General features: G+C 53.2%; 58 protein-coding genes (2 of these 58 only partly in view). 41 read left to right on the plus strand and 17 right to left on the minus strand.

Going from position 1 to position 56433, the window contains the following annotated elements; all coding sequences use genetic code 11:
- Positions 1–271: the 3' end of a TonB-dependent receptor domain-containing protein gene (locus KUV22_RS02575; protein WP_222228110.1), read on the plus strand. The gene continues 2453 nt to the left of window position 1, outside the view; the window shows 271 of its 2724 coding nt (coding positions 2454–2724); the start codon falls outside the window, past its left edge; the stop codon is at positions 269–271.
- Between the two features lie 173 nt (positions 272–444).
- Here the strand turns inward: KUV22_RS02575 and KUV22_RS02580 are convergent, their stop codons facing one another.
- Positions 445–2082, minus strand: coding sequence for an electron transfer flavoprotein-ubiquinone oxidoreductase (locus KUV22_RS02580; protein ID WP_315857494.1), 1638 nt, complete (start codon positions 2080–2082; stop codon positions 445–447).
- A gap of 440 nt (positions 2083–2522) precedes the next feature.
- Here KUV22_RS02580 and KUV22_RS02585 point away from each other — a divergent pair, with 440 nt between their 5' ends.
- The 16 genes from KUV22_RS02585 to KUV22_RS02660 all read left to right on the plus strand — a co-directional run bounded on the left by KUV22_RS02585 (position 2523) and on the right by KUV22_RS02660 (position 18316).
- Positions 2523–3272 carry an electron transfer flavoprotein subunit beta/FixA family protein gene (locus KUV22_RS02585; RefSeq protein WP_222228111.1) on the plus strand — a complete coding sequence of 250 codons (750 nt, stop codon included), beginning with the start codon at positions 2523–2525 and terminating at the stop codon, positions 3270–3272.
- Positions 3272–4201: an electron transfer flavoprotein subunit alpha/FixB family protein gene (locus KUV22_RS02590; protein WP_222228112.1), complete on the plus strand. Its 930-nt coding sequence runs from the start codon at positions 3272–3274 to the stop codon at positions 4199–4201. The genes KUV22_RS02585 and KUV22_RS02590 overlap by 1 nt, the downstream gene beginning before the upstream one ends.
- Before the next feature lie 226 nt (positions 4202–4427).
- Entirely contained in the window at positions 4428–5111 is a 684-nt protein-coding gene (locus KUV22_RS02595; RefSeq protein WP_222228113.1) for a type II secretion system protein N, read from the plus strand.
- Between the two features lie 181 nt (positions 5112–5292).
- Positions 5293–7173 carry a type II secretion system secretin GspD gene (gene gspD / locus KUV22_RS02600; protein ID WP_315857495.1) on the plus strand — a complete coding sequence of 627 codons (1881 nt, stop codon included), beginning with the start codon at positions 5293–5295 and terminating at the stop codon, positions 7171–7173.
- Positions 7173–8651, plus strand: a complete 1479-nt coding sequence (gene gspE / locus KUV22_RS02605; RefSeq protein ID WP_222228116.1) for a type II secretion system ATPase GspE — start codon at positions 7173–7175, stop codon at positions 8649–8651. Before gspD ends, gspE begins: the two co-directional genes overlap by 1 nt.
- Position 8652: 1 nt before the next feature.
- Positions 8653–9873: a type II secretion system inner membrane protein GspF gene (gspF, locus tag KUV22_RS02610; RefSeq protein WP_222228118.1), complete on the plus strand. Its 1221-nt coding sequence runs from the start codon at positions 8653–8655 to the stop codon at positions 9871–9873.
- Positions 9874–9925: 52 nt separating this feature from the next.
- Positions 9926–10354: a type II secretion system major pseudopilin GspG gene (gspG, locus tag KUV22_RS02615; protein ID WP_077403314.1), complete on the plus strand. Its 429-nt coding sequence runs from the start codon at positions 9926–9928 to the stop codon at positions 10352–10354.
- Positions 10355–10374: 20 nt separating this feature from the next.
- Positions 10375–10974 (plus strand): type II secretion system protein, encoded by a 600-nt coding sequence (locus KUV22_RS02620; RefSeq protein ID WP_222228120.1) that lies wholly within the window; start codon positions 10375–10377, stop codon positions 10972–10974.
- Positions 10964–11374, plus strand: a complete 411-nt coding sequence (gspI, locus tag KUV22_RS02625; RefSeq protein ID WP_261319074.1) for a type II secretion system minor pseudopilin GspI — start codon at positions 10964–10966, stop codon at positions 11372–11374. Before KUV22_RS02620 ends, gspI begins: the two co-directional genes overlap by 11 nt.
- A gap of 7 nt (positions 11375–11381) precedes the next feature.
- Positions 11382–12260 (plus strand): type II secretion system minor pseudopilin GspJ, encoded by an 879-nt coding sequence (gene gspJ / locus KUV22_RS02630; RefSeq protein WP_222228122.1) that lies wholly within the window; start codon positions 11382–11384, stop codon positions 12258–12260.
- A gap of 5 nt (positions 12261–12265) precedes the next feature.
- Positions 12266–13312 carry a type II secretion system minor pseudopilin GspK gene (gene gspK, locus KUV22_RS02635; protein ID WP_261319150.1) on the plus strand — a complete coding sequence of 349 codons (1047 nt, stop codon included), beginning with the start codon at positions 12266–12268 and terminating at the stop codon, positions 13310–13312.
- The gene (gene gspL, locus KUV22_RS02640) at positions 13313–14644 is read left to right on the plus strand and encodes a type II secretion system protein GspL (protein WP_222228126.1); all 1332 of its coding nucleotides are present in this window, start codon (positions 13313–13315) and stop codon (positions 14642–14644) included.
- 26 nt (positions 14645–14670) lie between these two features.
- Positions 14671–15159: a type II secretion system protein GspM gene (gspM, locus tag KUV22_RS02645; protein WP_222228128.1), complete on the plus strand. Its 489-nt coding sequence runs from the start codon at positions 14671–14673 to the stop codon at positions 15157–15159.
- 192 nt (positions 15160–15351) lie between these two features.
- A complete protein-coding gene (locus KUV22_RS02650; RefSeq protein WP_222228130.1) occupies positions 15352–15621 on the plus strand; it encodes an acetyltransferase in 270 nt (89 codons plus the stop codon).
- A 234-nt stretch (positions 15622–15855) separates the two neighbouring features.
- Positions 15856–16059, plus strand: a complete 204-nt coding sequence (locus KUV22_RS02655; RefSeq protein WP_222228132.1) for a DUF2788 domain-containing protein — start codon at positions 15856–15858, stop codon at positions 16057–16059.
- Between the two features lie 52 nt (positions 16060–16111).
- Positions 16112–18316 carry a hybrid sensor histidine kinase/response regulator gene (locus tag KUV22_RS02660; protein ID WP_222228134.1) on the plus strand — a complete coding sequence of 735 codons (2205 nt, stop codon included), beginning with the start codon at positions 16112–16114 and terminating at the stop codon, positions 18314–18316.
- A 112-nt stretch (positions 18317–18428) separates the two neighbouring features.
- On the opposite strand, the gene KUV22_RS02665 is transcribed toward KUV22_RS02660, so the two are convergent.
- Positions 18429–21566 carry a TonB-dependent receptor gene (locus tag KUV22_RS02665; RefSeq protein ID WP_222228136.1) on the minus strand — a complete coding sequence of 1046 codons (3138 nt, stop codon included), beginning with the start codon at positions 21564–21566 and terminating at the stop codon, positions 18429–18431.
- Between the two features lie 328 nt (positions 21567–21894).
- On the opposite strand from KUV22_RS02665, the gene KUV22_RS02670 reads away from it, so the two are divergent.
- On the plus strand, positions 21895–22707 hold the full coding sequence (locus KUV22_RS02670) for a S1/P1 nuclease (protein ID WP_222228138.1): 813 nt from the start codon (positions 21895–21897) through the stop codon (positions 22705–22707).
- A 57-nt stretch (positions 22708–22764) separates the two neighbouring features.
- On the opposite strand, the gene arsH is transcribed toward KUV22_RS02670, so the two are convergent.
- The 9 genes from arsH to modA all read right to left on the minus strand — a co-directional run bounded on the left by arsH (position 22765) and on the right by modA (position 31820).
- A complete protein-coding gene (gene arsH, locus KUV22_RS02675; protein ID WP_261319075.1) occupies positions 22765–23493 on the minus strand; it encodes an arsenical resistance protein ArsH in 729 nt (242 codons plus the stop codon).
- Positions 23480–24538: an ACR3 family arsenite efflux transporter gene (gene arsB, locus KUV22_RS02680; RefSeq protein ID WP_222228141.1), complete on the minus strand. Its 1059-nt coding sequence runs from the start codon at positions 24536–24538 to the stop codon at positions 23480–23482. The genes arsH and arsB overlap by 14 nt, the downstream gene beginning before the upstream one ends.
- Before the next feature lie 23 nt (positions 24539–24561).
- On the minus strand, positions 24562–25038 hold the full coding sequence (locus KUV22_RS02685) for an arsenate reductase ArsC (protein ID WP_222228143.1): 477 nt from the start codon (positions 25036–25038) through the stop codon (positions 24562–24564).
- An 82-nt stretch (positions 25039–25120) separates the two neighbouring features.
- Positions 25121–25462: a metalloregulator ArsR/SmtB family transcription factor gene (locus KUV22_RS02690; protein WP_222228145.1), complete on the minus strand. Its 342-nt coding sequence runs from the start codon at positions 25460–25462 to the stop codon at positions 25121–25123.
- A 213-nt stretch (positions 25463–25675) separates the two neighbouring features.
- Positions 25676–26491, minus strand: a complete 816-nt coding sequence (xthA, locus tag KUV22_RS02695; protein WP_222228147.1) for an exodeoxyribonuclease III — start codon at positions 26489–26491, stop codon at positions 25676–25678.
- A 126-nt stretch (positions 26492–26617) separates the two neighbouring features.
- Positions 26618–28723 (minus strand): carboxy terminal-processing peptidase, encoded by a 2106-nt coding sequence (locus KUV22_RS02700; RefSeq protein ID WP_222228149.1) that lies wholly within the window; start codon positions 28721–28723, stop codon positions 26618–26620.
- A 377-nt stretch (positions 28724–29100) separates the two neighbouring features.
- Entirely contained in the window at positions 29101–30291 is a 1191-nt protein-coding gene (gene modC, locus KUV22_RS02705; RefSeq protein WP_222228151.1) for a molybdenum ABC transporter ATP-binding protein, read from the minus strand.
- Positions 30281–30973, minus strand: coding sequence for a molybdate ABC transporter permease subunit (gene modB, locus KUV22_RS02710; protein WP_222228153.1), 693 nt, complete (start codon positions 30971–30973; stop codon positions 30281–30283). Before modB ends, modC begins: the two co-directional genes overlap by 11 nt.
- Positions 30963–31820 carry a molybdate ABC transporter substrate-binding protein gene (gene modA, locus KUV22_RS02715; RefSeq protein ID WP_222228155.1) on the minus strand — a complete coding sequence of 286 codons (858 nt, stop codon included), beginning with the start codon at positions 31818–31820 and terminating at the stop codon, positions 30963–30965. Before modA ends, modB begins: the two co-directional genes overlap by 11 nt.
- 206 nt (positions 31821–32026) lie before the next feature.
- Here modA and KUV22_RS02720 point away from each other — a divergent pair, with 206 nt between their 5' ends.
- Complete coding sequence (locus tag KUV22_RS02720; RefSeq protein WP_222228157.1) at positions 32027–32680, plus strand: RNA polymerase factor sigma-70; 654 nt, start codon at positions 32027–32029, stop codon at positions 32678–32680.
- Complete coding sequence (locus KUV22_RS02725; protein WP_222228159.1) at positions 32677–32904, plus strand: zf-HC2 domain-containing protein; 228 nt, start codon at positions 32677–32679, stop codon at positions 32902–32904. Before KUV22_RS02720 ends, KUV22_RS02725 begins: the two co-directional genes overlap by 4 nt.
- Positions 32905–32918: 14 nt before the next feature.
- On the opposite strand, the gene KUV22_RS02730 is transcribed toward KUV22_RS02725, so the two are convergent.
- Entirely contained in the window at positions 32919–33899 is a 981-nt protein-coding gene (locus KUV22_RS02730; protein WP_222228161.1) for an integron integrase, read from the minus strand.
- A gap of 346 nt (positions 33900–34245) precedes the next feature.
- Here KUV22_RS02730 and KUV22_RS02735 point away from each other — a divergent pair, with 346 nt between their 5' ends.
- From KUV22_RS02735 to KUV22_RS02790, 12 genes are all read left to right on the plus strand, one after another.
- A complete protein-coding gene (locus tag KUV22_RS02735; protein WP_261319076.1) occupies positions 34246–34743 on the plus strand; it encodes a hypothetical protein in 498 nt (165 codons plus the stop codon).
- 151 nt (positions 34744–34894) lie between these two features.
- Complete coding sequence (locus KUV22_RS02740; RefSeq protein ID WP_222228165.1) at positions 34895–35194, plus strand: hypothetical protein; 300 nt, start codon at positions 34895–34897, stop codon at positions 35192–35194.
- Positions 35195–35261: 67 nt separating this feature from the next.
- Positions 35262–35663, plus strand: coding sequence for a DUF6572 domain-containing protein (locus KUV22_RS02745; RefSeq protein WP_222228167.1), 402 nt, complete (start codon positions 35262–35264; stop codon positions 35661–35663).
- A gap of 532 nt (positions 35664–36195) precedes the next feature.
- A complete protein-coding gene (locus tag KUV22_RS02750) occupies positions 36196–36756 on the plus strand; it encodes a hypothetical protein (RefSeq protein ID WP_222228169.1) in 561 nt (186 codons plus the stop codon).
- A gap of 150 nt (positions 36757–36906) precedes the next feature.
- Entirely contained in the window at positions 36907–37314 is a 408-nt protein-coding gene (locus KUV22_RS02755; protein ID WP_222228171.1) for a DMP19 family protein, read from the plus strand.
- 166 nt (positions 37315–37480) lie between these two features.
- Positions 37481–37984 carry a hypothetical protein gene (locus KUV22_RS02760; RefSeq protein WP_222228173.1) on the plus strand — a complete coding sequence of 168 codons (504 nt, stop codon included), beginning with the start codon at positions 37481–37483 and terminating at the stop codon, positions 37982–37984.
- 114 nt (positions 37985–38098) lie between these two features.
- On the plus strand, positions 38099–38512 hold the full coding sequence (locus KUV22_RS02765; RefSeq protein ID WP_222228175.1) for a hypothetical protein: 414 nt from the start codon (positions 38099–38101) through the stop codon (positions 38510–38512).
- A gap of 149 nt (positions 38513–38661) precedes the next feature.
- A complete protein-coding gene (locus KUV22_RS02770; RefSeq protein ID WP_222228177.1) occupies positions 38662–39012 on the plus strand; it encodes a hypothetical protein in 351 nt (116 codons plus the stop codon).
- Positions 39013–39171: 159 nt separating this feature from the next.
- Complete coding sequence (locus KUV22_RS02775) at positions 39172–39504, plus strand: hypothetical protein (RefSeq protein ID WP_222228178.1); 333 nt, start codon at positions 39172–39174, stop codon at positions 39502–39504.
- Positions 39505–40160: 656 nt separating this feature from the next.
- Positions 40161–40595 (plus strand): hypothetical protein, encoded by a 435-nt coding sequence (locus KUV22_RS02780; RefSeq protein WP_222228180.1) that lies wholly within the window; start codon positions 40161–40163, stop codon positions 40593–40595.
- A 966-nt stretch (positions 40596–41561) separates the two neighbouring features.
- Positions 41562–42101: a hypothetical protein gene (locus KUV22_RS02785; RefSeq protein ID WP_222228181.1), complete on the plus strand. Its 540-nt coding sequence runs from the start codon at positions 41562–41564 to the stop codon at positions 42099–42101.
- Between the two features lie 170 nt (positions 42102–42271).
- Positions 42272–42676 carry a GNAT family N-acetyltransferase gene (locus tag KUV22_RS02790; RefSeq protein WP_222228182.1) on the plus strand — a complete coding sequence of 135 codons (405 nt, stop codon included), beginning with the start codon at positions 42272–42274 and terminating at the stop codon, positions 42674–42676.
- Positions 42677–43146: 470 nt separating this feature from the next.
- On the opposite strand, the gene KUV22_RS02795 is transcribed toward KUV22_RS02790, so the two are convergent.
- Positions 43147–44088 (minus strand): IS110 family transposase, encoded by a 942-nt coding sequence (locus KUV22_RS02795; RefSeq protein WP_222228183.1) that lies wholly within the window; start codon positions 44086–44088, stop codon positions 43147–43149.
- Between the two features lie 394 nt (positions 44089–44482).
- On the opposite strand from KUV22_RS02795, the gene KUV22_RS02800 reads away from it, so the two are divergent.
- Complete coding sequence (locus KUV22_RS02800) at positions 44483–44698, plus strand: transposase (RefSeq protein ID WP_222228184.1); 216 nt, start codon at positions 44483–44485, stop codon at positions 44696–44698.
- A 49-nt stretch (positions 44699–44747) separates the two neighbouring features.
- Here the strand turns inward: KUV22_RS02800 and KUV22_RS02805 are convergent, their stop codons facing one another.
- Complete coding sequence (locus KUV22_RS02805; RefSeq protein ID WP_222228185.1) at positions 44748–46673, minus strand: ferric reductase-like transmembrane domain-containing protein; 1926 nt, start codon at positions 46671–46673, stop codon at positions 44748–44750.
- 389 nt (positions 46674–47062) lie between these two features.
- Between KUV22_RS02805 and KUV22_RS02810 the strand changes: the two genes are divergently transcribed.
- The 8 genes from KUV22_RS02810 (at position 47063) to KUV22_RS02845 (ending at position 54611) form a co-directional block, all read left to right on the plus strand.
- A complete protein-coding gene (locus KUV22_RS02810; RefSeq protein WP_222228186.1) occupies positions 47063–47425 on the plus strand; it encodes a hypothetical protein in 363 nt (120 codons plus the stop codon).
- A gap of 41 nt (positions 47426–47466) precedes the next feature.
- Entirely contained in the window at positions 47467–47811 is a 345-nt protein-coding gene (locus tag KUV22_RS02815) for a VOC family protein (protein WP_222228187.1), read from the plus strand.
- A gap of 631 nt (positions 47812–48442) precedes the next feature.
- Positions 48443–50011, plus strand: coding sequence for a DUF1254 domain-containing protein (locus KUV22_RS02820; protein WP_222228188.1), 1569 nt, complete (start codon positions 48443–48445; stop codon positions 50009–50011).
- A 337-nt stretch (positions 50012–50348) separates the two neighbouring features.
- Positions 50349–50948, plus strand: coding sequence for a hypothetical protein (locus KUV22_RS02825; RefSeq protein WP_222228190.1), 600 nt, complete (start codon positions 50349–50351; stop codon positions 50946–50948).
- 184 nt (positions 50949–51132) lie between these two features.
- A complete protein-coding gene (locus KUV22_RS02830) occupies positions 51133–51444 on the plus strand; it encodes a putative signal transducing protein (RefSeq protein WP_222228779.1) in 312 nt (103 codons plus the stop codon).
- Between the two features lie 172 nt (positions 51445–51616).
- Positions 51617–52219 carry a TMEM175 family protein gene (locus KUV22_RS02835; RefSeq protein ID WP_222228192.1) on the plus strand — a complete coding sequence of 201 codons (603 nt, stop codon included), beginning with the start codon at positions 51617–51619 and terminating at the stop codon, positions 52217–52219.
- A 103-nt stretch (positions 52220–52322) separates the two neighbouring features.
- Positions 52323–53237 (plus strand): enoyl-CoA hydratase/isomerase family protein, encoded by a 915-nt coding sequence (locus KUV22_RS02840; protein WP_261319077.1) that lies wholly within the window; start codon positions 52323–52325, stop codon positions 53235–53237.
- 129 nt (positions 53238–53366) lie between these two features.
- The gene (locus KUV22_RS02845) at positions 53367–54611 is read left to right on the plus strand and encodes a tyrosine-type recombinase/integrase (protein ID WP_222228194.1); all 1245 of its coding nucleotides are present in this window, start codon (positions 53367–53369) and stop codon (positions 54609–54611) included.
- 93 nt (positions 54612–54704) lie between these two features.
- Here KUV22_RS02845 and KUV22_RS02850 read toward each other — a convergent pair whose 3' ends face one another.
- The 3 genes from KUV22_RS02850 to KUV22_RS02860 form a co-directional block, all read right to left on the minus strand.
- Positions 54705–55418: a cytochrome c biogenesis CcdA family protein gene (locus tag KUV22_RS02850; RefSeq protein ID WP_222228196.1), complete on the minus strand. Its 714-nt coding sequence runs from the start codon at positions 55416–55418 to the stop codon at positions 54705–54707.
- A complete protein-coding gene (locus tag KUV22_RS02855) occupies positions 55418–55837 on the minus strand; it encodes a thioredoxin family protein (protein ID WP_222228198.1) in 420 nt (139 codons plus the stop codon). Before KUV22_RS02855 ends, KUV22_RS02850 begins: the two co-directional genes overlap by 1 nt.
- A gap of 213 nt (positions 55838–56050) precedes the next feature.
- On the minus strand, positions 56051–56433 hold the 3' end of the coding sequence (locus KUV22_RS02860; protein ID WP_315857496.1) for a cobalamin-binding protein. It continues 430 nt past the right edge of the window; the window shows 383 of its 813 coding nt (coding positions 431–813); its start codon lies beyond the right edge, outside the window; the stop codon is at positions 56051–56053.

Raw genomic sequence — 56433 nt, forward strand, 5'->3', positions numbered from 1 at the left:
TCCAGATGGCGGGCATACTGCAACTCTGGGTTACAACGTGTTCGGCGATCGTCTGTATGCTGCCGGCCGTAACGGTGCCCCGGACGCCTATGAGTTGCCGTTCCACTCGCTGGATCTGACGTACTCTTGGTACCCGACCGAAGAAATCACCATCAAAGCCAAGATGCAAAACCTACTGGATGAGGCAATCGAAATTGAGCGCGCAAACGTGGTCGTATTCGAGGAAAAGCCTGGGCAGTCTTTTGCACTGAGTGCTCAATACAAGTTCTGATTGCGATAGGTTTCGACAACAAAAACGTACCTGGAAGTATTACAGCAACAGGGAACGCTTGAAGAGCCGGGCACTGTACAAAGTGTCCGGTTTTTTTCGTATTGGTGGCTGCCCATTGCGAGACAATAAAAAAGGGCGCCCATTGGGCGCCCCATAAACTGACTGCTCAGCAATTACATATTCGGATAGTTGGGGCCGCCGCCACCTTCCGGAGTCACCCACACAATGTTCTGGGTGGGGTCCTTAATGTCACAAGTCTTACAGTGTACGCAGTTCTGTGCGTTGATCTGGAAGCGCTTGCCGTCACCGTCCTCTACCACTTCGTATACGCCGGCAGGGCAGTAGCGCTGTGCTGGCTCATCGTAGATCGGCAGGTTGTGGTTCAGCGGAATGTCACTGTCCTTCAGGGTCAGGTGACAAGGCTGATCTTCTACGTGGTTGGTGTTGGAGATAAACACCGACGACAGCTTGTCGAAGCTCAGTACGCCATCCGGCTTCGGATAGTTGATCTTTTTGCAGTCTGCGGCGGGTTTCAGCTGGGCGTGGTCTGCCTTGCTGTCGCTCAGGGTCCACGGCAGCTTGCCTTTAAACAGGTTGATGTCCACGAACGCATAGGCTGCGCCCAGGATGTTGCCCCATTTGTGCTGTGCCGGACCGAAATTGCGCTGCTTGTGCAGCTCTTTCCACGCCCAGCTGTTCTTGTAGCGCTCGCTGTAATCGGTCAGCTCATCACCGCCGCGCTCGGCGCTCAGGGCTTCTGCTACGGATTCCGCGGCCAGCATGCCGGACTTCATCGCGGTGTGATTGCCTTTGATCTTGGCGAAGTTCAGGGTGCCAGCGTCGTCGCCGATCAGCATGCCGCCCGGGAAGGTCATTTTCGGCTGGGACTGCAGGCCGCCTTTTACGATGGCGCGTGCACCGTAGGCAACACGCTGTCCGTCTTCCAGGTACTGCTTGATCACCGGGTGGTGCTTGTAGCGCTGGAATTCGTCAAACGGGCTGACATGCGGGTTGCTGTAGGACAGGTCGGTGATCAGGCCGACTACTACCTGGTCGTCTTCCAGGTGATACAGGAAGCCACCCCCGGAGGAGTTGGACTCATCCAGCGGCCAGCCGGCGGTGTGCACAACCAGGCCTTGCTTGTGCTTGCTGCTGTCGACTTTCCAGATTTCCTTGATGCCGATGCCGTAGTGCTGCGGTTCGCGGTCTGCATCCAGAGAGTATTTGGCAATTAGCTGCTTGCCCAGGTGTCCACGACAGCCTTCGGCAAACAGGGTGTATTTTGCGTGCAGCTCCATACCCGGCATGTAGCTGTCTTTTTGCTCGCCATTGGCGCCGATGCCCATATCGCCGGTTGCGATACCTTTTACCGAGCCATCTTCGTTGTACAGGACTTCTGCCGCGGCAAAGCCTGGGAAGATCTCAACGCCCAGGGCTTCGGCCTGTTCGGCGAGCCAGCGGGTGAGGTTGCCGAGGCTGATAATGTAGTTGCCTTCGTTGTGCATGGTGCTGGGCACCAGCATGCCGGGAACCTTGATAGAGGATTCCGGGCCACGGAGTACGTAGATATCGTCGCCCTCGACCGGGGTTTCCAGAGGCGCGCCGCGCTCTTTCCAGTCAGGGAACAGTTCGTTCAGGGCGGTGGGTTCAAATACGGCGCCGGAGAGGATGTGCGCACCAACTTCCGAACCTTTCTCAACCACACACACGGCGATGTCTTCATTAATCTGACGTAGCTTGATCGCGGCGGCCAGTCCGGCAGGGCCCGCGCCGACGATGACTACGTCGTATTCCATTGACTCGCGTTCCACAGGTCTCTCCTCAACTAATTTAGTTATTCACCCACCGAATTATGACAGGCAACTTTTAGGTTTCTCGATTATATCGGTCCGTGACCAATCGCACCAATTGCGTAACTTTTCATATCCGCTGGCAAAAGTGGCGTAATTAGCGGTATTCGCCTGTCTAGAATAGTGTGGGTTTATGGCCTGAAATTGATCTTATGAATGACTGCTAGGCTTACTATTCAACTATTGATTTTGCTTGGTGAAAGGGCCAACATACGCCCCGGTCAAACAACTGTTTGAACTCGAGGTCGGCTCGCAAAGGCCCGAAAACGCTCACTTTGAGCGCTTTGGGGGAGCCGCGAAACACTCAGCCGCGAGGCTACGCGAGTTAGCCACGCCGCAGGTCAGCGCCATGGTAGGCGGCAGATTGCGGCTTTTATGTAGACTACTGAGACGGGATTTTCATGAAAGTTCTTGTAGCTGTGAAGCGCGTTGTCGATTACAACGTGAAAGTTCGCCCCAAGGCGGACGGTTCTGATGTGGACATTGCCAACGTCAAGATGTCCATCAACCCCTTCTGTGAGATTGCGGTAGAAGAAGCGGTTCGCCTGAAAGAGAAGGGTGTAGCCAGCGAGATCGTTGTTGTCTCCATGGGCCCCAAGCAGTGCCAGGAACAGATTCGTACCGCACTGGCCCTGGGCGCCGACCGTGGTATCCAGGTTGAGACCGATGCCGAGCTGCAGCCGCTGGCCGTTGCCAAGTGCCTGAAGGCCATCGTTGAGAAAGAAGAGCCGCAGCTGGTGATTCTGGGCAAGCAGTCCATCGACGGGGACAACAACCAGACTGGCCAGATGCTGGCTGCGCTGACCGGTATGGGTCAGGGCACCTTCGCGTCCGAAGTGAACGTTGAAGGCGAGTCCGTGAAGGTAACCCGTGAGATCGACGGCGGCCTGCAGACCGTTGAGCTGACTCTGCCGGCGGTTGTGACTACCGACCTGCGCCTGAATGAGCCGCGTTACGCCTCCCTGCCGAACATCATGAAGGCCAAGCGTAAGCCTCTGGATGTGACCACCCCCGACGAACTCGGTGTGGACATCGCCCCGCGCACCAAAACCCTGAAAGTTGAGCCGCCGGCCGAGCGTCAGGCTGGCATCAAGGTTGCCGATGTAGCGGAACTGGTGGAAAAACTGAAAAGCGAGGCGAAGGTAATCTGATGAGCATTCTGGTAATTGCAGAACACGACAATGCGGAGCTGAAAGGCGCCACTCTGAATACCATCGCTGCAGCCAAGGCTATTGGTGGTGACATCGACGTATTGGTTGTTGGTAGCGGCTGTGGTGCCGTTGCAGAAGCAGCGGCCAAGGTCGAAGGTGTCAGCAAGGTGCTGGTTGCCGACAATGCGGCCTACGAGCATCAGCTGGGTGAGAATACCGGCAAGCTGGTTGCCGACCTGGGCAAAAACTACAGCCACGTGCTGGCTGCTGCGACCACCACCGGCAAGAACATGCTGCCACGCGCTGCGGCACTGCTGGACGTACAGCCGATCTCCGACATCATTGCGGTCGAGAGCCCGGATACCTTCAAGCGTCCGGTCTATGCCGGTAACGTAATCGCTACTGTTCAGAGCTCTGACGCAATCAAGGTCGCTTCCGTGCGTACCACCGCGTTTGATCCTGTAGCCGCCGAAGGCGGCAGCGCCGCGATCGAAGCGGTTGATATCGTGGACGACGCCCATGTATCCAAGTTCGTGGGTGAAGAGCTGGCCGAGTCCGATCGCCCAGAGCTGACCGCGGCGAGTGTTGTGATCTCCGGTGGTCGCGGCATGGGTAACGGTGAAAACTTCGAATTGCTGTACAAAGTAGCCGATAAACTTGGCGCTGCTGTGGGTGCATCCCGTGCCGCGGTTGACGCAGGCTTTGTACCGAACGACATGCAGGTTGGTCAGACCGGTAAGATCGTTGCTCCGGATCTGTACATCGCCGTGGGTATTTCCGGTGCCATCCAGCACTTGGCTGGCATGAAAGACTCCAAAGTGATCGTTGCGATCAACAAAGATGAAGAGGCGCCAATCTTCTCTGTAGCCGATTACGGTCTGGTTGCAGATTTGTTTGATGCGGTGCCGGAGTTGGAAACCAAATTGTAATATTGGGTTCATATACTCCATCCCGGAAAGGGCGGCCTCTGGCCGCCTTTTTTGATTCTAGGGTATGCGCGGAAGATGTCTGGTGCGTCACTTTTCTTTACGGGGCAGTTGGTTGTTTATTAACCTGTTTTGTAGGGAAGATTGCCTTTCTTCGGGTAAGCCCGGAGAATAGGCGCCCAATAACGAGAATTACGCTGTTTGTGGTACAGCAGAGACGGGTTCAATCATGTCTTTGGTCAAGCGCACATTATCTTCTGCTTTGCAGAATCCAGGATCTGCTGCCAGTACGGCAAAGCGCAGCCTGTTGGCTACGGTTGCTGTGGTTGGTACCTGGCTGACCACCAATATGCTGGCCTATGGTGACCTGGTGATCCCCGGCGGCGAGGCCGCAGAAAGCCTCTTGGCCGAACGCAGCACCCGTTCTACCGCGCGCAGCAACCCTTCCTCGATACCTCCAACGGCATTTTTCGGTGTGGCCGCTGTAGAGCCAACGGCGCAGCCCGAAATTGATCTTGCCAACATCCCGATTACGCAGCTGAACCTGGTGTTGTCCGGTGTTTTGAGTAGCAGTGTTGCCGACCATGCGAGTGCGTTGGTGGCTCAGAAGGGGAAGCCGGCCGAACGTGTCTACGTTGGGCAGTCGCTACCGGGCGGGGCGGAAGTCTATTCCGTGGAGGTTGACCATATTATTCTGCGCAGAAACGGCCAGATGGAAAAATTGACGTATCCGGATGCGGATGGGCGTCCAACGGTTCCCAAGCAATATGAAAACTATGCCCGGCAAGCTGCCAAGGTTATTGGCGCAAATCGCGCACCTGCTGATGGGGACCGGCAAGAATCAATTCGCGAGCGGTTAAAGCAGTTGCGAGAGATGGCGCGAGAGCGCCAGTCGGCACAGTCGAGCCAGTAAAAATCTATTCGAGCAGGTGGGGTTTAGGGGCCTGCTTTTTATATTCAAGACCAAACTTTTTTGATAAGAAAGAATTAGAGCCAAAATCATAATGATGAGCGTGTTTCACCAACGGCTAGTTGCTGTCGCCTTGGGTTTTTTACTGTCTTTTTCGGTGCTGGCTCAGTCGATGCAGGAGAGAGTGACCCTTTCTCTCGACAATGCCGACATTCGTGACCTGATCAACTGGGCGGCGGACTTTACCGGCAAGAACATCATTGTTCACCAGAACGTAAAAGGTAAGGTGACGGTGGTTGCCGGTGATCCTATGACGCACCAGCAGGCGTTTGACGTATTTATGTCAGTGCTGCAGGTCAACGGCTTCAGCCTGATCGAGCAGGGCGATGCCTGGAAAGTGGTGCCGGACTCCCTGGCCAAGCAGCAAGCCATTCCCGTTGTCGATGAGGGCAGCCGCGCACCCGGTGAAGCACTGGTCGTGCGCACGGTGCGGGTAGAGAACATTTCCGCGGCGCAGCTAATCGCGATGTTGCGCCCGTTGATTCCGCAAACCGGCCATCTGGCGGCCTATGCCGACACCAATACCCTGATCGTCGCGGATCGCGCGGCCAACATCGAGCAAATCGTACGTCTGATCCGCCAATTGGATCGCGCCGGTGCGATCGACATTGAACTGGTACCCCTAGAGTTCGCTTCTGCCAAAGAAGTAAAACAGGTGATGACCGAGTTGCTGCAGGGCGGCGGCAAGCAGGCCGGTAATGATATTCAGCCGCTGCGTATCGCGGTTGATGAGCGCTCCAACAGTATTCTGCTTACCGGTGACCCGGTAACCCGCAGCCAACTGAAAAAGGTGATCTATCGCCTGGACCAGCCGCTCTCCGGTGATGGCAACACCGCGGTGGTGTATGTGCAATACGCCAGCGCTGCGGAATTGAAGCCTATTCTCGAGGGCATGAGCGGCAGTATTCAGAAAACCGAAAAAGACCAGCAGGTTGCCAATGTTGAAGTCAGCATTCAGGTCAACGAAGAGCTGAATGCGCTGATTCTCACCGCGCCGCCCTCATTGCTGGAAACCATGCGTGGCGTTATTGCCAAGCTGGACGTGCGTCGGGCACAGGTACTGATCGAAGCGATCATTGTTGAAGTGACCGAAGGCACCGACAACGAACTGGGTATCAAGTGGATCGCCAGTGATGAAGGCAACGTATTTGCCGGTTTCGAAAATGACGTGGCCATTGGTGACCCGGATGACCCCGATAACATTATCGTGGATGGTGTGCCGATCAATCCGCGCTCCCTGGACCCGCTCAACCTGGTGCGCAGTGGTTTTAACCTCGGTTTCCTGAGTGGTACCGATGTGCGCGTCGCGCTGAATGCCTTGGCATCTTCAAATAACGCCAACATCCTGTCGACGCCGACCGTCATGGCGCTCGACAACGAAGAGGCGGAAATTCTGGTCGGCCAGAACGTACCGTTTGTGACTGGGCAGCAGCTGCGTGAGGGCAGTGGCACCGATCCATTTAACACCGTTTCCCGTGAAGACGTGGGTACCGAGCTGAAGGTCATCCCGCGGGTGAATAACAACAACTCGGTGACCCTGGAAATCGAACAGAAGGTGGAGAACGTATTGCCGGTGACCGGTCCTGCGGTGGACCTGGTAACCAGCAAGCGCGAAATCCGCACCAAAGTATTGATCGACGATGGCGCCATCTTGGTACTTGGCGGTCTGATCGAAGACAAGGTCACCGAAATCAATCAGAAAGTCCCTCTGCTGGGTGATATCCCGGGCCTCGGACGCTTGTTCCGCAACTCCGCTAAGGAAGTCAACAAGACCAACCTGATGGTGTTTATCCGTCCGAAGATTCTCAGCAATCAGGTTGCCGGCTACGAGGAGACCCGTCGTCGTTACCGCGATATGCAGGAAAAGCAGCTTTACCTACGCGATCGCACCAGCCGCATTTGGGATTGGAATCGCGGCGACGTTCTGCCTGATTTGCTACCGCCTGCGGCGGCCACTGAAGAAGTACAGGAAGAGTTTCCTCTGGAGCCCGAGGACACCAAGTGATGACGGAGCTCGCCCTTAAGCGCCTGCCATATGCCTTTGCCAAGCGGCATCAGGTATTGCTGGCCGAGGTAGAAGGTGCGCCGGTGTGTCAATACGTTGCGCCTTTGAATCCGTCTGTTCTGGCGGAGGTACAGCGCTTGTGCGAAGCACCCTTGGGCGTGGCTTCGGTCGATCTCGACACCTTTCAGCAATCTTTACAGCGCGAATACGAGAATCGGGAAGGGGGCAACCTTTCCGATGTCGAGAGCCTGGGTGAAGATCTCGATCTGGCTGCGGTCGCTGATTCGGTGCCTGAGACCGAGGACCTGCTCGAGCAGGAAGACGATGCACCGATCGTTAAACTGATTAACGCGATTTTTGCCGAGTCCCTGAAGCAGGGCGCCTCGGATATTCATATTGAAACCTTCGAAAAGCGCCTCGTGGTACGTTTCCGGGTAGACGGCGTATTGCGCGAAGTTCTGCAGCCCCGCCGCGCTCTGGCGCCGCTGCTGGTGTCGCGTATCAAGGTTATGGCGAAGCTCGATATCGCTGAGAAACGTATCCCGCAGGACGGCCGTATCTCACTGTTGATGGGTGGCCGAGAAGTGGATGTGCGTGTCTCCACCATGCCGTCTTCTGCCGGCGAGCGCGTGGTAATGCGCCTGCTGGATAAGCAAGCGGGCAAGATGGATATGCGGCACCTTGGGATGGCGGAGCGCGATCTCAAGGTCATTACCGAGCTGCTGAGCCGCCCCCACGGCATCCTGCTGGTTACCGGCCCTACGGGCTCCGGTAAAACCACCACCCTGTATGCGGGCCTTGCCAGCATCAATCACCGCGAAAAGAACATCCTCACTGTAGAGGATCCGGTGGAATACAATCTGGAAGGCGTTGGTCAGACCCAGGTCAATACCAAGGCCGATATGACCTTTGCGCGCGGTCTGCGCGCCATTCTCCGCCAGGACCCGGATGTGGTGATGGTGGGGGAGATTCGTGACCTTGAGACCATGCAGATCGCCATTCAGGCGAGTTTGACCGGTCACCTTGTGCTTTCCACGCTGCACACCAATACCGCCCTTGGCGCCGTGACTCGCCTGGTGGATATGGGTATCGAGCCATTCCTGCTGTCTTCCAGTCTGATCGGGGTACTTGCCCAGCGCCTGGTACGGGTACTTTGCCCGGATTGCCGCCAGCCCCATGAAGCAGATGCGTTTGAGTGCTCGGCACTCGGTCTGGAAGAGGGTGCCAGCGCAACCATCTACCGCCCTGGCGGCTGTGAGAAGTGCAACCACAGTGGCTATCTCGGGCGTGTCGGTATCTACGAGTTGGTGCCGGTCAACGAGAAGCTCCGCCAGATGATTCACGATCGCGATTCCGAAAGTGCACTGGTACAGGAAGCGCGCACGCTCGGTCCGAGTATTCGCGATGACGGTATGGCCAAGGTGTTGGCTGGCGTAACTTCACTGGAAGAAGTGCTGCGGGTAACCCAGGAGTCCTGATATGGGTGCATTCGAGTACACAGCGCTGAACAGTGGTGGCCGCAAGAATCGCGGCACGCTGGAGGCCGACAGCGCCAAAGCGGCACGGCAGCAGCTGCGCGCCAAAGGGCTGATTCCTTTGGAAGTGGCGGCAGCTTCTGGCGAGGCGGCCGGGCAAGCGGCGGGCAGCCTGTTTAGTGGTAGCCCCGGCCTCGGTATCAAGCCGCTGGCCCTGCTTACCCGTCAAATCGCAACGCTGTTGCGCGCCGGTATTCCCCTCGAAGAAACCCTCAGTGCCATTGCAAACCAGACTCGCAACCAGAAGGTGCGGCGCATAGTGCTGGCGATTCGGGCAAAAGTGCTCGAAGGTCACAGCCTGGCGCAGGCGCTGGGGAGCTTTCCGCGCGCTTTTCCCAAGCTCTATCGCGCAACCGTTGAGGCTGGAGAACACTCCGGGCACCTGGACGGCGTGCTGGAACGACTGGCTGACTACACCGAGAGTCAGCAGCAGTTCCGGCAGAAGGTGCAGCTGGCTCTGATCTATCCCATCGTGCTGGTGGTGATCTGTATCTTGGTGGTGACCGGGCTCATGGTTTACGTCGTGCCAGACGTGATTGAGGTCTTTACCGGTACCGGGCAGACTCTGCCCATGGCGACGCGTATTCTGGTCTCCATCAGCGACTTTATTTCCGCCTGGGGCTGGATGATCCCTCCGGCGATCATTTTGATGGTAGTTGGCTGGCTGCTATTGCTGCGTCGGCCCGGTTTCCGCTACCGCTACCATCACCGCCTACTGGAAATGCCGGTTATCGGTTGGCTGGTACGTGGTGGGCAGAGCGCACGCTACGTGGGTACGCTCGCCATCCTGACCGGCAGCAGCGTACCACTGGTGCAGGCCATGGGTATTGCCAGCGGGGTAATGGGCAATGACTATTTGAAAGAGCGCCTGCTCATCGCGCAGAAATTTGTACGCGAGGGCGGCAGCCTGAGAAAAGCATTGGAAGACGTGGAATACTTCCCGCCAATGATGACCTACATGATTGCCAGTGGTGAATCCTCTGGCACACTGGACCAAATGCTGGTGCGTGCGGCTGAAAATCAGGAGCGTGACCTGCAGGGGGCGGTGACGGCCTTCGTCAGCTTGTTTGAGCCGATCATGCTGCTGTTAATGGCGGGTATTGTTCTGTTTATCGTGATGGCCATCATGATGCCGATCATGAGCATGAACCAATTAGTGGTGTGACCTGTCCTTGCTTTAGGGCGGGTATTTAAGATTTGTAAACGCGAGGTGAGAAATGAGCAATTTGCGTAAGCAGAAGGGTTTTACCCTGATCGAGATCATGGTGGTGATCGTGATTCTCGGTGTTCTCGGTGCATTGGTAGTGCCGAACATCATGGGGCGTACCGGTGAGGCACGTATCAAAGCGGCGACCGTGGACCTGAGAGCGATCTCAACCGCGCTGGATATGTACCGTATGGACAACTTTGTATACCCAAGCTCTGATCAGGGCCTGGGCGCATTGGTGAGCAAGCCGTCCGGTTTCCCAGAGGCGAAAAATTGGGTTGAGCCTTACCTGAAGAAGGCGCCCAAGGACCCATGGGGCAACGAGTACCAGTACATTAGCCCCGGAAGTGCCGGTGCCTATGACCTGTTTAGCCTCGGTGCGGATGGTAAGCCTGGCGGTGAGGGTGAATCTGCGGATCTTTTCGCAGCTGAGCTCTAATTTCAGGATTTATTTCTAACATGCGCGTCCCGGCCCGCCATCAGCGGGGGTTTACCCTGATCGAGTTGCTGGTGGTGATTGTCATCATCGCTTCGCTTGCGGGCATGGCGACGCTCTCCCTGCGCAATACAGATGCTCGCAATTGGACCGGTGAGGTTCAACGGCTTGCCAATCTGTTGCAGCTGGTGGCCGATCGCGCACTGATCGATAAAGCCCACTACGGTGTGGTATTCGAAGAGGCGAGTTACCGGGTGGTGCGTTACGATTCCTCGGCGCTCAAGTGGCTGGAGGTGGATTTCTCCGCAACCCCCGGTTCCGCCAATGCCAGCCGCTTTATGTCGCACGAGCTGCCGCCCAATATGCGTCTTGAAGTCCTTTCGCAAACGGAATTACCGGATGCAGATGGGCAGACCACCAGCTATTCCCCAAGCTCCTCAAGTTCAAACAGGCAAGACGACGAAGAGATAGCCCCGCAATTCGCCGCACTTTCGAGTGGTGAAGTATTGCCGGTGGAATTGGCGTTTCTGCTGATGCGTAACGGCGATGTGGGGCGCGGCGCGATTATTTCCTACAGCAGCCTGTATGGCATGGAGCTGGAGTGGCAGGCCGATGACTACTAGTCGTATCGGCGGGGCCGCCCGTTCTTTGTCGCCTATTTCACCCATGTTGAGAGCCCGGGGCTTCACACTGGTCGAGGTGCTGGTGGCACTGGTGATTTTCGGCGTGATTGCAGCGAGTGTGTTGAAGACGCTGCAGGACAGTGTGCGCCAGCAGGCCGCTCTGGAAGAGCGCCTGACCGCGAACATTGTGGCGCAGCAGATGCTGGCAGAAATTCGCCTGCGTACGGATTGGCCGCCCCTGGGTAAAGAGACCGAAACGGTCTTGCTGGGGGATCGTGAGTGGGAAGTCTCGGCAGAGGTGAAGTCCACCAAAGAGCCGCGTATGCGCCACATCATTGTGCAGGTAGGCTGGCCGGAAAAGCCCCCGATTCTCACCGTCGACTCCTGGGTAGCGGAGTAATAGGACGATGAAATCCTCGCAACTTTGCCCCGACTCGCCGCCACGCTTCCGCCCGCGTAACCCACAGCGTACTCCTCGCCGCGCCGGTGGTTTTACGCTGATCGAAGTAATGGTAGTGCTGGTCATCGTGTCGATTATTGGCATCGGCTCCTATTCATTACTCGAAACCTTCTTTACCACCGATCGCGTGCTGAATGCCCGCGCGGATGAGATGCGCCAACTTTCCATGGCGATGTATCGCCTGGATGATGACCTGCGCCAGTTTACGCCGCGCCCGGTAAAGAATGGGTACAGCGGCTATGAGCCGGCCTTCATAGGCGTGACCAACGAATTCGAATTTACGCGCCTGGGGGCAGCAAATCTCACCGGCGACCCTCGCGGCAACCTCCAGCGTCTGCACTATGGCATCGGTTATCCGGAAGAGGACGATGACCGCTTCGACTCCCTGGAGGATGATGACACGGTGCTGTTGTTGCGCAGCCGCTGGCGCGTGCTGGACCGCGGGCCCGACTCCGAGGCCGTTGTTGAGCCGGTGCTCGACGACATCGTAGAGCTCAATGTGCGCTACTTTGACCGCGATACCCGCGTCTGGCTGTCCCAGTGGCCACCGGTTTCTTCCGCCACCACACCTGGCGCGGTAGACCTGCGCTTGCCGCAGGCGATTGAGGTCACGTTGGTAACCCGCACTGGCGGCGAAATGCGTCGACTGTTTTCTCTGCCTGAATTCAACGCGTCCAATGCTGCATCTGGCGGCAGCTCGGGCGGTGCTTCCGGCGGCGGGTCAAATGGCGGTAACCAGAGTAGTGGCGGCAGCACTGGCGGAGCCGGTGGTAATTCAGGTGGCACCGGCGGTAATTCAGGCGGCGAAGGGGAGGAGCGTCAGTGAAATTGATGTCCCTCTCCCGACAGAAAGGCGTGGCATTGATTACCGTGCTGCTGGTGATGGTTATCGCCATTGCCGCTATTACTCATGCCGTCACCCGCAACCGCTTGGCGATATCCCGCACCAGTGCCATTTTGGCAAATACCCAGCTTGCCGAGTTTGTACATGGGGCCGAGGCGTGGGCAATTATTACCCTGGAAAAAGACTTTATTGAGGATCAGGCGGCATCCGAATCCAGTGATAACCTGATGGAGCTCTGGGCTCAGAAACAGGTTGAATTCAATCCTGATAACGGAAAAATTCGCATTTTAATCAAGGACTTACAGTCCTGCTTTAATGTTAATAATCTGACGGTTCCGCGCTCTGGTGGCGGATCCAGTTCGGGAGGAGGCAGAGGAGGATCTTCCGGTGGCTCCTCTGGTGGAGCTTCCGGCAGCTCAGGTGGCAGTTCAGGTGGTACTGCGGCGCATCAGGTGCTGCAGCGTTTGGTGCGCAATCTGGGCGGGCAGCCCGATGTCGCGCTGGCCATTGAAGATTGGCTCGATGCCGGCGACACCCCGTTGGCCTCCGGCTCAGAGGATACCGGCTACCTGGGGCTGGAGCTTGCCTATCGGACCCCGGATACCTTGATTACCGACCCTTCAGAATTGCGCGCGGTGCAGGGTATGGAGGCGGAAACATGGCGCCTACTGCGACCTGAGCTTTGCGCGCTGCCGGAGGCAGGCACCAGCGTCAACGTGAATACCGCATCTGCCGAATTGCTGAACGCTATGTACCCATCGGCGAACATTGCCGGGCTGATCTCTCAGCGTGAATCTGGTGTGGTATTCAGTCAGATGGCTGATCTGACCGCTTTTGATATCACTGGTGCAGGCGAGCTGGACTTCAGTACAAACTACTATGTCGCACATATTGCCGTGCAGTTGGGGTTGGAACACCGCCAGTATTGGGAGTCGGTATTGAAACTCGACAACACCACGGGAAAAATACAAGTAATCCAGCGCCAGCGGCGCGAGTTTTCCGGCCAGTTTTTGCAGGAATTATTGGGGGTCTAAGTGAGCCATGAAGTGAAACTATTGCGGTTGCGCGAGACCGGCACCGGTGCGGTAGCACTGGACTGCTGGCAAGAGGCGCAATGGCAGTCGGTGGCCATCGATGAAGATTTCGCGCAGGCCTTTGGCGGCGCGGATCAATTGCCCCCTGCAGCGGCTACGACTGCCGATGTGACGCCTGCAGCGCAATCTGTGTCGGGCGCGGAGCTTGCGTTCGAGCCAGGCGAGCGCGCGGTTCTCCTGCTTCCGGGGTCCTGGGTGTGGAATGGACTGGAATCCGTGCCCCGTGCGGCTCGCCGTCAAAGCCAGGCAGTGGGTTACATGGTGGAAGAGCAGTTGGCACAAGATGTCGAAGATCTGCATTTCACCTGCGAAGCGGTAGATGGCGATTTGTGCAGCGTCATGGCCGTCGGCAGCTTGAAGCTGGCGACGCTCAAAGCACAGATCGAGCGGCTCGGTTGGCCGGTCACGGCTGCGATCCCCGAATATCGACTGCTGGCGAACCTTCAGCAGGGCGCGGGCATTTGGCTGGAGCCGTCCTGGGCGCACTTCTGGGATGCACGCGGTCGCGGGCTTTCCGTACAGCGGCCTCTGGCTGGCGTAGTGGCCGAGAGCCTGTTGCATCTGGCGGACACAGCCGAACAAGCGCAGGAAGAGGGTGGCGATGACGTGGCTGCGGTCACGACAGAGGAGGGTGCCACTTTAACCCTGCTGGGCGATGCCACCGAATTGGAAGTCGCCACCCTGCAACAGCTCGGCGCTGTGGAAGTGCTTGAAAAGGCGCCGGAAGCGCTCTTCCTGGAGCGTCTGAAGCCGTCAGTGCCCGGTAATCTCCTTACTGGGGCCTACCAAGTGGCGCTGCAATCGGATGAGGGGCCCTGGTGGAAGAAACCCGCCATGGCCGTTGCCGCCTGCTTTGTCCTGCAGCTGGCATTCTTTATCGGCGCCGGTACTTATTACAAAGTGCAGGCCAATAGCGCGGATGAGCAGGCCCGCGCGCTGTTTACCGAAATCTTTCCCGGTGAGTCTGCGAGTGCGGATTTGCGCCGCCAGGTCGCCGGTTACCTCAATCAGGCGTCGGGCGGGGGTGGCGAATTTGCCGGTCAGCTCCAGCAGTTGAGTGGGGTCTGGGGGAGCGGAAGCAGTGCTGGCTTGAAGCTGCAATCACTGCGTTTTGATGGCGGGCGTGGGGAGCTGGTGCTGCAATTGCGCGCCGCCAACCTGGGCCAGTTGGATAATGTTGTGAACAAACTGGGGCAGGGGCAGTACCGCGCCGAGTTGTTAGCGGCAAATGAGCTGGAAAATGGTGTTTCCGGCCGCATACGTTTGCGTTGATTGCGCAGTAGCAAAGAAAGATTTTTATGAAGCAGACAATTGAACAGTGGCGTCAGAAGTGGACCGCGTTGCCTTCCAGCGACCAGCGTGCGTTGGCCATCCTGGGATTGTTTCTTGGCGTCATCATCATCGTATTCGGCCTCTTCAAGCCTGCGCAGTCCTACTTTGAGGGCGCACGCGCGGAGGTCGAGGCGTCGCGAGAGCTGGTGGCCTGGATCGAAAAGCAGCGTCCGCAACTGGAGCGTGTACAACGGAATACCGGTGGCCAATCACAGGCGCAGGGCACCTTACTGCAGCGGGTTACTGCGGCCGCTAAAAACCACAAAGTGACCATCAAGCGTTTCGAGCCGGAGGGCGATGGCCGAATTCGCCTGTGGGTCGACGAGGCGCGCTATCAGGATTTGCAGCCCTGGCTGAACACACTGCTGCAGCAGCGCTTCGTAATTCGCTCGATCAGCGTCGACGCACTGGCAGAAGAGGGCATGATCTCCGCACGTTTGACTCTCGAGCGATAGTTCGACCTTGTCTACTATCGATTTGCCTATCTATTCGCTTTTCTTGAAGGTTTCTGGTCTGTATGCCCATATTTAGTACGATTTTGTGGGTTTCAATTTTGACATAGACTCGGAATCTTTACGGATTGGCACCCCGCGTGGCGCGGTTTTCTCCCTATACTGGAAGGTATTATGAGGAAATAGGGGCCAACCATGCTGCTGAGACATTCCGAAGGTAATCACCTGATTGACGTTGCCGATATCGTAACGCTGGCTAACCCATACGAATTGACCGTCGTCGGCCGCTACCTGTGGGGAGAAGAGGTTCAGGACCCGGAAGTGTTCGACAAATCTCGCCTGCGCTTCCTGTCCGGGGAATCCTTGCCGCGCTGCTGGCACGATAGCCGGTATCGTGACCGCGAGGTCCGCCGGGTTAAGTGCGGCACCAAGGCGGATGACAGCGACTACTATCAAGGCGCGTAAGCGCAGTTCGATCGCCGGCTAGCTTCCGTTCGGTAAGTGCCTAAGCGTGCTTCTGCGGCGGGGCATGGTCCGGTGGACCAGTGGACCTCGGAAACCCGCGGATTTTCGCCGTGTGCTCGTGGTTTCGCGCCAAAAGCTCCTATACAATACGCGCCAATTTTTGCGCCGACGCTTTTGTTGGTCACAGTTTCCAGCGCCCGGGCAGTACTGGGAATCGCGTGTAGAAGAGGTTGCATGAGCTTCGAACTGTTTGAAGAGTATTCCCTGATCGTCGGTATTGGCGGCCTGATTCTTTTTATGATGTTTATCGTGTGGAATTTGGCCAAAGAGTCCAAGGCGGGTCGTTTCGGTACCTTTATCCTGTTCACTGCGCTTGGCCTTGGTTTGCTGGGTTTTGTGATAAAGACCGTGCTGGTGGAAGTCATGGGGTTGGGCTAGCAGCCCAGCTTACTGACGTTTCGGATACAGGGAGCGTTTCCCGGATACCTTTATGCCTTTATTTGATCACCCCGAACTCAAGGTTCAGAAAGATCGCCGTGTGTGCCGCAACACGGATACGCGCATCGCGAAATACAGCCGCCGCGGCATGCTGTTTAGTCTGCTGGCATTTGCGGTTGCGGTAGCCATCGGGGAACTGCGTGTTACCGCACCCAAGCTGGTATTGGTGCTGGCACTCGTGCTGGTATTGCTGACACTGGTCCGCGCCTACTACGTATTCCGCTTTGACAACCTGTATGCCACCGGCCCCAAGCGCTGGCGCAGCCGCTACTTTATTGCTTCTACGGCCGGTGCGGTTTGGTGGGGTGTCATCCTGCTGAGCCACGTTTTCTTGCTCGGATTTTCTCCCGCGACCCAGTTCCTGTGGCTCTATACCGTCGTATTCTGCGCGAGTGTCGCGTCCGTATTTTCCCCATATTACCGATTCCTCACTTGGTTCTTGGCCGGTTCTCTGGTGCCTGCGGCGCTGCAGGGGTTTATGACTGCCGATATCCTGGGCGCTATCTATGGTGCGCTTACTCTGGCTTTTGTCTGGCTGATGGCCCATCAGGCACGTCGCGAGTCAGAGAACTACTGGGATCGTGTTGCCGCCATGCAGGCGCTTCAGCAAAAAGCCAGTAATCTCGCAGAGGCGCGCAAACACTCAGACGCAGCCGTTGAGGTTACCAATGAGTTTCTCGCCAACGTGGGGCAGGAGTTCCGCAGCCAGCTCTCCGATTCTCTCGGTGCCCTGGCGCTACTGGAAGGTGACCGCCTGTCAGAGCGCCAACAAGAGTGGGTTCGGTTGGCCAAGAATGCCTGTAACCAGCAGCTGAAGCTGGTTGATAACGTGGGTATGTTCACCCGGGTTGCGCGCAAGGACATTCACCTGCGACGCACGCCATTCAACCTGGTGCGGACCATGGAGAAGGCGTTCAAGTTCGCTGCCCGCGCGGCCCAGCGCCAGCGGTTGGAGTTTAACTTCCAGATCAGCGAAGACCTGCCGGTAATGGTGACCGGGGACAACCGCAAGACTGCGCAGTTGATTCGCAACCTGGTGGACTCCGCCACCGTGATCGCGGACACGGGCGAGCTTTGGGGAGAGGCGACATTCGAACAGATTGGCGTCGATGAGGGGCAGTTGACCCTCAAGCTGGTTGATAACGGCCGCGGCGAGATTTTGCCCGACGAGTCGGAACTGTTTGGTGCCTTTTCACGCATGGATACCACCCAGGTCACCACTGGGCTTGGGCTCAGTATTGCCAAGGGGCTAGCAGAAGCCATGGGCGGTTTCCTGCAGCTGCATTCCTCGCCCGAGGGGAATCGCTACCAGGTAGTGATCAAATTTGAGATTGAGCCCAATCAGCGTATCTATTTGCAGCCAGATCGTCGCCTGCAAGATACCGAGGTGTTGCTGTTGCATCAGCGTGGGCTGTTTGTCGGCGGTATTACCCAAATGCTGGAATCCTTCGGCATGGAGATTTCCTGCAAGGCGTGGGATGACGGCAGCACCGAACCCATGGATGAACTGCTGCAGTATATGGAGCGGGGGCAGCTGGTAGTGCTGGCGCCAGCGGCAGGAGATGGGCGCCTGCTAAGCGGTGTTACTCAGGCCATACATTCGATCTCGAATGACAAGGCCAAATTCCCGCTGTTGTGCCTGGGTGGCTATAGCCACAAGTTGGAGTTTGCACCGCTGGCCGCTGCAGACCCGGAAGCGCAGTACCTTCCACGCCCAGTGACCAGAAAAGAGTTTCACGATGCACTCGTTGTGCGCCTGTTTGGCGGTCACAAAAAGATCAGCCGTCGCGTGGTCGGCAACCATTCTGAAGTGAATCGGAAAAACCATTTGTTGCTGATTGAAGAGTCGCGCCAGCACCAGGGTGTGACCGAAGAAATGGTGCAGGCTCTGGGGTATCAGGTGGAAGTGGTTCCGTCCGTGGAATCCGCACTGGCGCTGCTTCCCGATCAGAACTTTGATCTTGTGCTGGTCGACTGCCAGCAGAACACAGCGCACAGCGCCGAAATTATTGAGCAACTGCGCATCTGGGAGGGCGAGTATTCTCCCGATGACCGTTTGCCCATCGTCGCACTGACCAGCACCACGGAAGAACAGTTTGAAGGCCGTTGCCTCGCGGCTGGTATGGACGACTTCCTTACCAAGCCGTTGAGTAAAGACAGCTTGGCGGAAACGTTGGAGCGTTGGCTCGGCGAATAGCGTTGTTCCATTAAGGGTATAAAAGAATAGTTAGCTGGAAAGCAATTTCATGCAAAAAGGCCCGTCTCAGACGGGCCTTTTATTAGGGCGGTTGACGACTATTTATGTGTAATTAGAAGTCGTATTTCAGGCCCAGTTTAACCCGCCAGGTTGATTCAGTGGCTTCGAAGCGACTGAAGTTTCGACTTTCCAAACCACCAAACGGCTCGTCATAAGCGTACTGCCCCTGGTCATTGATGTCGAAGGCAAACAGTTTCTGCTGTGGATACTGGATGTCGTAAACCTTGCCCCAGTCTTCATTCAGCAAGTTGGCAAAGTTGTCGATGGTCAGGTAGGCCAAGCCCCTGTGTTCGGGCATAAATCCTGGCACTTCCTGGCTGATTGCCAGGTCCATGGTGGTCACCCAGGGCATATTGTGGGAGTACTTTTCAACAAAACCGCCCGCGCTGCCAGCCACGCCTACCGCGCGTGCCATTTCCATAATCTTCGCGTAACTGAGACCACTCTCAAAGTCCACGAGGGGGTCATCGGCACCGGAAGGAATGTAGGCCAGGTAGACATCTGAGTCATCAAAGTTAGGCTGATCACCGAAGCCATCGTCACGGTAGGACTCCAGTGTCCACGAGAACGGGCGGCCGGAACGACGCTCCATAAACAAATTGAAATTAGTGGCATATCCCTGGATAAATTCGGCGCGGTAGCCGAGATTTAACACAAAGCGGTGCTCAATTTCATAGTAGGCCGTGCCTTCAAGTGGCTGATTGCGGTTTTCCACCACTTCGTACTGGAAGTTAGATTCCGCAGTGGAGCTGGTGCCCGGGTTTACCTCGGTAATGTCCTGGTTTGTATAGGAGAGATTGACCGAGAGCCCGTTGTTGAAAGCCTTCTCCAGCGCTGTTGACCAGATAATACTGCGGCCACCATTATCGACATTGCTTAGTTCGAGGTCGTAGTTGCCTTCGGCATCGGTGCCAGCGTAAACACTGTCCCAGATGATGCGGTCACCGACACGCTGGCCACTGTCGATACGGGAGAGGTCGCGCCAGTGGACGGCATTGTCGCGGTCGACAAAGGTCAGTTCGGTGGTCCAATTGAAGTCTTCACCGAGTCCCGGCACAGCGAATACGTAATCAGCGGCGAGCTGGTAGCGCCAATCTGAGGGTAGCTCGAAATCCGGGTCAATCGTGTTGGTGCTGCCTGCGCCGGGTGCCAGGGCATCCATAGCGACTTGAGGCACGCGAGTAAATCCTACATCTGTCGCATCCAGACTGGTGAAGTAGGCTGCATCTTTGGTGCTGCCGTCATTGGTGTAGGCATTGGATACCCAAACCAGCGGCATACCACCACTGAAACGCCCGACACCACCGCGCAAGGTGAGGTCGTCCTGCAGTGTCCAGTTGAACCCTACACGCGGCAGGAAGATGTCACGGCCATCAAGATTTTCGGTGTTGCTGAAGCCATAGGTTGCTTCGAAATTTTCGTTCCGATTTGGCGCACTGTCGATACTGAGGGTCTCGTAGCGCAGTCCAGCCACCAATTCGAACCCGGCGAAGGGCTCGAGAGTGGCTTCACCATACAGCGAGTAGGTGGTGCCATTCACGTCGTACGCAATATCCTGGATGTTGTTGGTATAGGCATTGCTGTACTCGAAACTGGCAATCTCGCGATTCTCGAAATCATCCAGACTGTCGAATGTCCAGGTGCCCAGCGCATCGCGGCCATAAAGGTTATAGTTCCAGGTGTCTTCGAGCTCTGCACCAAACCGGTATTGCACGTCACCTGCCAAGTAGGTGCCATGCACACCAAAGTTCCAGACTTCGTTGGCGAGCACATTCGCATGCCGGTTTTCATCGACGCCGGCGACGATGGTGCCGTTCTCCGTACGGATATTGATTTCACCCCAATTTGAATTGGTGAGTGAAGCCTGCTCGTAGTCCTTGTACGACAGATTTATCTCTGTACTGTATACGTCGTTCCAATCAGAGAAAAGGTGCGCTGTGTAGTAGGTGGTGTCCTGGGCCATGGTCCACAGGTTGGAAGACAGGTTTAGCGCGTCGTCGCTATCGGTAAAGTTACGGGCAGAGCGTGTTTCCTGGTTGCTGTAGGTGAAGTCTGCGCGCTGGTTGTCGGCAATATTCCAGTCCAGTTTAAGCAGAACCTTCTCATCGCTGTCGGGAGTGGGGGCTGCGCCAATCCCATCCGTTAGCCCATAGGTGTTTTGCAGGATAGCAATGGCACGATCGCGTTCACTGGTCGTAACGTCGTGGTTAGCAAGCGTGTTCAGGTCATAGTCAAAGGCCACTTCTTCTTCCCACTTTTCGTAGGAAGTAAAGAAGAAGAGTTGGTCTTGGATAATCGCACCGCTAAAGGTCGCGCCGTAGGTTTTCTGTTCCGTGTCAATATCGATTTCATTGACGGAACCATCGCTTGGCAGCCGGTCGTCTTTCGCGGTGCCCGACCATGGGGTGCTCTCGAAATATACGCTGCCCTGATATTCGTTGGTGCCCGACTTGGTCACCGCATTGATGCTGCCACCACCGAACTTGCCGGCCCGCGCATTAAACGGCGCATAGGTGATTGAGATTTGCTCTACCGCATCCAGTGATATAGGCGGGCGGTTCGTAGGGTAGCCATTTGACTGCAGGCCAAACGTATCGTTGATGCCTACGCTGTCGATGGTGAGAGCATTGTATTTTGGATTGGTGCCGGCAATGCTGAGCTGGTTGCCATCGGGGCTAACAACTGCCAGAGGGTTGGCCCGAATCACTTCTTTTAGGTCGCGGCTGAATGTGGCTGCGGACTTGATCTGTTCTTCACCAAATACACTGCTGGAACCGCGGTTTTCATAGAACTGTGCTTCGGCGGTCACCACAACTTCTTCAACATCATTGACCTCAAGGGAGTCGCTATCCAGATCGATCGGCAGAACCAGCGGTGTGCCAAGGGTCAGATAAATGTCATTGAGGATCTCTTCACCGGAGCTGGACTCAACCTTCACAGTGTATGGGCCGCCGACCCGCAGACCCGATACATTGAAGCGGCCGGAGTTTCCGCTTTCAATCACACTTTGTGTATTAGAGGGCTGGTGAATAATCGTAATCTTTGCATCGTTTACTGGGCTTCCGGACTCGGCCGTTATCAGACCACGAATACTTGAGGTGGTTTGTTGTGCGCTGGCTGGTGACGCCAGGCCCAGAGCTGAAATTACCGCAGCGGAAAGTACTGCGATGGGGAATTGTGTGCGTTTCATGGAACTCTCCTAGTTCTCGCGTTGCTGATTTGACCTGAGTACTTGGTCGTGATGGCTTGCCGTATGCTCGGCACTTGCCACGCAACGCTGTGTATCTCGTTGAATTGGCTTCTATAGCCCACCGCTATGCAGGGGGCTTGCCGTTATTCGGCGCGCCTATTGTTGTGGAGAGTTCTTTCAGGCTGGTGAAACTATTATTTCGAATTTGTCTCTAACTTGTGACGAATATCCTGCACTGAGAATTCATATGCCAATTCATCCTTTGCAATAGTTCTGAAATAGTTTCCTTATAGTTTGTCGATGTTATTTCTTTGATGGGAAACACGACATGAGTTTCATGAACAGAATTGCCACGCTCGTGATTGCCGCTAGTGCCCTAATATCCGCCTCGCACAGTTATGCTTGGGGTGCAGATGGTCATCGCGCGACCGGTGAGATTGCCTGGCAGCTATTGGATACCTCGGTGCAGCAGAAGGTACTAACGCTTTTGGCGGCAAAGGGAGAGACAAGTCTCGCTGAAGCAGGTACCTGGGCCGATCGGATGCGTGGTGATGCGAGTTACGACTGGGCCAAGCCGATGCACTACATCAATTTGCCTGTGGCCTGGGAGGGATACGAAAAATCCCGCGATTGCCCTCAGTATGGTTGTATCGTCGAAGCGATTCATACTTATCGGGAGCAACTGGCAGATACCACGCGTACGGATGCTGAGCGCGCCGAAGCGCTGCTGTTTCTTGTCCACTTTGTAGAGGATATTCATCAGCCGATGCATACCGGCTTGCGTGAAGATCGCGGAGGCAACGATGTGAAGGTCACGTTTTATGGAGAAGAAACCAATTTGCATGCGCTTTGGGATACGCATCTTCCTGCACGCTTTATGGACAATTGGCAGAGTTTTGCCGCGCACCAGGTAGATCGGATTGACCGCCATCAGTTGTTTGACTTGGCAAATGACGAAATCGGTGGGCCTTTGGTCTGGCTGGCGGAGTCGCATCGGCTTGCGCATTCCAATGCATACAGCGATATGAGCGTATTGGGCGAAGACTATTATGAGAAGAATCGGGCAGTGGCAGAGTTGCGTTTGCGTCAGGGAGGTATGCGCCTGGCGGTACTATTAACAGATGTGCTGGCCAGCGAATAGCTGCGGAATAGGCAGAGGCGTTGACGTTTCGTCGGCGCCTCTGCCTTGATCGCAGAATTAGATTGATCGCTGATCAATGCGCTTGCGGAATTCCTCGTTGGTTTCCTTGCGCTCAGAATAGCGGTCGGTGAAGTAATCCCGCTTGTCTTTCAGGAGGTAGGTGAACTTCATCAACTCTTCCATTACATCCACGATACGGTCGTAATAGGAAGAGGGCTTCATGCGGTCATTATCATCAAACTCCTGCCAGGCCTTGGCCACGGAAGATTGGTTCGGAATGGTGACCATGCGCATCCAGCGCCCCAGGATACGCATCTGGTTCACGGCATTGAAGGACTGAGAGCCGCCACAAACCTGCATTACTGCGAGGGTTTTTCCCTGTGTAGGACGCACTGCCTGTACCGCCAGAGGAATCCAGTCGATCTGGGTTTTCATGATGCCGGTCATGGCGCCGTGGCGCTCGGGTGAGGACCAGACCATGCCATCACTCCACGCCGCGAGGTCGCGTAGCTCCTGGACTTTCGGGTGCTCTGCATCCACGTCATCGTCGGGCAAGGGTAGGCCCGATGGATTGAATATCCGTGTTTCCGCACCGAGCGTATTCAGAATGCGCGCGGCTTCTTCGGCGGCAAGGCGACTGAATGAGCGTTTGCGCAGCGAGCCATACAGCAGCAGGATCTTAGGCGCCTGCTCCTCAATGGGTGCGGTTAACTCGCCCATATCTGTATTGCTAAAGCACTCGGGAACAATATTGGGCATGGTTGATTCAGTGTCAGACTTGCTCATGCGTTACTCCCTCATTGTTTGCCGGCGCCGCACCAAACCAGTGGCGCGTGCGATTGGCGAACGCCACCAGTGATAGCATCACCGGTACTTCGACCAGTACACCAACAACCGTTGCCAGTGCCGCGCCTGAATTCAGGCCAAAAAGCGAGATTGCTACGGCAACGGCCAGTTCAAAAAAGTTCGAGGTGCCGATCATGCAGGCCGGTGCTGCCACGTTGTGTGGTAGCTTCATTTTGTACGCGGCGAAATAGCTGACAGCGAAGATGCCGTAGGTTTGAATCAGCAGTGGGATCGCAATTAACACAATCGCGAGCGGACTGTTGATGATAGTCTCGGCCTGGAAGCCAAACAGTAAGACCACGGTGCCTAACAGGCCGGCAACGGAGAAGGGTTTTACCCGGTGCAGGAATTCTTCCAGGCGGTGATGATCGTTGGCAGAGTCCAGTGCCCGTCGGGTGAGAATACCAGCAATGAGTGGTAACAAGACGTAGAGCACCACGGACAGCAGCAGCGTATCCCAGGGTACGGTAATGTCGCTAACGCCGAGCAACAGGGCTGCGATCGGCGCAAACGCGAAAATCATAATCACGTCGTTTACCGAGACCTGTACCAGGGTGTAGTTGGCGTCGCCGCGCGTGAGCTGGCTCCACACAAATACCATGGCAGTGCAGGGGGCGACCCCAAGCAAAATCATGCCGGCGATGTATTCAGACGCGGTTTGCGGATCCACCAGATCGGCAAAGATCACGCGGAAAAATAGCCAGCCAAGTGCCGCCATGGTGAATGGCTTGATGAGCCAGTTGACCACCAGGGTAAGTGCCAGGCCTTTCGGTTTGTCGCCCACATGCTTGATGGAGGAGAAGTCCACCTGCACCATCATCGGGTAGATCATTACCCAGATAAGTACTGCCACTGGCAAATTGACGTGGGCCACTTCCATTGCGGCGATGTGCTGGAAAAGCTGTGGTGCAAGGTTGCCCAATAGCAGGCCCGCGAGAATACACAGTGCTACCCAGACAGAGAGATAGCGCTCAAAAATACCCATATGCTGAATTCCTCTTTTTGTTGTTATTGTTCGGTGTCGGCCAGGGTCTGCATGGCTTCTTGAAGTGCAGCGCCATTCTTTTTATGGAGGCCCTGTTCAAGCATTTGCTCAACCCGTTGCTGGATGATGTCGATGGTATGGTTGAAGGCCCGTTCGATTTCTTCCTCGCTGCCTTCCAGTTTGGATGGGTCTTTCAGTCCCCAGTGAACCTTGGCGGAGTTACCAAACCATACCGGGCAACTCTCTCCGGCTGCACTGTCGCAAACCGTCACTACAAGATCCGGCTGCCAATCTTCAAAGTCGTCCCAGGACTGGCTACGCAGGCTATCGGTCTCGATGCCGCGCTCCTTCAGATACTTGATCGACAGTGGGTGGACCACACCGCTGGGCTGGCTGCCGGCACTGCGCGCTTCGATTTGTTCCTGGCCAAGACTGTTGGTGACGGCCTCGCTCAGGATACTGCGGCAGCGGTTGTGGGTGCAGATATACAAAACTTTCATCGGTGGCTTCTCAAGGGGTTTCACTGACGGGGTTTGAACTAAAGAAACAATAATGTGGCGTTTGCCTTGCAGTAATAGGTTGCTAGCAGCAATTACTGCCCGCGGGACGGTTCTGCATGCTCGCCAATGCTTGCTGATTGGGTTGTATGAACGCTTGGTTCGCGTCCAGCGTTTGTGCGACTACCTCATGGACCCAGCGCGGTAGATCGGAAGGCAGGCTGTAATAGACCCACTGTCCACGGCGCTCATCGCTCAACAGGCCCGCAGCACGCAGCTGGGCCAGGTGACGGGAGATCTTGGGCTGGCTCTCATCCAGCGCGCACATCAGCTCACACACGCATAGCTCACCCTCACTGGCGATTAGTAGCAGGCTGCGCAGGCGGGTGTCATCGGCGAGACACTTGAAGATTGATACGGGATTCATGGTTTCCTCGAGTCGCTGAGGGTGGTCATCTACTCGTGTTCGCGCAGTATATGCGGAAAAACATATATATGGAAATACGAATATGAAAGCGGAGGCGTTGGTTTGATGGCAGTGTGATTGTAGGGCGGGGGTGGGCGGTGCTGATTCGGGAGAAACAGCGGAGATCAGCACACCACGTGGGTGCGGTGTGCTGTATATGGCCTGAATTGCAGCTTAGAGGTCGAACTTAGCCCATACCGGGGCGTGGTCTGACGGGCGCTCCATACCGCGAATATCGTAGTCGATGCCGGTATCGATGCAACGGTCAGCAAGGCCGTGGGTGGCCAGGATCAGGTCAATGCGCAGGCCGCGACGGGGCTCGCGGTCGAACCCACGGCTGCGGTAATCGAACCAGCTGAACAGGTCATCGGTTTCCGGGTTCTGTGCACGGAAGGTGTCTACCAGGCCCCAGTTGTACAGTTTGTCCAGCCACTCACGCTCTTCCGGAAGGAAGCTACATTTGCCGTCGCGCAGCCAGCGCTTGCGGTTGGGCTCGCCAATGCCGATATCGAGATCACTCGGCGAGATGTTCATATCGCCGATCACCAGCACGGGCGCTTTGCTGTCGCAGCTGTTGTTCAGGTATGCGTCCAGGTCAGCGTAGTATTTTTGTTTGGCCGGGAATTTCACTGGGTGCTCGCGGTTTTCCCCCTGTGGGAAATAGCCGTTGATCACGGTGAGGGGCTGATCACCGCCGATATCGAACTGTCCGGCAACCAGGCGACGCTGGGCGTCGTCGGCATCGGTAGGGAAACCGTACTGTTTCTTCAGGAACGGGTAGCGAGAGAGCAGGGCAACGCCGTAGTGGGTCTTTTGGCCAAAATAGATAACTTCATAACCGAGGTCGCGGATAGCGTCGATGGGAAAGTCTTCATCGGTACACTTGGTTTCCTGCAGGCCGATGATATCGGGCGACTGCGATTCTACCAGCGCTTCCATCTGGTGCAGGCGCGCGCGGATGCTGTTGACGTTAAAGGATACAACTTTCATTTTTCCCCCAATATGCAAATAAACCAAAGCCCGCTATTCCCTGCGGAATAACGGGCCTGGCAATGTTGTTTTAGGCCAGCGCGCTGGGTGGTCGGCACTGGCTGCTTGCGTTAGCGCAAGCTGGTCTTAATCAAAATTCGCTACTTGTGGCGAGCTTGAGCGTTTTTTTAGCCCGATAAAGTCGGCCATGATGTAACCCGCTTCGTTCAGCACCGGATCGTCCTCCAGCGTGATTTCGGTCGGGCCACCCACCGGCGCGGTGTCGTCGGACTCGCTCTTTTCATAGGCTTCAAACGTTGCGTAAGGCTCCAGACCTTTGGCCTGGCGGCGCTGGTTCTCAATGGCCAGCACGCTCTGGTTGAGGTCTTCGCGCTCCTGCACGCGGGCGCCTTCATTCAGAGACACCGCCTTGCGGTTGGCGCGATCCGTCTGGAACTTGAACTGCTTGCGCAGGAACACGAAGTCCGGGTCTACCTCGGTACGCTTGTCGTGCTTTTTGATCAGCTCCGGCAAGATGTCTTTCAGGTTGAAGTACTTCGCGTGACGTACAGCATGAATACGGTCCCAGGGCAGGGCTGTGTCGTACGCGCTCTCACCCACGCTCTCGGCGTCGATCAGCTCCGGCATCAGAATGTCCGGAGTTACCCCGGCGTGCTGGGTGCTGTCACCAGATACACGGTAGAACTTGGACTGGGTAATCTTCAGCTGGCCTTCTTTCAGCGGTGCCATGGTCTGCACGGTGCCTTTACCGAAAGACTGGTTACCGACGACCAAGCCACGGTTGTAGTCCTGAATCGCACCGGCAAAAATTTCCGAGGCAGATGCGGACAGGCGGTTGATCAATACCACCAGCGGGCCACGATACATAGCGCGGGAGCGCGAACGGTTGTGGCGAGAAATCTGCTCGTTTGCGTGACGAATCTGCACCACCGGGCCCTGGTCAATAAACAGGTCGGTCAACATGGTGGCTTCCTGCAGGGAGCCGCCGCCATTGTTGCGCAGGTCCAGGATAATGCCGTCCACACCTTCCTTCTGCAGTTCGTCCAGCAGGCGCGCTACATCGCGGGTGGTGCTCTTGTAGTTCGGGTCGCGGCGGCGGTAGGCCTCGAAATCGATATAGAAGGTGGGCAGGTTGATCACACCGACCTTGAAGTTCTGATCACCATCGGAGAATTCGAAGGTCGCTTTCTTCGCGGCCTGATCTTCAAGCTTTACCTTGCTGCGCTTGATGGTAATGGTGCGGTGAGTACCGTCACCGCCTGTCGGAATAGTTTCCAAGCGCACGTAGGTGCCAGCCGAACCACGAATCAGGTCCACGACATCGTCCAGGCGCCAGCCGACAACGTCGACCATCTCGCCTTTCTGATCCTGGCCAACGGCCACGATCTTGTCATTGGGTTTGATCTTACCGGTACGGTCCGCCGGGCCACCGGCCACCAGGCGCGCGACCTTGGTGTATTCGTCTTCCATCTGCAACACAGCGCCGATGCCCTCGAGGGACAGAGACATACTCATGTTGAAGTTTTCCAACGAGCGCGGCGACAGGTAGTTGCTGTGCGGGTCGTACAGACGGGTGAGCGAGTTCATGTACAGCTCGAACACATCGTCGGAATTCTGCTGGTCGAGACGCTTCAGCTGGCCTTTGTAGCGGCGCTTCAACAGGTCGGCGATCTCGTCATCGCTTTTGTCGGTGAGGCGCAGGTTCAGCACGCTGCTTTTCAGGCGCTTGCGCCACAGGTCATCGGCGGCGCTGATGGACTGCGGCCACTCGCTTTTCTCGCGGTCGAGCTCGAGGGATTCCTGTTTGGTGAAATCGAAATCCGGCAGGCCGTTTTCCAGCTGAGACACGATGTTGTTCAGACGGTCGGTCATGCGCAGGTGGTAGCGGTTGTAGATGTCAAAACCGCGATCGACGTTGCCCGCGCGCAGGTCGTCGTCCAGCTGGGTGCGCCACTGACGGAATTCATTGATGTCGGAGGCGAGGAAATAGCTCTTGGTGGGGTCGAGGCTATTAATGTATTCGTCCCACAGGCCAGCGGACATTTCATTGCCGACCTTGAGCTTGTTGTAGTGCAGCATCTCGAGTTTGCTGACGATCTCTTTTGCTGTGCCACCCTGGTCTTCATGGGGCTTCAGGTCTTTTGGATCTGCCGCCAGGGTCATTGGCGAGAGGAGAACCAGGAGAGATACGGACAGGCCGGAAATCAGATTAGCGAATCGATTGCTATGCATAAGGAGTCTCTTTATACGTCCTACTTCAAGGCGCCCCACTGTCTATTTGGAGCCGGAAGAGGGCTTCCGGAGCAGTGGCGACTTATAGCTTAGGACAAGTATAAAGGCTGAAAGCTCCGAAAGGCATGAAATGCTTCTTCAAGAAGGCGAATGGTTTCCTTATTGGGGCGAATGGTGAAATGAATTGGCCGCCATACGTGGATTGGCGATACACAATTGCTCACTTTCCCGGCACTCAGGCTCTCGTTTCGAGGGTAATCGGTGATTTCCCGCCCTGAAATGCCTACCCAGACGGCACATATCAGCACTTTGGCTGGGCAAACTGGCCCAGTCCGCCAGCACCTGCTCGCGCTGGTAGCCTGGACTGCACAGTCGCGCTAGCGCACAATCGCCACCGATTTAATCTGTGCCCAAACCTCTTCACCGGCCGCTAGTGCCAGGGCATCCTGCGAGCGGCACGTGACCCTCGCGGTGATAATGCCTGAGTTGTCGGATACCGATGTGGCACGTGGGCTCATACGAACCAGCACCATGGCTGGATCTCTGTCTGCAGTGATATCGACCACCCGCATTGGCAGCCGATTGAGGATGCTCGAGTCCGTGTCTTCGGTGCGGGTGAGGCTGACGTCGCGGGCCAATACCCTTATGCGGATACGTTCGCCCGGTGCTTCACCGCTGTCACGCAACCACAGGTCTCCACCGTCAAAGCGTGCACGTAACAGGTTCCACTGGGTATCGCGTTCAATCACATCCGCCTCCAGCAGCACACCCAGGTCATCTCCCAGTTGCACCGGAAAATCCGTGCGTGAGAGCAATGCCGGCGCGGCTCCGGACTCCCGGATGCGGCCGTCTCCCATCAGCAGCAGATGGTCCGCAAGGCGTGCGATCTCGTCTACAGAATGGCTGACATACAGAATAGGGATGTCCAGCGACTGATGGAGCTTTTCCAGGTAGGGCAGAATGTCGCGCTTGCGCGCGAGATCTAACGCAGCCAGTGGCTCGTCCATTAACAAGAGTTGCGGCTTAACCAGTAATGCTCGCGCTATGGCAACGCGCTGCTGCTCACCCCCCGAGAGTGATTCCGGGCGGGCGTCGAGCAGGCCGCTCAAATCCATCAGCTGGACAATCTCGTCATAGTTTTCTGCGTTTACCGGTTGTGTTGCGCGCTTGCGCGCAAATGTGAGGTTGCCCTCCACACTCAGATGCGGAAATAGGCTCGGCTGTTGGAATACATAACCAATCGGACGTTTGTGTACCGGCAGTGTTGCTGCGCCGGGATTCGCGGATTGCCAAGTCTCACCATTTACCCGGAGGTGGCTCTGTGCGCAGGGCTGTAAGCCTGCGATGCAGCGCAAAAGTGTGGTTTTTCCGGAGCCCGAAGGGCCGAAAATACCGGTAACACCGCTACCCGGTATGGAGAAATCCACATCCAGAAAAAAATCGGTTTGTTGTCGGCCGCGGGTGAACGGCAGATAAAACCGACCGTCGATAGAGTTGGTCGCCGCAGGCGGAGTGGCCAAATGGTTTACTTGGTTTCCGGCAGGGCGTTTGATAGAGCTAGGGTCCATAGCGCCATCCTCCTGCAGCTCTACGTCGCTGCAAGACGTACAGGGCCAGCAGCACGGAAAACGAAAAGATGAGCATGGCTGCAGAAAGCCAGTGCGCCTGCGTGTATTCGAGGGCCTCAACGTGGTCGTAGATCTGGATTGAAACCACCTTGGTGACGCCCGGGATATTGCCACCAATCATCAGGATTACACCAAACTCACCAACGGTGTGGGCAAAGCCCAGCACCGCCGCGGTGACTAAGCCGGGCTTAGCCAGCGGCAAGGTAACATGCCAAAAACTGTCCCACGGGCCTGCGCGCAGGGTGGCGGCTACCTCTGCCGGGCGTTGCCCTTGCGCTTCAATAGCGTTTTGAATCGGCTGCACCACAAACGGCAGCGAATAGAGCAATGAAGCGATGACCAGGCCGGGAAACGTGAACGGCAATGTGCCCAGCCCGAGCGATTCCGTGAGCTGCCCCAGAGGCCCTTGCGGGCCCATAAAGATGAGTAAGTAAAATCCGAGCACTGTTGGTGGAAGCACCAGGGGCAGTGTGACGAGCGCACTCACCGGGCCTTTCCACCAGGACCGCGTTTTTGCCAGCCAGTAGGCCAGCGGCGTGCCAAGGATCATCAACAGAAGAGTCACGGTCGTCGCGAGCTTTAGCGTCAACCAAATTGCAGCGAGATCAGCATCACTCAGCATCGGGCACCCCCTGGGTAGAGGTGGCGGGAGAGTCGGTGTTGGCTGTACTTGAACGGTAACCGTACGACTCAATGATTGCGCGGGCTTCGGGGGTACGCAGAAATGCCCAGAATGCGTTCGTCGCGGCCAAACGCTCGGGCGAGCCTGTGGCTGCGTGTCTCAGTATCACGGCGTCTTGTCGGATTGGTTGATACAAAGCCTGAGGTACCAGCCAGGATGAACCACCAGTGATTTCGCCATCCCGATAGACCTGGGAGAGGGCGATTAGCCCCAGCTGAGCATTGCCGCTCGCTACGAACTGGAACGCCTGAGAGATATTTTCCCCGAGCACGCGGCGGCCGCGGGTGGCCTCTTCAAGATCCAGCGCGGTCAAAGTTTCCATCGCCGCAACGCCATAGGGTGCCAGCTTGGGATTGGCAATTGCGAGTTTGCGAAAGCGATCGCTGGCTAGAACGGTGGGGTCTTCGTCAATTAATGCCCCATCTACAGACCACAACACCAACTGACCGAGCGCATACGTAAAACGGGTATCCCTTATGGCACGGTCGCGCTGGATCAGATGGTTGACCTTGTCCTGGTCTGCGGAGAAGAACGCGTCGTAGGGCGCACCATGGTAGACCTGCGCATACAGCTTTCCGGAGGAGCCAAACGCGAGGCGCAGCCGATGTTCGCCCGATACCTGCTCAAAGGCGGCGGCGATCTCCCGCATGGGGGCGGCAAAATTCGAAGCAACGGCAACCGTGATCTCGCCGGCAGCACTGAAACATGCATAAAGGCCAGCCACCACGCCGCACAATATTTGCCGCAAGCGCTGGAAAGAAGGGGGGCGGGCTGGCGTTCCCTGCACGAAATGACTCCTGGATCCCGGTTCCGTGCACGTGGCACGGCATGACCGCGGTATAGTTGTTCATCTGACCGGGCATTTCAAGGTCGCCCGAACGTCAGGCTGGTTGAATTGTGCTGACCAGCATCGGCGTAAAGTGTAAGAATACCCCTAGTTAACCGACAAACCATCATGGCGGTAAAACCGCCATCAGTACTGAGAGTGAGTAGATGACTGAAAGTGTCCCCGTTGGCCGGGATGGCATTGAAGCTGGTCGAACACCACAGGCCCAGACGCTCCAGGACGCGCAGTTTTTGACCGAATTGCGGCAACAGATGCTCAAATTCGCTCGCCTGCAACTGCGCGACGACGACCAGGCGGAAGACGCCGTACAGGAAGCTCTGGCCGGCGCACTCAAGAATGAGGATTCTTTCAAGCGCCAGGCTGCATTGCGCACCTGGGTATTTTCGATCTTGAAGTACAAAATCGCCGATATCCTGCGCTATCGCCAGCGCGTGATCGCCACCAGCGAACTGGGAGATGACGAGCACCGCGAACAGGCGTTTATGGATGGGCTATTTGATAGCGGTGGGCACTGGCACAAAGCTGAGCGCCCGAGTAGCTGGACCGGTCCACAAGGCGGTGTCCACAGTGATCATTTTTGGCGGGTGTTCGATGCCTGCCTGAATGGGCTGCCTGAAAAGCAGGCGAGGGTGTTTATGATGCGTGAGTTTATTGAACTCGAATCCGAAGAAATCTGCGAGCAACTTACCCTGAGCACTAGCAATCTTCACGTCACCCTGTATCGCGCCAGGCTGCGCTTACGGGCGTGCCTCGAAAATGGATGGTTTGATCCGTCTACCGCGGAGGAAGCAACACCATGATAGACTGCAAACAGGCAACCCGTCTCCTGTCTGAGCAGCAGGAGCGCAACCTCAGCCGTCGCGAAAAACTCGCACTTAAGTTTCATGTATTCATGTGCAAAGCCTGCCGTAACTTTGGACAGCAAATGGGTACCTTGCGTGACTTGGCCCGGTCGTATGCCAAAGGGGAAGAAAAGGTTCAAGACCGCCAGCAACCCAGTGATTCGAACCCTCAGGACAAATAACCCACTAAAGCCCGTTAATCTAGCGGGCTAACAACCCCACGCTCGTGCACGCCAATAACATGCGTATAGATCATGGTGGTATTGATATCACTGTGCCCAAGTAACTCCTGTATATTTCGGATATCGGTACCTTTCGACAACAGGTTCGTCGCAAAAGAGTGTCGAAATGTATGGCAGCTCGCCTTTTTCCGGATGCCGGCAGATCGCAATGCGTTTGCCACTGCTCTTCGCACTTGCTGCTCCCCGAGATGATGACGCCGGATAACATCGCTTCGCGGGTCGGTCGATCGCTCCCGTGCAGGGAAAACGTACTGCCAGCCCGGACTTGTCGCCGCGCGCGGATACTTCTTTGCGAGTGCGCCGGGCAGGTAAACCGCCCCAAAACCCTCATCCAAATCACGCTTATGGAGCGCTAGTGCATAGTCGACCTGCGCCTTTAGCGGCTCCAATAGTGAAACTGGCAGCACCGTCCGCCGCCACTTGTCTCCCTTACTTTCGCGGATAAACAAGCACTGGTGGCCAAAATCGATATCCTGGACTCGCAGCCGCACAGCCTCCATCACTCGCAGACCAGACCCATACATAAGACTCGCCGCAAGCTTGTGATGGCCCTTTAGCCCACCCAGTACTGCAATGGCTTCATCATGGGTAAATACGACAGGAAGCCGCTTGCCCTTACTCGTTCTCTCAAACTGCAGATTTCCAAGGTCAATACTCAAGAACTGCTTATACAGAAATACAATCGCGTTTAGCGCAGTTTTCTGCGTGTTGATAGAAACCGATCGGCGGTTCGCTAGATAGCCAAGCCATTCATCCACCTGTGATTTGCCCATGTCTTCCGGCCGCTGCATGCCATTGAATCGAATAAAGTCCTTTATCCAAAAGCAATAGGTCTTTTCAGTTTTGTAGGCGAGCTGTCGGGTACGCATAAATGTGCGCAGGCGATCCATAAAGCGCGTTGGCTTAGCGGGGAGGGGAGTTGGAATATCGTCCATCATGCATTCCTTTGCATCGATATATTGAACTGTATTTCTATACAGTATTTTTTGGCAAGATCTGGCGAAAATCAACCTGAAAATCGCGCGTGACGACCACCTTTTCGGCGGCGCAATCGAAAACCATGAAAAAATGTAGAAATATCAGTGGGTTAGCGCGAACGCTGGAGTGAGGGATAGTAGTCGTGATGATCGAATTCGCTGAAAGCGCCTGGCACTGATGTGCGAGTTAAGATATTGAAAATCAATGAGTATTCGCTAGGTTTGGCACAAGATTTTGCTTTGAATAGTTTTCATGGAATAGTAGTCTTTGGGACTACGATTAAAATGTTAGGTGCTCGTACATATGAGAATCTTCGTATTACTCTTAAGCGTTATTTTTTCACCTGCACTATTCGGTGAAAGTACTGGCTGGAGTACATACATTAGCGAGCATGGCTGGGCTACGGTTTCCGATACACGTGAGGGGAAGGGCTCACTCTCAGAAGCAATCGCTCTTGTTCCTGATGATGTTTGGCTAAAGCACTTTCGAACATTTCCGTCGGTGGGGGATGTTACAATACAAAATGAGCTGCATGATTTTTTAGCATCAAAATACCCAGAGCTTCACAATGAAGCCTTAGCGTCGGCTGGAAATATGCACAATCCTAAGGTGGTCGCTTTACGCGTAGCCTTTCAAGAGGCCTTGATGTTTACAAGCTTGGTCACGCGAATTAACGCATCCCTCAAATCGAGGTGTGAGCGCATCACATCGGCCAGCTTCGAGAAGTTTACAATTCGTAATAGCGGCAACCAGCCTACTTATAGTGCTATGGTTTGGCTTAGTACCAAAAAGTGCACCTAACAAGGCCGGGCAATTTGCTACGGGCCTACGGCCCTCCGCGGGACAGCTTACCTTGTGCACCTTTTGCGCAGGTCGCTGCGCTCCCATTTTTGCGCAAAACGCGCACAAGGTAAGCTGCCCCTGCCGGCGGCGTTATACGTAGGTCAGAATTTTGACCCTTAATAATGCTATATATTCCACGCTATTTATTGTGGCCGTAACAATTGGTTTGTCGTTTTTCGCAGGCGTTGCTTATGCCTATACCTTATGTGGGCTCGCAGCTTTGATCGCCGTCGGCCACTTAATTACACTTGATGATGACATGCCGGGTGAATGGAGTAACCCGGAAGGTGACAAAAGTGTGTGGCACAGCTCTTTGGTCGTATTAGCGATAAAGTTTCTAGTGTTTGTTGTTTTTGTCATAGCCACATTGTCATTTCCATCATTAGCCAAGTATGGTGCTTGGTCATGAGTGAAACGTATAACAAGGCCAGGCAAATAGCTCCAGGCCTACGGCCTTCCGCGGGACAGCTTACCTTGTGCACGTTTTGCGCTGGTCGCTATGCTCCCATTTTTGCGCAAAACGCGCACAAGGTAAGCTGCCCCTGCTGGCGGCGTTAAATGTTATGAGCATTGAAGATCAAAGCGTAATAGATGTAATCGGAGCCGCTAGTGACGGAACCGTTGATCTCACCATTTCCAATCATTTGGAATGGAGTGAGAACAGCCTTTTTTTGTTGCAAGAAAAAATCAATAAGTATCTGGCATTCATTGAGTCTGGTGAAATTTACAGCGCATACCCTAATGCAAAGGGTAAAAATTTGAAAATCACGGTTGTTTGCAAGTATGAGCCCAGTTCTGAAGCCCTTCAGTTTCTTGAGCAATGTGCAAAAATAATTAATGAGGCTGGCTTCGGGTTTCGTCATGAGGTCCACATTTAACAAAGCCAGGCAAAATGCTCCGGGCCTTCGGCCCTCCGCGGGACAGCTTACCTTATGCACGTTTTGCACGGGTCGCTGCGCTCCCATTTTCGCGCAAATCGCGCATAAGGCAAGCTGCCCCTGCTGGCGGCGTTATTGGTGCCGGTCGGTATTTTTTTGTTTTTCGTGGTTGCTGAAATTTTAGTGCCACTAAATAGCTTCCAATATTGAGCCGTTTTGGCCGGTTGCTATTCAATCAGATCCGTTCCTAGAGTGTTCGGTCTGTTTCAGTAGAAGAGGGCAGTCCGGAGTTATCTTCTGGGGTGCCACTAAGATGGAAAATAGTTGAGGAAAGTGCGGTATTCTTTCCTCGTAAATTTTAGGCAGTGGCCAGCCAAGTCGTGGCTGGCATAGTGCTAGTAGCTGGTTCAGAGTGCGGCCGCAATAACCAGGCTAGGCAAGATCGCCCAAGGCCCCTGCGGGGCCCCGGGCTGGACAGCCTACGCTGCGCTCCGGCTGCCCCTGCTAGCGGCGTTAGGATCCTACGGTTGTTATGCAAAGCATTACTATTACATGTTCGATTTTGATACTGATTGGATTGGTAGGGTTCTATTCTCAGGATCTAGTTCATAGCCAAACTAGTATCATTAGAGATCCTGCTGCTGAGGAAATATCTCCCGCTCTAGCTAACTTATTGGAGTCAGGAAGCATTTTTGAACGTAAATCAGAAGAAGAGATTTTAAGGTTCTCACTTTACAGATCATTCGACAATCCGGTTTGGATAACATTGAATTTCAGTAATGAACTGATGTTGATTGAGTCATATAGGGACGAGTCAGATCCGTATACAGATAAAGTGATCGACCTAAGTGTCAAGTTAGATTCTCAGTATGTACGGTCAGTGAAAGAGAAAGTTGTGAAGTCGTATTTGGCTTCAGAGGGTATGCAAAGTGAAAATGGTCTAGATGGATCCACTTGGATAGTAGAATTAGCCTGGCAGGGCAAGTATTACACTAGTGATCTTTGGAGTCCTGATTTTGGTCCAGAATACCAGCTAGGGCATCAGTTGTTTGCCAGAGCTCAACGCTACGCGTCACTTGGCCGCCTGTACTGATCCTAACAAGCACAGGCAATGTGCTCCGGCCCTTCGGGCCTCCGCGGGACGTCTTACCTTGTGCGCATTTTGCGCAGGTCGCTACGCTCCCAGTTTTGCGCAAAATGCGCACAAGGCAAGCCGCCCCTGCTGTGGGCGTTAAATGTCACTATGAATATCGAGCAAGTATTTGAAGAATCCTTGGCAGAAGTTGAGGCGAAAGGGTTCGATTCGGTGAACGAGCCTATCCGCGTATTGGCAACAATATGGGCTGTAGAGGCTGAGGTAAATAATGGAGGTTTCGATCAGTTATTTCATAACTCTGCTGGAGATATTGCGCATTATGCGGCAATAGCTTTCAATTCCATTGGGGCGCTGAAGATGGCATCCATTTCACAGAAGGCACTAGATATATTCGGCGAAGGTGGCCCGCCCAAGAACCGAAATGCTCGTATTGCAGCTTTGGAAGCTATGCCGGAAGAATATGAAGAGCGTCTTAATGAGCTCGATGAGGAGTTCTTTGAGTACCCTGATAATGTCCAAAATCTAGTGTCTTCGTACGTGGAGTCAAACTTCTAGCTACGACATTTAACAAAGCCAGGCAATGAAGCTCCGGGCCTTCGGCCCTCCGCGGGACAGCTTACCTTGTGCACCTTTTGCGCAGGTCGCTATGCTCCCATTTTTGCGCAAAACGCGCACAAAGTAAGCTGCCCCTGCTGGCGGCGTTAGGCGTAATGGAGAGATCATGCCGGATAGTGTACCGATGGTATCAGCTGCATTATGGACAGTTTCACTTATGATCCTGTCTGCGGGTGTCGCTGCTAAAATTGCGGTCGCCCAATATAAAGCAAACCAAAAATACGATCGACACCATGAAAATATAGTGATATTTCTCGGTTGCCTGCGAAATCTAAAGGAGTCTCTGCTTTACTCAATAAATATAGATGCAAAAACAGAGCAGCTAAAGCAACTTGGAAAGACACAAGAAGAAATAGATCAAGAACACAAGCTGCACGCATACAGTTTTGAAGCTATCTCGTTACAGCTACAGCGGTTTGAAGCAGAATCTCATTACCTATTTCCGGCAAGTATTCGAAAATACGCAAACATGGTAGTAACGCATCTTAAAAATTTTGCATTATCTCCAGATCAAGAAAAACAGGCTGAACGTAACAAGGTTTTACGCTTAATGAGCGATGTTGACGGGATAATCAGAGCGGTATCAAAAACCGCAGATGCTTCCGCCTAACAAGGCACTGCAAAGGGACGGCTTATTTTGTGCACTTTATGTGCAGTCGCTACGCTCCATTTTTGCACATAAACCACACAAATTAAGCCGCCCCTGAGCGCGGCGTTAGGTGAAATGAAGAAGATCATACTAATAGCCATTCTCTTTCCTCTGATAAGCCATGCAGAGCAAGATGTCGTATTTGAATGCCAGCCCATTGAAGGCCAGGTTAGCTTTCGAGTTAAAGGCAATTTCAACGAAACGGGCCAAGGTGAGCGAATTGGCCACGCACATAGTTATCTAGCATTCGGCAACCCGGAATCTATCGAGGGCTGTCGTGTTCCGTGGTTTGAGAAGTTTCCATTAAATGGCTCGACCAGTGTCAAATTTTTACTCCATGGGCATGAGTATATGCCGGGTTGTATACAGCGACTTCAAATACCACAGAATTCTGGGGTGGGCTTCATGTGGGTAGAGCTCAAAGAAAACTCGCTTATAAAAAGCAAGGCTGTAAAGGCGCATTGCGAGGTTACAAGGAATGCGCAGTAATCACCTAACAAACACAGGCAGTGAAGCTGCGGCCCCTCGGGCCTCCGCGGGACGGCTTACCTTATGCACGTTTTGCGCGGTCGCTTCGCTCCCATTTTCGCGCAAATCGCGCATAAGATAAGCCGCCCCTGCTGTGGGCGTTATGTGGCATGACTAAGTACGACGCAGTCGAAAGAATACGAAAATCAATTGACTCTGGAGCTCAAGTAATTACTCCGAAGGGATTGATTTATGAAAAGTATGTTGAAAGTCAGACACAGTTTTTATTGGATCATGTAATTGAGCCAGTTCAGGCAAAGGTCACGTCCGCTTGTTTTCCTGAATATGACTTTGAGAATTACAAAAATAGTGAGGTTTGGTGTATCGCTAGATCAGGTAACAGCTGGCTTCTTCACAACGTAAATGAAAACGAATTTGCGCTAGGGTTTGGAGAGAGTGAAGCAAGCATCAGTATGCTGGGGTTTTCATCACCAGATGCCCTAGCGGAGTGGCTAGGCTAATGCCCCATAACAATCACAGGCAGTATGCTACGGCCCTTCGGGCCTCCGCGGGACGGCTTACCTTGTGCACCTTTTGCGCGGGTCGCTATGCTCCCATTTTCGCGCAAAAGGCGCACAAGGTAAGCCGCCCCTGCTGTGGGCGTTATGTGGCAAACATAAATGCGTGAATTGACTGAAAGTGAAGTGACAGAGCTGCAATGGGGAGACGCCGAGTTCACTGGCTACTATTGGGATTCCGAGCTAAAAGATCCAGCGCTAGTAATTCGAGTTAAGCCTTCTAAATCTACTTTCCAGGAATTGATTTGCTTCTGGGCCACAAACCTGAATTTGAACCTAAATTACTTGGATCAAGTGGGCTCTTTACGTACATGGGCGGTAACCTTTGAAAGCCTGCCAGAGGGAAGATGGCGTGTACTTTTTGATTTTGCTGGCCAGGGAAGTGTCGAGTTTGAGTGCAACAGTCTGGCAATACGCTCCGCGCTCGGTGCCTAAGCCACATAACAAACACAAGCAGAATGCTCCGGCCCTTCGGGCCTCCGCGGGACGCCCAACGCTACGCACGTTTTGTGCAGGTCGCTGCGCTCCCAGTTTCGCACAAAACGTGCATAGCATTGGTCGCCCCTGTTGTGGGCGTTAGGCTATTCGAGTGAAATCGATAAAAAATATAAAATATGTTCTATACGCTGTGATAGCAGCAGGGTTTACGGGATTGATTTACGGAGCGATGATTGGCGCAGTTCCAGAAGGAGATTCGAAAATCGCAGCATCCGTAATGAGTTTGGCAATGCTAATGCCGATAAATGCGGCAGTTGGCTATCTGAGTTGCAGGAACCTTTCTGCTTCAGTGTCTTGGCCGTATCCTGTTGTTGCATTCTCAATATGGTGGTTATATTACTTGCTGCTTCCGAGGCAAGTGATTGCGAATTATCTGGTAATAGGCGTTGTTTTTATTTTGTGTATTATCGGTGCTCGGCAGGGTAGGAAAGCCTAACAAGGCCGGGCAATTTGCTCCGGGCCTGCGGCCCTCCGCGGGACAGCTTACCTTGTGCACCTTTTGCGCAGGTCGCTTTGCTCCCATTTTTGCGCAAAACGCGCACAAGGTAAGCTGCCCCTGCCGGCGGCGTTAGGGTAACCAGAGAAAGAAGAGCATGAAATATTTTGATAGAACAATGACGAAAGCACTGCTGGCTTTGTCGGCCATTGTGTTATTTATTTTCACTGTTCAGTTTTTAGATCCAGGAGAGTTCAGCACACTAAACTTGTCAATCGGACTTTTATTCGATCTACTTTGGGCCGGCCTTCTCATTTTGGCTCTTCGCGCAGTTAAGGAGTACAAGCTCAACTCAGAAGATATGTCTGTTTGGGCTTTTCTTTGGAGAGTATTAATTGCCAAATACTTGGGGTTATTTTTGTCAATTTTTGCTTTTCTACTTTTACCTGTGCGCTTCGAAATGCCATCATTGGAATACACGCTATTCATGTATCCATTAGCAATCATATTTTCGGTAAGCGTTTTGTGGTTGTTGTTTTCTACAAATAGATTACTTCAGCTTAAGTGGGCAATGGGTGCGGTGCGTGGGTAATATCCTAACAAACACGGGCAGTGAAGCTCCGGCCCTTCGGTCCTCCGCGGGACGGCTTACCTTATGCACGTTTTGCGCAGTTCGCTTCGCTCTCATTTTCGCGCAAATCGCGCATAAGGTAAGCCGCCCCTGCCGTGGGCGTTATGGTGCCGGTCAGTATTTTTTGGTTTTTCCTGGTTTCTGAAACTTCAGTGCCACTAAATAGCATCCAGTATTGAGCCGCTTTGGCCGGTTGCTATTCAAGCATGTTCGTTCCTAGAGTGTTCGCTCTGGTTCGGTAGAAGATGGTTGTCCGCTGCAGTATCGTGGAGTGCCAATAAGATAATAATTTTCTGGGGAAAGTGCGGTATTCTTTCTTCGTAATTTATGGGCAGTGGCCAGCCAAGCCGTGGCTGGCAAAGTGCCAATAGGTAGTCCGGAGCGCGTCAGCCATAACCAGGCCAGGCAGTAAAGCTCCGGGCCTTCGGCCCTCCGCGGGACGCCTTACCTTATGCACTTTTTGCGCGGTCGCTTCGCTCCCATTTTCGCGCAAAAAGCGCACAAGGTAAGTCGCCCCTGCTGGCGGCGTTATGGTGCCGGTCGGTATTTTTTTGTTTTCAGTGGTTGCTAAAATTTAGTGCCGCAAAATAGCTTCCAACATTGAGCCAGTTTGGCCGGTTGCTATTCAATCAAGTTCGTTCCTAGAGCGTTCGTTCTGGTTAAGTAGAATAGGGTATTCCTGAGTAATCTTATGGAGTGCCAGTAAGATAAAAAATGATTGGGGGAAGTGCGGTATTCTTTCCTCTTAAATTTAGGCAGTGGCCAGCCAAGTCGTGGCTGGCAAAGTGCTAGTAGGTAGTCCGGAGTGCGTCAGCCATAACCAGGCTAGGCAGGATCGCCCAGTGCCCCTGCGGGGCCCCGGGCTGGACAGCCTACGCTACGCTCCGGCTGCCCCTGCTAGCAACGTTATGACTACGGGGCACCTCAGTGATACCTGCAGAGCTGGATGATCAAACCAAAGGGGAGATTATTGAAAGGCAGAGCACTTTCCTCCGGTTTGTTACACCTGACTTTCTTCAATATAAGATCGATTATATTAAAAAGAAGGAATTTCTGATTGATGAATTGAACTTCCGTGGAGTTCAAGTAGTGACGGTTCACCCACTGCTTGTGCACTACGAACAACCGATTCTAGATATTTACATTTCTTCAAAGGCTGAAAATTCCTCTGACTTGGCTAAGGAATTTTCAGATATGGTAAGTACTGAGTTTGGTGGTTGGCGCACAGTGCATGAGTGTTTTAACCCTGAGTGCAGTATCGAGTCGATATTGGCGGGTGGTTACGGTCTTTTATATAGAGGTCCTAACGTTCTTGGCCAAAAAGTAATTTCCAAGTTAGAGAAAAATGGGATTAAACTTTCGAGCGGATTACTAAAGGTAAGGCCAATCCATATACCCAAAGTTCTTCTGTTGGGGGCTAATGCCATAGTAGCGGAGGACTTCCATGGTCGGAGGGATAAGTCATAACAAACGCAAGCAGTATGCTACGGCCCTTCGGGCCTCCGCGGGACGACCAACGCTATGCACATTTTGTGCGGGTCGCTACGCTCCCAGTTTCGCACAAAATGTGCATAGCATTGGTCGCCCCTGTTGCGGGCGTTATGTGCTACAGGAAAGGTTCATAGGCCAAGCAACGAATGAATATTGTTGAGCTAGATATATATTCGGATAGGGCATCTGAACTCTATTCATTGCTGAATAGACAGTGGCCGGAGTTAGAGAGTTTTGAGCGAGAAAGGTTTGGTTTACAAATCCCGAATCCCTTGGCGGCGATTGAAGATGGTAAGCTAATCGGCGGCCTTTCCTTTACTTCTTACAAAGAGCCGCTAGGTGAGAAAATTCGAGTCTGGATAAACGCACTTTTTGTGAAACCAAAGTATCGGGGAAAGCGTGCTGCTTCCACGTTGCTCCAGGCAGCGGTTTTTCGTGAAGGGTGTTTGTTCGCTCTTACTGAGGTACCAAAGTTGTATACAAATATTGGATGGAAAGTGGTTTCTACTAGTGCAGAGGGTGCCATAGTTCAGCATGTCCAACGCACATAACAAGCGCAAGCAAGATGCTGCGGCCCTTCGGGCCTCCGCGGGACGCCCAACGCTATGCACATTTTGTGCGGCTCGCTGCGCTCCCAATTTCGCACAAAATGTACATAGCATTGGTCGCCCCTGTTGCGGGCGTTAGTGTTCCAGAGAAATGAGTCTACTAATTATATTTTCAGTGATTATCGGGTTTTATCTGTCCAACCCAAAGGAGGTAGATTCGATAGATCGAGTGAAAAACTACGGTTTTATTTTACTGGTGACGGGTATAAGTCTTTGGGCATGGCATAGCATTTTTTCTAGTCAGTTCCTCATTCCGCGTTGGTTTGACATGCGGTATGCTCTTGAAGATGAAGCCCAATTCATCGTTAAGTTCCTTAGTATTATGGGCCTGGTCCAATTCATCATCGGTGTAATATTTCGGTGGTATTGGCCAAGAGAACACTAACAAGTGACTATGGTTTCCCGTCAAGCGATTAAGCCATTTTTTCATCCCAGTGGGTGTTGTTTTTTACCATAGTGTTGAGGATCGTGAGCTGCTTTCGCATGCAGGCGACGATAGCAACTTTCTTAGGTTTTCCTGCAGCTACCATACGCTCATACATCGGTTTCAGTTTTGGGTGGGATTGGATCGCAGACATCATTGAGACAAAGAGAACCGTTCTTACACGGTGACGTCCACCTCGAATGAATCGCTTACCTTGGTAGCGCCCACTATCTCGATTCATCGGTGCGATACCAACAAGTGCGGCGATCTCCTTACGATTAAGTTTTCCGAGTTCAGGTAGTTCGCTCATTAGTGTATAGGCCACGACATTACCGACACCTTTGGCACTCAGGAGTAGATCTCGTTTTTCTTTCCACTCAGTCACGCTACTAATTAACTTGTCGAGTTGCTTGTCAATCTTAAGTAGTTCGGCCTTAATCGCGTTGAGAATTTGTCGAATAGGGTCGTGAACTGACTTTGGCATTCTCTTGAGCCGATTCTTCTGCATGGTGCTCATCTCAAGACACTGGCCGCGTACAGCAAGTAAGTCACTGATTTCGCGCAATTTTTCGGGCTTAATTACCGTTGGTTCCGGCTTCATTGCTTCGCCAAAATGGGCAATATCCATTGCATCTAGCTTGTCAGTTTTAGCGATCCGTCCTGATGATTTTGCAAAGTTTCTGATCTGAGCAGGATTGCAGACAACGATGGGCAGTTTGCATCCATCAGCAGCGCAAACGAAGTCCATTTCGAGTCGCCCAGTTGACTCGATCAATACCCTGGAAGGCTTTAGTGCCAGTATTTCGTTTATTGCCTGCTTAATACCTTCTTTATCATTCTTTACGCTAAAGAATTGGCCAGTCGGTCTCACATAGATATCGAGTTGGGTGCTACTGGTATCGATACCGACATTGATCTCTTGATATTGCATAAGATAAGCTATCTCCGCCTTGCTATTCGGGCTCGAGGCCCACATGACTATTCGAGTTATGCCTAGTGAGTGTTTGTCACGTTCATACTTGTTATCGGTCTTAATGAACCGGCCAGGCAGCGAACTGTGATAAACAAGGCCTTCGGTGGCCGCCGAAGGTGGGTCTCAATTTACCCGTTAGCGAGAAGGGCGCACAACGCCAAAATAAGATAAGAACAACCATACAAGGCCAGGCAAAAGCTGCGGGCCTTTGGCCCTCCGCGGGACAGCTTACCTTGTGCACCATTTGCGCAGGTCGCGTTGCTCCCAGTTTCGCGCAATTGGCGCACAAGGTAAGCTGCTGATCTGAAACCACTTTCGTGGACGGTATTTTTATCCACGAAAGAGGTCCAGTATGGGACAAACCAAAAAGCGTAATTACGATCGTTATACTCTGGCTTATAAGCTTCAAGCCGTTAAGTTAGCCAATCATCCTGACGTTAGATCAAAGGATGTGGCAGAATCCCTCGGCATACATCCTGTGATGCTCTATCGGTGGCAGATGGAGCATCGCCGCGGAGAGTTGAAGGAAAATAAGCATATTATGATCACGTACCTGGGGAAGCGGTGACAATATTTGGCTACTTCTTGATATCGCGCAGATTGGAAGCTTTCGACCGCTATTCGAACTGTTCCTCGTGAAATAGAAGACCTTGCCTCAAAGCCTCCTTTCTTAGTTCTTTGCCCAACGGTTTTGGTCCACAAAAATAGATATGTACGGGCGTCTTGGGGTGTTCGTCACGTAGCTTCGAAAATACTTGCGACCAGTCAGGGCGACCGGTCTTGGTCCTTGCCTGCAACCCTGTTAGTGCATCTTTCTTATGATTGCCCCAATAGGCATTGAACGCAATTTGCAGTAGCAGGTTCGATAGGTTCAGTCTCAGGCGCGTCAGGTGTATGGTGGCGTTGAATCGGGAGTTGCCTAATTTGGCTTCTGCTTGATGAATAAGATCGATAAACAAACTGTAGGATCTCTGCGAACGGTTGAGCCAGTGAAAGTAGAGTCGGTTAGGTGTAGTTCGCGCCGACTTCAAAAAGGAGTGAATTACAGAAGCAAAGGGTGTTACCCCGATGCCGCCTGCGATTAACACTGCGACTGGGGCGCGGTAGAACCCAGAGGTTGGGGCAGCATAGGGGCCATCGATGTAAGCGGTCCACTTCTGCCGACCTTTATGTCTTTTGTTGGCCAGATTGTTGAGCGCCGCCGTCCAGTTGCCTGCGTGTCGCACATGGATGTCGATACGATTGGATTCCGGCGCAGCGCTCAGGGTGAATGGATGCCACTCCCACCGTGAGATGGCAGGTATGCGAATTCGAATATAGTCACCGGGAACGAATTTAAAGTGCTTACCGCGTTTGAATTTTACCTGGGTGACTCGTTCTGACAGAGGCTTGAGATCGGTGATTTCTACACGCTTGTATCGGAAGAAAAATCGAATGAGCGCGTCGATAAGGAGCAAGATAGCTACCGGTGTAAACCATAACCAGAAGTTCGGCGCATGTATGAGAATTGCAACGATGAAGGGCGCATACAACAAATGGGTGAGCACAAATCGCTCATAGTCTGTCTTTCTTCGTTGGGCACTCCGCCACATAAGTAGCAGGCAAGCGCTGATTGCGACACCGGTGAGCCCAACCGTTGTGCTAAACAGGTTCTCTAAAAGGGGCTGATTTGTTTGTACGTAATTTACTATATGTGCTGATATGTGTACCCCTGAAAACAGGATGATGGCATACCCGAACAGGCGGTGTGCGTCAGTGAGGCGGTCTAGCGGCAGGAGCCTGTGGAGTATGTTGTGGCGCAGAAGAGTTAGAATGCTTCGCAGCATTGGTATCAGCACAAGAGCAGCATTGAGATTCAAGCAGGCGCCGCCTCCGCGCGCAATCTGGACCGCGAGACTTGCGCCCTCCATTGCATAGGACGTCATCGCACTGGCAAATAGATAGACGTTTGCGGCAAGGTATACGAGTAACCATAGGTGCGGTATTAAAGAAACGTGCATCGCTGCATTAACGCGTCTTCCGAAATCTGCAATGGGACGATGGGATTTTTTGCGCTGGAGGTTTTGGCCAAGTAGCTGCCGGAGAAAGTGGTCTAGTTGAAGGGTTAGATCCGGAAAGTGCTCAAAGAGTACTGCCAAATCTCGAACGTTGATGCTGTGTTTCTTGACCTTGGCAGCATCTAGTACGCTTTGCACCAGTTCATCAAGGGTGTCTTCGGATAATGCTAAGTCCTGCTCCGAAAGGCTGGTTGATAGGATGGATCGCAGTTCTTCACGCGTCAGCTTGCCATCGTTATCGACATCATAACAGTTGAAGAGAAATGCTATTCGGTAGTTGCCCTTCAGTGCCAGGACAAACTCACGGAACTCGTCGTAGTCGATATAGCCCGAGTGATCAGTGTCGATGACACTAAACATGCGTCTGGCCAGAAAGTCACTGTCTACCGACAGGGCTTTCTTCCAGTCCGAATAATCGATGAGTTCGTCGTGTCCTGCGAGCTTTCGGTATGCGCGCTTAATCAGGCGATTGCTGGGCCAGCTCATGGTCGAGTCCCCGTTTTACAAGGTTCGATCAAGTACGGCAGATCTTATTAGTATGAATTTTGGTCGATTATCCAGATTGAATGCTGTATTTTCAACTACCTTCGAAAAGGTCAGTTCACTTTTTTACTACTCAATTGCGGACGATTTTTCATGCGATACCTAGGGCTTATATAGCTTTGGCCAAAAATGCGACACTATTTGCCACATCTAAGGCTCACCATTGGGTATAACCAAGTTTTGTATCTTATGCTTGGAGCCGGCTCGTTTCACCTTTTCTTCGATGCGTTTAGATATTTTCAAAAGCGGAGAGTCAGGCAGCGAACATAGTCGGCAACGTTATCCAAATATCGCGGTCTCACAAACAGAATCGATTCACTTAGGAGAGAAATATGTCTGATTCCATCTCGATTTTCTTTGAAGCTTGGCAAGTTGAAGACGCCGTGGATCGGCTTAGCAAGATTGCCAGTGCTGTGACCGAGAACGTAAAATACGCTGATCCTCGCACCCCAGAAACCATTAGTGGTATTGATGCGTTAAGTAATTATGTTGGTATGTTCAGTGCGAATGCGCCGGGGTGGTCTGCTCAAGTCGTCAAGAGCGAGACAACGGGCGGAGTGACGAGGGCTACTGTCGCTTTTAGTGGAGTCGGTCCTGATGGTGATGAGAAAGTGCAGCTTGGCCAATACTTTGTTGAGAAAGAGGGCGCTGTAATATCGCGTATGGTCGGCTTTGTTGGTACTGGTGAACAGTAATAGGGCAATTCTGCTAGTTGCTACCAAGGATTGGCGAATATATGAAAATACACTACCTAGAAATTGTTTCTCCAGATGTTGGCCCAGTATGTACAGCGTACGAATCTGCTCATAATGTTCAATTCAATGAGCCTGATGAGCTACTAGGTGGGACAAGAACGTGCACATTGGCCGACGGAAGTATTGTTGGTGTGCGCAGCCCTTTGCGGGATACTGAGGAGCCGATAGTTCGCCCTTGTTGGCTGGTAGACGATATCGAGAAAGCTGTGGATCTGGTGAAATCAGCAGGAGCTGAAATCGCGGTTCCGCCGATGGAGATTCCCGGTAGGGGCAAATTCGCTATCTATATCAATGGCGGAATCGATCATGGGTTCTGGCAGCTATAGATGTGTTAGGCCACCTGCCCGGGATTGGATGTGATTTAAGAGGAGAGTTATGAGTCAGCAAGCGTTACTGGAATATTTCATTTCTAATCAATGGATTACTATTCCTGCTTTCATCATTTTGGTTATCGGGATCACTTTGTGCTGGTTCGGGGGTTTGATGGCTGCGCTCACAGCAATAGGGAACCAACGTTGGCTCTGGGGTCTGGTTACCATATTTCTAGGGCCCGTTACCGGAATACCATACTCCCTCCTGTACCGTGAGGCAGAATATCCGCGATCCCTGATGATGAGAGGACTATTGATCATTCTTGCCGCGGTAGTAATCTTTGGTGTCGGCTGGTTGGCTACTTAGCAATATCTGGGTAGAGTGCCGTGTTTTGGCATCCATGGGGTGTGGCAGTTCGTACTACTGTTCAGTAATGTAGGTTTAGCTGTCACTATTTATTCAAAATCGTATTTTCTGCAGGTATCACTCTCACACGAAAATGTGCCCATTGAGGCCTCTTCTTCGGCCGCCGGACGAATAGCGCGCTACCTGTCCGTCCATATATACCCATTCCGCCTAGTATTGACTTGTGAATACATGATGGATCTACCCGGTGGCTGCCGGGTTGAAGGGTAGTTAAGGTACATGCGCGCAGCTTCTTATTCCGTTTTGATCGTTTTGTGTTTGTTTCTGGCCGAGGGTTTCGCAACGGAACCGGCCCGATCGGGCTACAACACACCTATCCCTGAAAGCATATTGACGCCAGAGCGCGTGGAAACATCGATCGGCGTGCTCAAATTTCAGGACGGCAGGCCGACACCAGAAACGTCTGAAAAGCTATACAACCACCTCGATTTTATCCGTGGAACTGAAGTGTTCCTCAATTTTATTCCCATGGCCTCTCTGCAGGCACTTTATCTTGGCCACCAATCGGTTGGTGTGGATGCCATGAACAAAGTTGGAGTCACGACTAAGCTCATGGACTCTACACCGCTGTTTCTTACCGGAAATACGGACACCGTTTACGCTTCGGCCTTTCTCGACCTGAGGAAGGCTGGTCCCGTGGTCGTTGAGATACCCCCGGGTATCGGCCCGAGTACCGTGAATGATGCCTTCTTCCGCTTTGTAGTCGACATGGGGGCGCCAGGACTAGATAAGGGAAAGGGTGGTCGTTACCTGATACTTCCGCCGGATTACCAGGGGGAGCTTGATCCGCCGGAGGGTGGGTATACCGCAAAGGTGGATGGGGAGGCGTACTTCGTTGCCAAATCTACGAGCTATGTCAATTGGCTGATAGCTCGGGGCTTCCTTGTTGATGGCAAAACGGATGCTGCCGTTCGCAGCTATGAAGGGGGGCTCCGCATCTATCCTTACTCGGAAAGAAAGCGCCCCCAAAAAATGGAGTTTATCTCTCTATCTGAGGTCCCGTTCAACACGATTCATGCCAACAATTATGATTTTTATGAAGAGATTGATGAAGTAATTCAGCGTGAGCCGACCTCGATGCTGGACCCAGAGTTGCGCGGGCTTGCGTCCTCTATCGGTATCGAAAAGGGTATACCTTTCCGTCCAGATGATCGCATGAGGAAGATATTGACAGACGCTGTTGCCGTCGGAAACGGTACCGCTAGGGCGATCATGTTTGACAACCGATATGAGAAGGCACGCGTTTACGATGACCGGCAATGGTACAGCGCTTTTGTTGGCGGAAATTATCAATGGTTGCGCGGTGAGAAGGGTGAAGGTGGGCGCAACCTCGATGCTCGCACTGTGTTCTTTTATCAGGCTACGGTCAACACGCCAGCGATGGTGCTCAAGATTCCAGGTGCCGGCTCTCAGTATGCGGTAGGATATCGTGATTCGAAAGGAAACTTTCTCGACGGCGGCCGCTATTACAAATTGACGATACCCAAGAATGTTCCCGCGAAGGATTTCTGGTCGGTTGTTGTATATGACCCACAAACACGTTCTGAGCTACAAACCGGGCAGACCTTTCCATCTAAGAACGATATGCGAGACAGCCTAAAGACCAATGCAGATGGTTCGGTTGATCTTTACTTCGGCCCAAAGGCACCCAGAGACTCCAAGGAGAACTGGATACAAACAGTACCTGGCAAGGGCTGGTTTGCGATTCTCAGGCTCTACGGCCCAACCGAAGAGTGGTTTTCGAAGGAATGGAGGCCAGGAGATTTTGAACCAATAACGATGGAGTGACTTGTATTGCCGTTAGGCCGTCTTGGTCCCGCCGTTTCGTGTACTAGTTGGACGGCAAGCGGTACGGGGTCGGTGTTAGCTTCTTTGTGGGGAAGAGCAAAGGCTGGCTAGTCCGCGCATCGTCGGATTTCACTAGCTATTTCAATATAGTCTGCCAGCCCTTCAGAATGTCTCCATTTAATTGGTTCGCGCGTACTAGATAACTGCTTGTTTTAATTAAAAAATTTACGGTTCTATATTTTTAAAATATCATTTGCTTGCCACGACAAAAAGTGCTTGGCGTCACGTAGTTTGTTGTGACTCACGGAAAACTCGCACGGCTCTATAAGGACTTAACATGCCAGCAATTGATGTTCAAACCGTTAAAAATCTATTGGAAGGCGGCGGAAAAATTATTTTCAACCGCAACAATATCAGTCCAACAAAGTGCTCAATGCAGGCGAAGCTGCCTGCGCCACTGGGTACTTTTGATAATACTCTGATGGCGAAAGCCACAATTGCCGACAACACCATCAAAATGGTGGCGACAAAAGATAATGATCTTACAGCTAACGCTGTGAATGTGCTTTATGAAGATCAGTACGCGACTACCGGCAGTATTAAGCCGCCCGGCTACATCTTTTCCGATAGCTTTGGTGGTTGCTCGTTTTACCTGTTTCGGGGACCGATGGGTAATATCCATGGTGCGCACGCTTCCAGGGGGAACCATGGTCAGGTCACTGACCCCACTTCCTACTTTACCAACCGTGGTGGTACGCTCCTGTATACCTGGCATAGTAAAGGTAATATTCCCGAGAAGCGTTTAATGAACTACGAGCTTGGTGCTGTACTTGCGGTAGTAAACGCCGACGTAACGGATATCTTTTGCATTACCACAAAAAATCAGAAGGTCACGTCTGTAATTGGCCATGAGCAGGTCAGTAACTCGGCAGGTTAAACGTTATGCCAAAAGGCATTGACTGCTAGTGGCTGATGGCTGGCTTCACTTATTGTCTATGTGTACATCGAGCCGACAGAAATGGTCTATTTCTGTCGGCTTTTTTCTTTAGCGAAGTATAATTCCGGGAATATTAAATTGATTGTTCCGTCCAGCTACCTTTTGTCGGCAATAGGAGATTGCTATCAAACTCGTATATACCCATGAGAATATCGCAATTGCCTCGAACGTTCAGTCGGTGCTCGAGGCCGCCGGAATTGAAACCGTGCTGAAAAACGAGTTTTCTGGGGCAGGGCGAGGCGAGTTGGGCGTATTTGATACCTGGCCTGAAGTATGGGTGCGTTCTGAAGCGCAGTATGCAAAAGCTCAGCAGATAGTTGATTCGATTTCGGAGCTTCCCGAAGGTGGTGAATGGCTATGCAGGAATTGTGGTGAAGAAAACGGCGCAGCATTTTTCACTTGCTGGCACTGCCAGTCTGTGAAGCCCGAGTTTTAGCCTGAGCATTCGCTTCGCCCTTCATATAATCAGCCATGTATTTATATGTACTAATCTGGCGCGGGCTTGTCGTGCCTGGGCGTCGAGATTATCGCCAGTACAGTTGAATCGTCATAATCTGCCACTCTGGTACTAATATTCTCTCGAGATTTCCCCCATTTTCGAGAGAGATATGCTGCTAGGAAAAAATCGTCTTGAAGCATTTAGTGACGGTGTCTTTGCGATACTGATTACGCTTTTAATCCTTGAGATCGAAATTCCTGAATTAAGTAAGGCCGATAGCCGCAGCATGCTAGAAGGCCTAGTTGTACTGTTACCGAAATTCTCGGCATTTGTGCTCAGTTATCTTGTGCTCGCAATCTACTGGCTTAGTCACCATGATCTTTTTGCGAGAATCAAGTATGTAAACGGTAAGATTCTCTGGTTGAACCTCTTGCTTCTTTTGCCAATGTGCGTAATTCCGTTTACTACGTCACTCGCTGGCGATTACCCGAGTAGTTCAATCAGTGTATTCATTTATGCCATACATATAACGATCATTGGGATCGGCTATACATTATTTGAACGCTACCTGGACACTTTAGCCTCGAAGAAATCTCTAGATGGCAGTGTTTCACTCGCGAGTCATAACTTACGTAATGATCTTGCTGTTGCCCTAAACGTGGCTGCATGTGTCGTTGCATTTCTATGGCCTCCTGCGTCCTTTGCGTTGTTATTTTGTTCTCGTCTAGTTCTGCTGATTTCCTATTGGAGAGTCTCTTCGGAGAAAGGATGATAAATTTCTTAGCGCTTTGGCTGATGATCTATCGAGAAAGAGGAAGAGTAGGGGGCAGGAATTCCTGTGTTTCGTTATTCATTGGGGCGTCATACATTGGGCTATGGTTGTAGCAATTATCGGACCGTGTCATCTGTCGGATGTCACCTTAATTGCTATAGGGTTGTTACTTATGCCATATGAGAATTTTCAGACGTTTACTGTGGAAGTCAAAGGCGCTGTTGCCTGGGTTACTTTTGACTTTCCACCAGTGAATGTCCAGGGTCAGCAAATGTTGGCGGATCTGAATGCCTTAGCGTTTCGCCTTGAAAATGATCGCAGCGTAAAGGTCGTCGTCTTCCAATCTGCGAATCCAGATATCTGGGTTTGCCACTACGACACCGATTTGCTGAAAGAAATGCCTACGGAGGCTATAGCCCGTGATGAAGCCGAAGTGCTCGACTTGCAGGCCGTTTGTGAGCGTATGAGTAAGGTCCCGCAGGCAACAATTGCAAAGCTTGAAGGTATGGCTCGCGGTGGCGGCCATGAATTCGCGCTGGCGCTGGATATGCGGTTTGGGGCCCGGGGCAAATACAAGATGATGCAGATGGAAGTCGCCATGGGTATTTTGCCATGTGGTGGTGGCGCATCACGGATGGCGCGTCAGGCCGGGCTAGGACGTGCGCTCGAGATCTGTCTGAGTGCGAGAGATTTTGATGCAGATGAGGCCGAAGCGTACGGGACCATCAACAAGGCGCTGGATCCGGATGAAATTGGGCCTTACGTAGAAAACCTTGCCAACCGGATCGCGAAATGGCCTGCGCATTCTATTAATGCAACCAAGAAAATGGTGTATGAATCGATTGATCGGCCGATCGTTGATGCCTTAAAAGCCGAGGCTTACTGGTTGTACCAGGCAACAAGCCATACCCCCGCGGTGAAGCGTTTTACGTGGGCCAATGATGAGGGCGCACAGTTTGACTTGGAGAACCAGAAAAACTGGGAGAAGCTGGTGGTTCAGGTACAGGATGTGAATTGATCGGGAGTACGGTAAGAGGACCCAGCCATAGGTAGCGCACATTAGTTCCGATACCCTTTAGTATTCGACATAGGGTATTTATGCCTTTAGAATGGTTTCTTTACTGAAATCCGGACTTCAGGCGTACCTATGGCTATCCCGCAACCCGTCCCGCTGTATCCCACATACGGTGAGCTTAAGGACCTGAGCTTTAACGATTACCCCGATCTACATACGTTTCTCCAGGATGGTGAATCCTGGTGGCTCCCGCACTGGCTCTGGGGCCAGGCGTTTCTCAGCTATACCGGTCGCAATAAGTCTGAACATACCTACACACGTTTCCGTAACGAAACCGAGCGTTTTCTCTTGTGGTTGTTTCTGGTTAAAGGTGTGCCCATGGAGCGGCTACGTAAGGCAGACATTCTGGAATACGCAGATTTCTGCTGGCAGCCACCGGTTGATTGGATCTGTCTGGCAAATCATGACAAATTTCAGTTCAACAATGGTCGCTTTGAAGCCAACCCTGCCTGGGCACCATTTAAGCTGAAAGTGCCTAAAAGTCTCGAAAATACGAATTCTGAGCCGGATAAACGCAAATATAAGCCATCCCAACAGACCTTAACGGCGACCTTTACCGGGATTGTCGCGTTCTATAAGTACTTAATGAACGAGGAGTATCTGTACGGTAATCCCGCGCAGATAGCCAAGCGCGATTGCCGACATTTCATCAAGGACGCACAGGTCAAGGAAGTCCGCCGGTTATCCGAAGCGCAGTGGCAATACGTATTCGATGTCGCATTGACGATGGCCGATGAAGATCCGATCTATGAGCGCAGCTTGTTTGTAATCTGTGCCTTAAAGACACTGTTTTTACGGATTTCCGAGCTGTCTGAGCGTGCGCAATGGAGTCCGGTCATGAGCCATTTTTGGCAGGATTCAGACGCCAACTGGTGGCTAAAGATCTTCGGGAAAGGCCGGAAATTACGTGATATCACGGTGCCAGATAGCTTTATCCCGTTCCTCAAGCGTTACCGCGCATACCGCGGTATGAGCCCTTTTCCCTCCGCGGGCGAAAATCAGCCGATCGTGGAGAAAATTCGCGGTCAGGGTGGCATGACGTCCAGGCAGCTTACCCGTGTGGTACAGCAGGTTTTCGACCGTGCCTATGAAGAAATGCGGCAGGCCGAGGGTGAAGATCATGCGTACAAGCTGAAAGAGGCTTCCAGCCACTGGTTGCGGCATACCGGCGCAAGTATGGAGGTGGAGCGTGGCCGTGCACTTAAGGATCTCTCGGAGGATTTGGGGCACTCAAGTATGGCGATAACCGATACGGTCTACGTTCATACGGAAAGCAGGGTTCGTGCGAAAAGTGGTAAGCAACGGGATGTCAAATAGGCCAATAGTTCGAGCTATGCGAGTTGGCTCGGCCTATTCCACATCAAATGTTTTGGAATAGACCGAGCGCAAATTCGCGACTTGGTAAATTGGTTACAGGGAGAGCGCCCAGTCCGGCAGAATACCGAGCGCGAATGCCTCAAGCACCTTGTCCATACCCGTCAGCACCATAACGCCCAGAATCAACAGAAGAATGCCCAGCACCTTCTTCGCACGTTCACCATTCGTCATGATGCCGCCACGCCAGCGATTCAGGAGTCTGCCTGACAGATAGGCCGCTACCAGTAGCGCAGATGCGGTGCCCACACCAAACACAAACATCACCAGAAAAGCCGTTGGAACCTGCTGTCCCACAGAGGCAAGGGCGATGGCTGCGCCCAGCGTTGGTCCGACACACGGCAGCCATACCAGTCCCAGCAGGGCGCCCATAAAGAACTGCCCTGCTCCACTGCTTTCCGTCGAGTCGCTGCTGGTACCAAAACCACTTGTGAGACGTGACAGCTGTCCACTGAGCCAGTATCCCAAACGGGGAATGATCAGTGTCAACGCGACGAAAATGAGCAACACTGCGGCAAAATTTCGGTAAGCGACCGGATCCAACCCAAGGTTGATCAATAACAGCGTGAGCACGGTGCCCGCTATGGCAAATGCACAGGCGAGCCCTAGGGACATAAACAGCGGGCCGCGTCGCCCGCCCGTGCTCGATGAGGTCATGACCACCGGGACCAGCGGCCAGACGCAAGGAGACAAGATCCCTACGATCCCTGCAATAAAGGCAAGCGGGATTGCTGCAAACTCCAATCCCATCAGGAGTTACCCTTGTTGGCCTGCGCCACGGCCTGATCGATCTTATCGGCGATCACGTCCATACGCGTTTCGGCAACGCTGAACCAGGTCTGCTTGTCGCCAGCAAACAACACGAGAGTTGACTGCCGTGGTGCACGGAAGTGGCGAACCCATTCTTTATCTGCGTCGAAATCGACGATCAATACATGAAACTTCTTGTCCGGATTGCTTTCTCGATATTCCTGCAAGACTTTCTGCTGTTTTGCACAGGTTGGACACCAGTCCGCGAATACGTCCACGAGTACAACCTCACCGGCAGCGCGCAGCTCGTTAAAGCGCTCTTCGGTGAAGGGCTCTTTGTTTGCGGCGTTAGCGGTCGATACGAGGCAGAAAGTTAGTGTGAGTAAGGTAAACAGCTGCTTGATCGGTGATAGCGACATGTAGGTGGCTTCCTTTGGTTGTCTCAAAACACGATTGGCGTGATGGCCGGAGGTGCCGTTAGGCACGCCCATCACGCGGAATCCCATTTGGTCGTACGGGCAGTGCGGTTTCTTACACTTGTTCGCAAAAAAAATATGGCGGGCACGGCAGTGCGCGGGATGAGCCGTTTTATGGCTGGAGGTAGGCTGTCGCTTGGGTGGGGAGATGGCGCCCTACTTTGCTGGGCCGGAGGCGCTCGTTTTCTTATCGCGGGCTTGATCTAACTGGTCACAGACCAACTGCATACCATGCAGAACGCGCATTGTGTGGCGCTGGATGATATCTGGTGGTACATGGTAGAGGTTGTTGTTTTTGACCGCGGTAAGTCCCGGGTAACGCTTCCAGTCATCCAGTGATTGGGGCCGTGTTTCGCCGAGACCACTGGCGATAATGACTTCGGGATCGCGATCCAGTACCGATTCAACACTGATTTGAGGCGCCAGTACGACGGCGTCTTCGTAGGCATTGCGGCCGCCGCAGGCCTCGATTACATCACTGATCAAATGGTCGCCATTTAGTGTCTGTAGCGGCTTGTGCCAAACCTGGTACAGCACGC

The organism is Microbulbifer agarilyticus, from assembly GCF_019800665.1.
Lineage (GTDB): Bacteria > Pseudomonadota > Gammaproteobacteria > Pseudomonadales > Cellvibrionaceae > Microbulbifer > Microbulbifer agarilyticus_C.

What these genes read in the sequence shown, in the direction of transcription:
- KUV22_RS02775 (WP_222228178.1), top strand. Translation starts at nt 39,172, where the DNA reads ATGCGTGAATTGACTGAAAGTGAAGTGACAGAGCTGCAATGGGGAGAC.
- KUV22_RS02780 (WP_222228180.1), top strand. Translation starts at nt 40,161, where the DNA reads ATGAAATATTTTGATAGAACAATGACGAAAGCACTGCTGGCTTTGTCG.
- gspM (WP_222228128.1), top strand. Translation starts at nt 14,671, where the DNA reads ATGAAGCAGACAATTGAACAGTGGCGTCAGAAGTGGACCGCGTTGCCT.
- KUV22_RS02835 (WP_222228192.1), top strand. Translation starts at nt 51,617, where the DNA reads ATGCTGCTAGGAAAAAATCGTCTTGAAGCATTTAGTGACGGTGTCTTT.
- KUV22_RS02660 (WP_222228134.1), top strand. Translation starts at nt 16,112, where the DNA reads ATGCCTTTATTTGATCACCCCGAACTCAAGGTTCAGAAAGATCGCCGT.
- KUV22_RS02730 (WP_222228161.1), bottom strand. Translation starts at nt 33,899, where the DNA reads ATGGACGATATTCCAACTCCCCTCCCCGCTAAGCCAACGCGCTTTATG.
- gspJ (WP_222228122.1), top strand. Translation starts at nt 11,382, where the DNA reads ATGAAATCCTCGCAACTTTGCCCCGACTCGCCGCCACGCTTCCGCCCG.
- KUV22_RS02820 (WP_222228188.1), top strand. Translation starts at nt 48,443, where the DNA reads ATGCGCGCAGCTTCTTATTCCGTTTTGATCGTTTTGTGTTTGTTTCTG.
- KUV22_RS02845 (WP_222228194.1), top strand. Translation starts at nt 53,367, where the DNA reads ATGGCTATCCCGCAACCCGTCCCGCTGTATCCCACATACGGTGAGCTT.
- gspF (WP_222228118.1), top strand. Translation starts at nt 8,653, where the DNA reads ATGGGTGCATTCGAGTACACAGCGCTGAACAGTGGTGGCCGCAAGAAT.
- KUV22_RS02765 (WP_222228175.1), top strand. Translation starts at nt 38,099, where the DNA reads ATGAAGAAGATCATACTAATAGCCATTCTCTTTCCTCTGATAAGCCAT.
- gspI (WP_261319074.1), top strand. Translation starts at nt 10,964, where the DNA reads ATGACTACTAGTCGTATCGGCGGGGCCGCCCGTTCTTTGTCGCCTATT.
- KUV22_RS02840 (WP_261319077.1), top strand. Translation starts at nt 52,323, where the DNA reads ATGGTTGTAGCAATTATCGGACCGTGTCATCTGTCGGATGTCACCTTA.
- KUV22_RS02735 (WP_261319076.1), top strand. Translation starts at nt 34,246, where the DNA reads ATGAGAATCTTCGTATTACTCTTAAGCGTTATTTTTTCACCTGCACTA.
- KUV22_RS02700 (WP_222228149.1), bottom strand. Translation starts at nt 28,723, where the DNA reads ATGCATAGCAATCGATTCGCTAATCTGATTTCCGGCCTGTCCGTATCT.
- xthA (WP_222228147.1), bottom strand. Translation starts at nt 26,491, where the DNA reads ATGAAAGTTGTATCCTTTAACGTCAACAGCATCCGCGCGCGCCTGCAC.
- KUV22_RS02670 (WP_222228138.1), top strand. Translation starts at nt 21,895, where the DNA reads ATGAGTTTCATGAACAGAATTGCCACGCTCGTGATTGCCGCTAGTGCC.
- KUV22_RS02770 (WP_222228177.1), top strand. Translation starts at nt 38,662, where the DNA reads ATGACTAAGTACGACGCAGTCGAAAGAATACGAAAATCAATTGACTCT.
- KUV22_RS02795 (WP_222228183.1), bottom strand. Translation starts at nt 44,088, where the DNA reads ATGCAATATCAAGAGATCAATGTCGGTATCGATACCAGTAGCACCCAA.
- KUV22_RS02665 (WP_222228136.1), bottom strand. Translation starts at nt 21,566, where the DNA reads ATGAAACGCACACAATTCCCCATCGCAGTACTTTCCGCTGCGGTAATT.
- KUV22_RS02755 (WP_222228171.1), top strand. Translation starts at nt 36,907, where the DNA reads ATGAATATCGAGCAAGTATTTGAAGAATCCTTGGCAGAAGTTGAGGCG.
- arsB (WP_222228141.1), bottom strand. Translation starts at nt 24,538, where the DNA reads ATGGGTATTTTTGAGCGCTATCTCTCTGTCTGGGTAGCACTGTGTATT.
- KUV22_RS02855 (WP_222228198.1), bottom strand. Translation starts at nt 55,837, where the DNA reads ATGTCGCTATCACCGATCAAGCAGCTGTTTACCTTACTCACACTAACT.
- KUV22_RS02655 (WP_222228132.1), top strand. Translation starts at nt 15,856, where the DNA reads ATGAGCTTCGAACTGTTTGAAGAGTATTCCCTGATCGTCGGTATTGGC.
- modB (WP_222228153.1), bottom strand. Translation starts at nt 30,973, where the DNA reads ATGCTGAGTGATGCTGATCTCGCTGCAATTTGGTTGACGCTAAAGCTC.
- KUV22_RS02720 (WP_222228157.1), top strand. Translation starts at nt 32,027, where the DNA reads ATGACTGAAAGTGTCCCCGTTGGCCGGGATGGCATTGAAGCTGGTCGA.
- KUV22_RS02800 (WP_222228184.1), top strand. Translation starts at nt 44,483, where the DNA reads ATGGGACAAACCAAAAAGCGTAATTACGATCGTTATACTCTGGCTTAT.
- KUV22_RS02685 (WP_222228143.1), bottom strand. Translation starts at nt 25,038, where the DNA reads ATGAAAGTTTTGTATATCTGCACCCACAACCGCTGCCGCAGTATCCTG.
- KUV22_RS02590 (WP_222228112.1), top strand. Translation starts at nt 3,272, where the DNA reads ATGAGCATTCTGGTAATTGCAGAACACGACAATGCGGAGCTGAAAGGC.
- gspE (WP_222228116.1), top strand. Translation starts at nt 7,173, where the DNA reads ATGACGGAGCTCGCCCTTAAGCGCCTGCCATATGCCTTTGCCAAGCGG.
- KUV22_RS02790 (WP_222228182.1), top strand. Translation starts at nt 42,272, where the DNA reads ATGAATATTGTTGAGCTAGATATATATTCGGATAGGGCATCTGAACTC.
- KUV22_RS02810 (WP_222228186.1), top strand. Translation starts at nt 47,063, where the DNA reads ATGTCTGATTCCATCTCGATTTTCTTTGAAGCTTGGCAAGTTGAAGAC.
- KUV22_RS02585 (WP_222228111.1), top strand. Translation starts at nt 2,523, where the DNA reads ATGAAAGTTCTTGTAGCTGTGAAGCGCGTTGTCGATTACAACGTGAAA.
- arsH (WP_261319075.1), bottom strand. Translation starts at nt 23,493, where the DNA reads ATGAGCAAGTCTGACACTGAATCAACCATGCCCAATATTGTTCCCGAG.
- KUV22_RS02760 (WP_222228173.1), top strand. Translation starts at nt 37,481, where the DNA reads ATGCCGGATAGTGTACCGATGGTATCAGCTGCATTATGGACAGTTTCA.
- KUV22_RS02650 (WP_222228130.1), top strand. Translation starts at nt 15,352, where the DNA reads ATGCTGCTGAGACATTCCGAAGGTAATCACCTGATTGACGTTGCCGAT.
- KUV22_RS02690 (WP_222228145.1), bottom strand. Translation starts at nt 25,462, where the DNA reads ATGAATCCCGTATCAATCTTCAAGTGTCTCGCCGATGACACCCGCCTG.
- KUV22_RS02725 (WP_222228159.1), top strand. Translation starts at nt 32,677, where the DNA reads ATGATAGACTGCAAACAGGCAACCCGTCTCCTGTCTGAGCAGCAGGAG.
- KUV22_RS02750 (WP_222228169.1), top strand. Translation starts at nt 36,196, where the DNA reads ATGCAAAGCATTACTATTACATGTTCGATTTTGATACTGATTGGATTG.
- KUV22_RS02825 (WP_222228190.1), top strand. Translation starts at nt 50,349, where the DNA reads ATGCCAGCAATTGATGTTCAAACCGTTAAAAATCTATTGGAAGGCGGC.
- KUV22_RS02595 (WP_222228113.1), top strand. Translation starts at nt 4,428, where the DNA reads ATGTCTTTGGTCAAGCGCACATTATCTTCTGCTTTGCAGAATCCAGGA.
- KUV22_RS02805 (WP_222228185.1), bottom strand. Translation starts at nt 46,673, where the DNA reads ATGAGCTGGCCCAGCAATCGCCTGATTAAGCGCGCATACCGAAAGCTC.
- KUV22_RS02620 (WP_222228120.1), top strand. Translation starts at nt 10,375, where the DNA reads ATGCGCGTCCCGGCCCGCCATCAGCGGGGGTTTACCCTGATCGAGTTG.
- modC (WP_222228151.1), bottom strand. Translation starts at nt 30,291, where the DNA reads ATGGACCCTAGCTCTATCAAACGCCCTGCCGGAAACCAAGTAAACCAT.
- KUV22_RS02850 (WP_222228196.1), bottom strand. Translation starts at nt 55,418, where the DNA reads ATGGGATTGGAGTTTGCAGCAATCCCGCTTGCCTTTATTGCAGGGATC.
- gspG (WP_077403314.1), top strand. Translation starts at nt 9,926, where the DNA reads ATGAGCAATTTGCGTAAGCAGAAGGGTTTTACCCTGATCGAGATCATG.
- gspK (WP_261319150.1), top strand. Translation starts at nt 12,266, where the DNA reads ATGTCCCTCTCCCGACAGAAAGGCGTGGCATTGATTACCGTGCTGCTG.
- KUV22_RS02815 (WP_222228187.1), top strand. Translation starts at nt 47,467, where the DNA reads ATGAAAATACACTACCTAGAAATTGTTTCTCCAGATGTTGGCCCAGTA.